Origin of the sequence: Streptomyces sp. NPDC048473 (assembly GCF_043200155.1) — a bacterium.
Lineage (GTDB): Bacteria > Actinomycetota > Actinomycetes > Streptomycetales > Streptomycetaceae > Streptomyces.
Map to the genome: position 1 here is coordinate 57,672 of NZ_JBICXE010000028.1, position 46,631 is coordinate 104,302.

The window sequence follows — 46,631 nt, forward strand, 5'->3', positions numbered from 1 at the left end:
CTACGAGACGTTGAAGGCCGCGCAGATCGATCTGGACCACGTACGAGCCCTCATCGCCGTCGCGGACTCGGACGATGATCACGACCTGGACCGGATCGCGGAGTTGCTCGAACAGGTCGCCGACGAGAAAGCTCCCCTACCCGACATCGAGGACACCCGCAGGCGCTTCAGGGCGGGCTTGGACCTGATCGGACGGCGCACGATGGGTGAGTGGCTTGATCAGTGGCTTGCTGCGAAGAAGTCACGGAAGACGACACTCAACGGGTACGCCTCTCACATCCGCGTCCACCTGAAGCCCCGCATCGGCCATGTCCGCCTCGACCGTCTCAACGTCGGCCACCTCGTGGAGATGTACGACGGCATAGCCGACGCCAACGAGGTGATCCAGGCGGAGAACCTGGAACGGCGCGAGCAGATCGCCAGGTGCAAGCCCAGCAGGCCCGGCCGTCCCGTCGCAGCCGAACGGGCACTGCTCGCCGTCGAACGGGCGAAGCTCGCCGAGATGAAGCCGTTCCGGAAGATCACCGGCCCAGCCACGCAGCAGAGCATCCGGCGCACACTGCGAGCTGCCCTGAACGCGGCGATCGCGCAGCAGTTCATCACCTTCAACCCGGCCTCCCACGTCGAGCTGGAGTCCGGCAAGCGCCCGAAGCCGCTCCTCTGGACTGCACAGCGAGTGGAGCGCTGGCGTGCCACGAGTGAGCTGCCTTCGCCAGTGATGGTCTGGACGCCGGCTCAGTTCGGAACGTTCCTGGACGCAGCCGAATCCGACCGGCTCTACGTGCTCTTCCACCTCGTGGGTACCCGTGGTCTTCGCAGGGGCGAGGCCGTCGGCCAGAACTGGACGGACGTCGACCTGGACGCCGGCCTCATCACACCGGCCAAAGAGATCGTGGTCGACGGCTGGGATCCGTACGAGTCCGCCCCCAAGACGGACGGCAGCGCTGGCACGATCGCCCTGGACAGCGTCAATGTCGCCCTCCTGCGAGAGCACCACACGGCCATGCTGAGCGCTCGGGAGGAGTGGGGCGACGCCTGGAACGAGACGGGCAAGGTCTTCACTCGCGAAGACGGCTCCTGGCTGCACCCGGAGACGGTCTCCGAGACGTTCAGGCGCATCCTCGCCACCACGGATCTGCCGCCCATCACTCTGCGCGATCTGCGCCACGTCGCGGCCACTCTCACCCATGGCGGGGGCGGCGATCTGCACACGATCAAGGAGACGCTGCGCCACTCCACGATCACGCTGACCTCTGACACGTACACGAGCCTGCTGCCCGAGGTCGACAAGGCTGCCGCAGAAGCCGCCGCCGCGCTGATTCCTCGCGCCAACCGACGGACGGCGGTGAACGGCGAAGCTCGCGTACGGAATGACGCGCCAAGGAAAGTAGGGCAGGGAGATTCTACGGTTACGCCATCACCGTAGTCCTGCCGAGACTCGTGACGTTCTCCAGCATGGCGTGGAGAAGGAACGGCGGGTTCGTCGCCACAGTGCGCGTCGTCTCCAGATAGGTCGCCGCGTTTTTTCCATCGACGCCCTCGCCCGAGCGCACCAGCTCTCTCCGCCGCAGGTCCCAGGCCGGCCAGTGCTGCCCAAGGTAGCTTTCCAGGTTCTCCTCGAAAACCGTGTACCTGGCGGTGGTCTCATCCAGCGGCTGGGGGGCGGGCGTGGTCCCGAGGTATCGCAGGAGATCGGCGTTCTTCTGTCGAGTTCGCCGCGCCTCGCGCTCGTACTCCAAATCCTTCTCTCGCCGCTGCTGCTCCGGGATCAGGTGTTCCGTCGACTGCCGCCTGCGCTCCGCTCTACCTGCATCCCCGTCAAACACCACGTGGCAGGGCACGCCCAGCGTCCTGAAGAGCACGTCGGAAATCATCAGGTTGTCCTTACCGGTCACCTCGACGACGCTGATGCCCTCCGCTCCGAGGTTGATACCAGCCCGCTCCGCGCAACCCACGATCACCCCCTCGTCCCCCTTGCCCTCAACCAGCACCACCGCGTGGGCGAAGAAGCCCTCAGCGAATACCCCAGTCAGCCTGCCGACCGTCCGGCTCTTAACAGTGTTCGCATCGATCAGTCCGTCGAGAGCTCGACACAGGTCGTCCTGAGACGCCTGACGCACCTCGGTGACGGGATGCGCCTCGCCGACGGCACGGCACAGACGGCGGATCTGGTGGTAACCCGCCGGATCGAGGAAAACGGGACTATGGGTGGCGTACATAACCTGAGTTCGCCCCGCAGGGGAAGTGGCCACCAGCTCGCGCAGCACCTTCGCGAAGGTCCGTGCCTGCGGCGGATGCTGGAAGAGCTCGGGCTCCTCGATTGCCAAGCACAACGTTCGCGTGTCGCCCTCCGGGCGCCGACGATCAGCCAGGTACTTCAGTGCGGCGATGATCAAAGCTCGCTGGAAGCCATGACCCTGCCGGTGGACTGAGGTCTCTGCTGCGCCGTCGCGGATGCTCACCTGGAAAGTGGTCCGGGCCGGCTTCGGTGCATGGACGGTGGGAGTCACCACCACCTGACGTCCCGTGGTGAACTTCGCAACCTCCGAGGACAATGCGGCCGAGATGTCATCCAGCACTGGGCCGTACACCTTCGTGTGTACCTCCTGCCGGGCTAGATGGGCACCCTCCTCAATCTCGCCAAGCCGCTCATTCGCCTCTGTCCGATCCACGGCGTGGTCCAAAATTCGACCGAGCGCTGTGGTCTTCTGATCGTCCGCCTCCTCGTAGGCCCGAAGGTCCGCGGAGACGAAAACGAAGTCGATCAGCTGACCCAGCTTGCTCTGCCCTGCGAAGCCGAAGAAGTGGGTGTCCTCGACCTCCGACTCGGTGAGCTGCTCCCGGTGGGCCAGCTCCCAAGTCCGCATGGCCTCGAGCGCTTTGTCCTTGCTCCCGACCTTCGGCAAATCCAGGCTGGTATCTCCCTCACGCAGCTCGTCGTACGCGCTGCGAAGGTCGGTAGCTTTCTCACACTTCCGCACCTCCTCGAACGGGCGGTACGCGAGCGCCTTGCCGGTGATTTTGTCCTCGCCGTTCTGCCAGGTCCGCCAAACGCTCACGCTCTCGGCCCCGTCAGGTGCGTATCGCCCGAGGACTTCCCGGTCGTGGGCAGTTAGCCCATCGAACTCCACCTCGACGACGATGCGGCCGCCCTTCGCCGCCGAGTGGACGTCGTCGTCACTCAGCGCGAGCGACCTTTCGCCGTTGAAGAACCAATCGAGTGCACGCAGCACGGTGGACTTACCGACACCGGTCGGCCCGATAAAGGAAGTGATCTCTTCGAAGGAGACATCCACGTTGTGCAGACAGCAAAAGTTCTCAATGCGCGCGCGCTTGATCTTCACGATCGTCCTGAGCATGAGGTTCCGGATGGGGCGAGTGATCCCCTAGGTGATGATCATCACGCTAGCAGCCGACTCGGTACGAGATGAGCGGTTTTCCGGAATCCGGCCTGCCGCCCGAGACCAGCAACACAACCTGCCGCTGCTCTGGTACCGCGAGCTCTCAGAGCCGCGTCCGTCGCGCCTTCTGCCAGGCCATCCGCTCACGCATCGCTCACGCACGCGCCCAGGTACGACGAAGCGCCCCGACCGGCGGTAGCCGGTCGGGGCGCTAAGTAGCAGGTCAGAGTGGGTTCCCCTCCCTGCATCGCGTAGGCCGTGTGGGACTCGAACCCACAACCAACGGATTAAAAGTCCGCTGCTCTGCCAATTGAGCTAACGGCCCCCGGCGAATCACCCCTGAGCATAGCCCGCCGGGGCCCGGCCGCCGATCGGGTATCGGTTGCCGGGCCCCGTCGCGGTGGGATCAGGGGGCATCAGTGGGGTTTCACCGGGGCGTCGGCGGAGATTCCGTGGGGTTCGTCGGGGGTGGCGTTGCGTTGGTGATTCGGGTTGAGGAACCAGTGGCGGGCGGAGGCCAGCCACCACGTTGCGGCGAAGCCGAGGACGACCAGGACCGCGATGGGGGCGTAGTTGAACGTCTCCCAGGTGACCGGCGAGACCTGCGGCAGCATGAAGAGCACCGTGATGATCACGACCCAGGCCACCGCGACGACGCCGATCGGGCGGGACCAGCGGCCCAGGTGCCAGGGGCCCGGGGTGAAGTCGTCGCCCCGGAGCAGGCGGAGCAGGGTGGGGATGACGTAGGCGATGTACAGGCCGATCACGGCGATCGAGGTCACCGCCGCGTACGCCGTGACGTTGATCAGGTACGGAAGGCCCAGGGCCAGGGCGCCGAGGGCGGCGAGCCAGACCGCGGCGACGGGGGTGCGGGTGCGGGGGCTGACCGTGTGCCAGACGCGGGAGAACGGGAGTGCGCCGTCCCGGGAGAACGCGTAGATCATGCGGCTGTTGGCGGTCACGGACGCCATGCCGCAGAAGAGCTGGGCGCCGATCACGACCAGCAGCAGGAGCTTGCCGGTGGTGGCGCCGAGGGCGTCCAGGAGGATCTGGGCGGGCGGGGCGCCGGTCGGGGAGTTCAGCGCTCCGTCGTACGACTGGATTGCGAACGTGAAGCCGAGGAGAAGCACGAAGCCGGCGATCCAGGAGGTCCAGATCGACTGGACGATGCCGCGCGGGCCGGCCGTGGCCGCGTCGTGGGTCTCCTCCGTCATATGAGCGGAGGCGTCGTAGCCCGTGAAGGTGTACTGGGCCATCAGCAGGCCGATCATCACGACATAGAAGCCGCTGCCCCAGCCGGTGTTGTTCACGAACTCGGTGAAGACGAACGACGCCGACTGATGCGTGTCCGGTACGAAGGTCAGGGCGCCGACGATGACGGCGACCCCGAGGACGTGCCACCACACGCTCACGCTGTTCAGGATCGCGACGATGCGAACGCCGAAGGTGTTGAGCAGACCGTGCAGCAGCAGGATCGCTGCGAAGAGCAGGATCGTACGGGTGGGCGTGATCTCGAAGTCGAACTGGAGGTTCAGATACGCGCCCAGGAAGGACGCCGCCCCGAAGTCGATCCCGGCCGTGACGGCGACCTGGCCGAGGACGTTGAACCAGCCCGTGAACCAGGCCCAGGCCGCCGCCGAGCGCGGCGGGGCCAGCCGGTGGGCCCAGAAGTAGAGGCCGGCGGAGGTCGGGTACGCCGAACAGATCTCGGCCATCGCCAGGCCGACGAACAGCGTCATCAGGCCGACACCGACCCAGCCCCAGGTGATGACGGCGGGGCCGCCCGTATTCATGCCGAAGAGGTAGAGCGTGAGACAGCCGGAGAGCACCGAGATGATCGTGAACGAGACGGCGTAGTTGGAGAATGCCGACATGCGGCGGGCGAGAACCTGGGTGTATCCGAGTTCGGCGAGCCTCGCTTCATCGGATCCGGATGAACTCGCCGGTGGCACTGGGGAGTTGATTGTCATGCCCCGAGCGATTCCCCCACCGGGGGCATGGCATGTGCCGGATCCTGACCCAAATACAACGCCCTACGGCAGCGCCATGCAGCCCGGCGCGAAAGCTGTATACGGACTGCGCGCGCCGAACGGCCGCCGGCCCCACCTCACGAAGTCCGTGCCGGGTCGAACGGCCCCTTGCCGTCGCCGCCCTCGAGGAAGCGAAAAGAAAAGCGGGCCCACTCGTAAAGAGCGGGCCCGCTTTCCGAAGAACTTCAGCAGACCTTCAGCAGGTCTGCTTCAGCGCGTTCAGCCGTTGCGCTTCCAGCGCGGCTTGTCGTCGCGGCGGCCGAAGGAACCGGTGTTGGTGCCGGTGTTGGTGCCGGTGCCGGTGCCACGGTGGTCGTCGCGGCGGCCGGTCGGACGGTCGCTGCCACCGGAGCGGAAGCCGCCGGAGGGACGGTCGTCACGACGGTCGCGGTTGAACGGACGGTCGCTGCCACCGGAGCGGAAGCCGCCCGACGGACGGTCGTCACGACGGTCGCGGTTGAACGACGGACGGTCGTTGTCGCGGCGCTCGAAGGAACGGCCACCACGGTCGTCACGACGGTCGCCGCCACCGGAGCGGAAGCCGCCCGACGGACGGTCGTCACGACGGTCACGGTTGAACGACGGACGGTCGCTGCCACCGGAGCGGAAGCCACCCGACGAACGGTCGTCACGACGCTGGAAACCACCACGGTCGCCACCGCGGTCGTCACGACGGTCGTTGCCACCGCGGTAGCCGCCACGGTCGCCGCCGCGGTCGCCACCGCGGTTGTCCCGGCGGTCGAAGTTGCCGCGGTCGTCGCGACGGTCGTCACGGGCGGCGGGCTGCTCCGGCACGGAGACGGCGGCCTCGATCGCGGCCTCCGCCTCGGCGGCGGCCTCGGCCACCGCGACCTCGGGGTCGTCGCCCCGCTCGCGCGCGGCACGGGCGACCAGGCGGTCGGCCTCCTCGCGCAGCTCACCGGCGCGGCGCTGGACGCGCTCCAGCTGCTTGGTCAGGTCGGCGACCTCGCGCTCCGCCTGCTTGGCGGAGTTGTTCGCGGAGTCGGCCTGGACCTCGGTCAGGGAACGGGCGCCGGTGATCTCGGCGACCTCCGGCTCGAAGACGCCCGCGCCCTGCACGATGTGGCGGGAGGCGTCGACGCCCGCGTCCTCCATGAGGCGGAAGATCTGACGGCGCTGGTGCGGCAGCGCCAGCGAGACGACGACACCGGACTTGCCGGCACGGGCGGTACGGCCCGAGCGGTGCAGGTAGTCCTTGTGGTCACCGGCCGGGTCCACGTTCAGGACCAGGTCGATGCCGTCGACGTGGATACCGCGGGCGGCGACGTCGGTCGCGACCAGCGCATTGACGTAACCCTTCTTGAAGTCCTCAAGAACGCGGGTACGGGCGCCCTGCGTCATGCCGCCGTGCAGCGCGTCCGCCTTCACGCCCGCCTCGATGAGCTGCTCGGCGATGCGGTCCGCGCCCAGCTGGGTGCGGACGAAGATGATCGTGCGGCCCTTGCGGGCGGCGATGGCGGAGGTGACCGGCGCCTTGTCCTTCGGCTTCACGACGAGGACGTGGTGCGACATGGTCGAGACGTTGCCCTGGGCGCTGTCGACCTCGTGGCTGACCGGGTTGGTGAGGTAGCGCTTGACCAGCGTGCCGATCTCGTTCTCCATGGTGGCGGAGAAGAGCATCCGCTGACCGCCACCGGGGATCTGGTCGAGCAGCTCGGTGACCTCGGGCAGGAAGCCCAGGTCGGACATCTGGTCGGCCTCGTCGAGTACGGCGACCTGGATGTTCTCCAGGGAACAGGCGCCCCGGTTGATGATGTCGCGCAGCCGGCCCGGGGTGGCGACGAGGACGTCGACACCGCGCTCCAGCGCGTAGATCTGGTTGCCCATCGACGTACCGCCGCAGACGACCTTCATCTTCAGGCCGAGAACGTCGCCGTACGGCTGAAGCGCGTCCGCAACCTGCATCGCGAGCTCACGGGTCGGGGTGAGGATGACCGCGCGGGGCTTCTTCTTCTCGGTGTGGCCGCCGGCCAGCGTGGCCAGGGTCGGCAGACCGAAGGAGAGGGTCTTGCCGGAGCCGGTACGGCCACGGCCGAGGATGTCCTTGCCGGCCAGGGCGTCCGGAATGGTCGCGGCCTGGATCGGGAAGGGCGCGGTCACACCGTTCTGCGCGAGCTTGCGGACGATGCCCTCGGGCAGGCCCAGGTCGGCGAAGGTGATGGTCGGCTCGGCGTCGTCCGCGTCGTCCGCGTCGTCTGCATCGTCCGCGTCGACGGCGGAGTCGATGTCGGCCTGCTCGGCCTGCTCGGCCTGGGGGGCGTCGGCCTCGATAGCGTCGGCGGACTCGGCGACGACGGCCTCTGCGGCCTCGACGATCTCGTCGTTCTCGATGTTCTCGGGCATGACGGTGTGGTCAGAACTGGAAATTGACATGCGAAATGCGAAACCTTCCGGAGTCTCGGCACGCGCCCGTAACTCCGTGATTCGCAATTTCGACCGCCTCAATGCGGTCCAGCCACGGCAAGGGAGAGTACGCGCCACACGGCGCGCTTCTGTTTCGGCGCCGGGCAATGGGATCAAACGATCTACTACCATACGCACTCACCCCCACATTGCGCAAACCACCCTCCCCCGACCCCCTGCTACACCGGTCCCACCTGCGGTGAAACGTCCGGCGTCCGCAGCGACGCCGGCTCGCTGGGCGCACTCATCGCGTCGTTGCGGAGCCGAGCCGCCGACGAGGCGGACGACTGCGGCGACGGTTCCGAGGGCTCCGGCTCCGGGGAGGCGGGCGGCTCGGGGGAGGCCGGCCCGGACGGCGGCGGGGATTCGGGCTGCTGCGGCACCCCGGGCGCCGGCTGCGAGACCGAGGGCACCGGCAGCCCGCCATCTCCTATCGACCCCGGACCACCCGGCTTCACGCCGGGGCGTACGCCGCCGGGCGGGCCCGAAGGGCCGACGGAGCCGCTCGGCTCCGGAGATTCGGCCGCCTCCCGTTCGGAATGCGCCTCGGCACGGCCACCACCGGTACGGGCGCCGCCCGTGCCCGCCACGGTGCCGCCGTCCGGCCCGGCCGCGCTCCCCTTCGGCCCGGACGACGGCGACGGCGCCGGTTTCGCTCCGTCGTCGCCGACGCTCATGCAGCCTGTGGACGCGGCGACCGTCACTGCGATGACGGCCGCCCATCGGACGGGGGCGGACAACTGGCGCACGGGAGGCACCTCCGGAGGTACGAAGAGGGGGCGGAGCGGTACGGGAAAAGCGGGGGGCGTCGTGCCCAACTCCCGTTGCCCCGCCGGGGACACGCCCCACGCCCGGCCCGCACACCTCCCGCACGCCTCCTGCGCGCCACCCGCACCGCGCTCACAGCACTCGCACGGCGCTCGTTGCGCTCACCCGTAGCCGAGCGCGTGCAGCCTCGCGTCATCGATGCCGAAGTGGTGGGCGATCTCATGGACGACCGTGATCTCGGTCTCGGCGACGACGTCCTCGCGCGACTCGCACATCCGCAGCGTCGGCCCGCGGTAGATGGTGATCCGGTCCGGCAGCACCCCCGCGTACCACTCGCCGCGATCGGTCAGCGGCGTGCCCTCGTAGAGCCCGAGCAGCTCCGGATCGCCCGGGTCCGGTTCGTCCTCGACAAACACCGCAACGTTGTCCATCAGCCGCGTCAGCTCCGGCGGGATCCGGTCCAGCGCCTCGGCGACCAGTTCTTCGAACTCTTCGCGCGTCATCTCCAGCACCCCGTCATTGTCCCGTACGGCCGCCCGGCGCGCCCCGGACCGAACCACCTGGGCCGGGGCCGCTGCGCCACCCCTCCCACGACCTCGCCGTAAACCGTTTTGGCGATAGCCGCTGCCATCCCATATGCTTCTGACGTCCCCGACGCGCTGGAAAGCGCGCAGGTGGGCCCTTAGCCCTCATCGTCTAGTGGCCCAGGACGCCGCCCTTTCAAGGCGGTAGCACGGGTTCGAATCCCGTTGGGGGCACGCTTTAACATGTGCGAGACTTGTCTCGCACATTGCTTGGTCCTGTGGAGCAGTTTGGAGTGCTCGCCACCCTGTCAAGGTGGAGGCCGCGGGTTCAAATCCCGTCAGGACCGCTGCAGCCCTTGTGAGCTGCGTGGCTGGGTAGCTCAGTTGGTACGAGCGATCGCCTGAAAAGCGATAGGTCGCCGGTTCGATCCCGGCCCCAGCCACCACCCGAAGGCCCCGTCCACTGGACGGGGCCTTCGTCGTATCAGGCCTCTTCCCGGTCCGCCGAGTTCACGCCCCGGCCGCGCCACGCCCGTACCGCCAGCACCAGCAGCACCACGGCGACCACGGCCACCAGCGCCATCGCATCCGGCACATGCTCTCCGATGCGCTGGGCCCACTGCTCGACGGCGAACGACTCGTCCACGTCCAGCAGTCCGGGCAGCGCCGTCGTCCCGTCGTACGCGAGGAACAACGCGCCGAGACCGATGAAGAAGAGCCCCGACAGCAGCGTCGTGGTGTGCAGCTCGAAACGGCCGAGCCGGAAGGTGCGGCCCCGCAGCCAGGCCCGCCGGCCCAGGTCGAAGCGTTCCCAGAGCAACGCGAGCAGAAAGAGCGGGACCGCCATGCCCAGGGCGTAGACGGCGAGCAGCAGTCCGCCGTAGACCGGGCTGCCGCTGACCGCCGCCACAGTGAGGACGCTGCCGAGGATCGGGCCCGCGCAGAAACCGGCCAGTCCGTATACGGCGCCCAGCGCATAGACCGATACGGCGGTGGTCGGGCGGATCCGGCCGCTGAGGGCGGCGATCCGTCGCGAGGCGAAGCCCAGACCCACGATCTGCGCGAGGCCGAGCACGATGATCAGCCACCCGGCGCCGAGGACGAGCGCGTCACGGTGGCTGTAGAAGAGCCGTCCGGCGTACGAGCCCGCGGCGCCGAGTGGGACGAGAGTGGTGGCCAGACCGGCGTAGAAGATGCCGGTCCGGGCCAGGAGCCGCGAGGTGGAGTCGATGGAGTACGCGAAGAAGGCGGGCAGCAGCAGCGCGCTGCACGGGCTGACCAGGGCGAGCAGCCCGCCGAGGAGGGCCGCGAAGTAGCCGATGTCAGCCGTCATTTCGCGCTGCCCTCGGCGCCTTCGGTGTCCTTGCCGCTCTTGGCGTCCTCGGTGTTGCGGGCCTTCTCGGCCGCCTCCTCGATGACCTGGGTGAAGGTCTCCATCGGCTGGGCTCCGGCGATCGGGCGGCCGTTGATCAGGAACGACGGGGTGGAGGTCGCGCCGATCCCGTACCCCTGTTTCTGGTCCTTGCCCACAGCGGCGGAGGCGGCGGCGCTGTCGGCGTCGCGCGCGAACCGGTCGAGGTCCGCGACCCCGGCCTGCTGGGCGAGCACCTTCAGCCGGTCCTTGCCGAACCCCTTCTCCTTGACTCCCTCGGCGTACGCGGCACGGTGGAACTGCCAGAAGCGGCCCTGCTGCCCGGCGGCCCAGGCGGCGCGGGCCGCGGCCTCGGACTCGGCGCCGAAGATCGGGAAGTTGCGCCACTCGATGCGCAGGGTGCCGTTGTCGACGTACTTCTTCACCAGGGCCGGTTCGGTGTCGCGGGCGAATTTGCCGCAGTAGCCGCACTTGAAGTCGGCGTACTCGATGAGGACGACGGGCGCGTCCACCCGGCCCTGCGCGAGCTTGTCACCGGCGTCGCGCCGGGCGAGCTTCGCCAGCTCCGGATAGACGCCGGCGTCCGGGTCCGCGGTGACCTCGGCGACCGACGAGGAGGAAGAGGAAGAACCCGAGTGGTCGGGGGCGGTGGCCCGGTAGGAGACGAAGCCGAGCAGGGCGGCGGCGAGGACAACTCCGGAGCCGTAGATCAGCGGCTTCCTGGATGACGGTGTACGCGAGGACGTGGGCTTGGGCATGCGGGACTCCGTGCTGATGATGCGGGAGGGAAGAGGGACAGCCGGTGGGAGAGCGGCCGTCTACACCCTCAGTACGGAGAGCTCGACCGGAGTGGGCGCGGCAGCCGCGGGACCGCGCAGCTTTATCCGTACGGGCGGGCGGACCGGCCCCTGTCCGATGGCGGCGGGCAGGCCCCACTCGGCGAGGCCGGGCGCCTGGTCGTGCGCCGCACGGGCCCGGCCCGGCAGAGCGGGCTCGCCGTCCTCGTGCTTCCGGCTCTTGCCGCACCCCGGGGCCCCGTGCCGGTCCACGGCCGGGACGACGGCCGGGACGACGGCCGGGACGACGGCCGGGACGACGGCCGGGACGGGGCTCTCCGAAGCGGCCACCCTTCCGGCGCCGGCCTCAGCAGCCGCGACAGCCGTACGTCCCGCATCACCCGCGACAGCCGTCGCCGGCCCGCAGAACAGCCCCAGTACGACCGCGAGCACCGCCATCAGGCAGCACCACTGTGTACGGGACACGGCGACCGGCCTTTCCGAACAGGGACAGGGGCAACGGGTGGTCAGCTGCCCGAAATGGTACGTGCTGTGACCCCGCGCCTCCGCGCAGTGCCCATGTGGTGACCCGGACCGCACGAAATACGTTCGCCGTTCTTCGGGCCCGGGTGAGATCCTGGGCTCCGTATGTCTACTTCCTTCGCTGATCTCCAGTACCGGCTCGGACAGCTCTCGCTCCGCGATGCGCACCGGCTCGGCCGCCGTCTCGAAGGGGCGCGCCGCATCCGTAAGCCCGAGGCCCGGCAGTCCGTGCTGGACGAGATCGCCACCGAGGCCGGAAAGGCAGCCGAGCGGCTCGCACTGCGTGCCACGCGGATGCCCGCCCTGTCATACCCGGAACAGCTCCCGGTCAGTCAGAAGAAGGACGAGATCCTGGAGGCGATACGCGACAACCAGGTCGTGATCGTCGCCGGGGAGACCGGCTCCGGCAAGACCACGCAGATCCCGAAGATCTGTATGGAGCTGGGGCGCGGTGTCCGGGGCATGATCGGGCACACCCAGCCGCGCCGGATCGCGGCCCGTACGGTCGCCGAGCGCGTCGCCGAGGAGCTGAAGACCCCGCTGGGCGAGGCCGTCGGCTGGAAGGTCCGCTTCACCGACCAGGTGAACCCCGACGCGACGTTCGTCAAGCTGATGACGGACGGCATCCTGCTCGCCGAGATCCAGACGGACCGCGAGCTGCACGCCTACGACACGATCATCATCGACGAGGCCCACGAGCGGTCGCTGAACATCGACTTCCTGCTCGGCTACCTGGCCAGGCTGCTGCCCAAGCGCCCGGATCTGAAGGTCGTCATCACCTCGGCGACGATCGACCCCGAGCGGTTCGCGCGCCACTTCGGCGAGGCGCCGATCGTCGAGGTCAGCGGGCGTACGTATCCGGTCGAGGTGCGCTATCGGCCACTCCTGGAGGAAGAGGGCGAGGACTCCGACCGCGACCAGATCACCGCGATCTGCGACGCCGTCGACGAGCTCCAGTCGGAGGGGCCCGGCGATGTCCTGGTCTTCCTCTCCGGCGAGCGCGAGATCCGCGACACCGCGGACGCGCTGAACAAGAAGAACCTCCGCCACACCGAGGTGCTCCCCCTCTACGCGCGCCTGTCGCACGCCGAGCAGCACCGGGTGTTCCAGCGCCACACCGGCCGCAGGATCGTTCTGGCGACGAACGTCGCCGAGACCTCGCTGACCGTCCCCGGCATCAAGTACGTGATCGACCCGGGCAACGCCCGGATCTCCCGCTACAGCCACCGCACCAAGGTCCAGCGCCTGCCGATCGAGCGGATCTCGCAGGCCAGCGCCAACCAGCGCAAGGGCCGCTGCGGCCGTACGTCGGACGGCATCTGCATCCGGCTGTACTCCGAGGACGACTTCCTGACCCGTCCGGAGTTCACCGACCCCGAGATCCTGCGTACGAACCTGGCCTCCGTCATCCTCCAGATGACCGCGGCCGGCCTCGGCGACATCGAGAAGTTCCCCTTCATCGACCCGCCGGACCACCGAAACATCCGCGACGGCATCCAGCTCCTCCAGGAGCTCGGCGCACTCGACCTGGAGGAGAAGTCCCCCCAGGAGGGGAAGAAGGGGCAACGGCTGACCCAGCTCGGGCGGAAGCTCTCGCAGCTGCCCGTCGACCCGCGCCTGGCCCGCATGGTCATCGAGGCCGAGCGCAACGGCTGTGCCCGCGAGGTCATGGTGATCGCGGCCGCGCTCTCCATCCAGGACCCGCGCGAGCGGCCCTCGGACAAGCAGACACAGGCCGATCAGCAGCACGCCCGCTTCAAGGACGAGACCTCCGACTTCCTGGCGTTCCTCAATCTGTGGCGGTACATCCGTGAGCAGCAGAAGGAGCGCGGCTCGTCCAGCTTCCGCCGGATGTGCAAGCAGGAGTATCTGAACTTCCTGCGCATCCGCGAATGGCAGGACATCTACTCGCAGCTGCGTACGGTCGCCAAGCAGATGGGCATCCATCTCAACGAAGAGGACGCGCCCGAGCAGTCGGTGCATACCTCGCTGCTGGCCGGGCTGCTCTCGCACATCGGGCTGAAGGACACCGAGAAGAACGAGTACCTGGGTGCCCGCAGCGCCAAGTTCGCGATCTTCCCCGGATCGGCGCTCTTCAAGAAGCAGCCGCGGTTCGTGATGTCGGCCGAGCTGGTCGAGACGTCCCGGCTGTGGGCGCGGGTCAACGCCAAGGTCGAGCCGGAGTGGATCGAGCCGCTGGCCCAGCATCTGCTGAAGCGCACCTACAGCGAGCCGCACTGGGAGAAGGACCAGGCGGCGGTGATGGCGTACGAGCGGGTCACGCTGTACGGCGTACCGATCGTCGCCCAGCGCAAGATCAATTTCGGCCGTATCGACGCCGAGGCCTCCCGCGATCTGTTCATCCGCAACGCCCTGGTCGAGGGCGACTGGCGGACGCACCATCAGTTCTTCCACGACAACCGCAAGCTCCTCGGCGAGGTCGAGGAGCTTGAGCACCGCGCCCGGCGCCGCGACATCCTCGTGGACGACGAGACGCTCTTCGACTTCTACGACCAGCGCATCCCCGAGCACGTGGTCTCCGGGGCGCACTTCGACTCCTGGTGGAAGCACAAGCGCCGCGACGAGCCGGACGCGCTGGACTTCGAGCGCTCGATGCTCATCAACGAGAAGGCCGGGGCGGTCACCAAGGACGACTACCCGGACTCCTGGCGGCAGGGGAAGCTCAAGTTCAAGGTGACGTACCAGTTCGAGCCCGGCGCGGACGCCGACGGTGTGACCGTCCACGTTCCGCTCCAGGTGCTCAACCAGGTCACCGCCGAGGGCTTCGACTGGCAGATCCCGGGCCTGCGCGAGGAAGTGGTCACCGAGCTGATCCGCTCGCTGCCCAAGCCGATCCGCAGGCACTACGTCCCCGCGCCGAACTACGCGGGCAAGTTCCTGGACCGGGCGGTCCCCCTCCAGGAGCCGCTGCCGCTCACGCTGGCCCGGGAGCTCCAGCGCATGGTCGGCGTCCCGGTCGACGCCGACGACTTCGACCTGACCCGCATCCCGGACCACCTGAAGATCACTTTCCGGATCGTCGACGAGCGGCGCCGCAAGGTGGCCGAGGACAAGGACCTGGAGGCGCTGAAGCTCCAGCTGCGGCCCAAGGCCCGTCAGGCCCTCTCCCAGGCCGCCGCAGCCACCGCGGGGCCCTCGGGCGAGTCCATCGAGCGTTCGGGCCTCACGGACTGGACGATCGGCACGCTGAACCGGATCTTCGAGACCAGGCGGGCCGGCCAGCCGGTCAAGGCGTACCCGGCTCTCGTCGATCAGGGTGAGACAGTCGCCGTACGGCTCTTCGACACCGAGGCCGAGCAGCAGCAGGCGATGTGGCGCGGCACCCGGAAGCTGATCCTGCTGAACATCCCGGTGAACCCGGCGAAGTTCGCCTCGGACAAGCTGACGAACCAGCAGAAGCTGGCCCTGTCCCGCAATCCGCACGGCTCCATCCAGGCGCTCTTCGAGGACTGCGCGACGGCGGCCGCCGACCGGCTGATCGGCGCGCACGGCGGCCCGGCCTGGGACGAGGAGTCGTTCCGCAAGCTGTACGACAAGGTGCGCGCCGACCTCGTCGCGCTGACCGAGCACACGGTCAAGCAGGTGCAGCAGGTGCTGGCCGCCTGGCAGGCCTGCGAGCGGCGCCTGAAGGCCACCAACAGCCTCGTCCTGGTCAACAACGTCACCGATGCACGGGACCAGCTCGCAGCCCTCGTACCGCCGGGCTTCGTCACCGCGACCGGGCTGCGCAGGCTGCCCGACCTGATGCGCTATCTGGTCGCCGTGGACCGCCGGCTCCAGCAGATGCCGACGGCCGTCCAGCGCGACACCACGCGCATGGAGAAGGTCCACGAGATGCAGGACGAGTACGCCTGGCTGCTCGAACAGATGCCGCAGGGCAGGCCCGTTCCGCAGGAGGTCCTGGACATCCGCTGGATGATCGAGGAGCTCCGGGTCAGCTATTTCGCGCACGCCCTGGGGACGGCCTATCCCGTCTCCGACAAGCGGATCGTGAAGGCGATCGACGCGGCGGCCCCGTGAGACGGCTTCGGTCGGAGCCGTAACGGGACCACCACCTTCAGTGAGGTCGACCGGACCCTCTGACCTGCTGTACAGTCTGTCTTCGCAGCCAGCCGCAAGGTAGCCGCGAAAACCTGGTCCTGTGGAGCAGCTTGGAGTGCTCGCCACCCTGTCAAGGTGGAGGCCGCGGGTTCAAATCCCGTCAGGACCGCAGTAACGAAAGCCCGGATCCTTCTGGATCCGGGCTTTCGCGCGTCTTGACTCCGGCAACCGCCGACGGGTACTCAGACAGCAGGGGCTGCCCCTGTTCCCGACGCGGGGCGGCGGTCCACCAGGAGGTGGCGCGTATGGCGGCGTCCACCGAGCACGAGACCCGTGCGCTCCTGCGCGCCCATCTGGCTGCCGCTTCCGGCTACCGCCACCTCACTCGCCACTGTCCGATCTGCCATCGGCTCCTGCGGCTCGCCATGGAGCCCGTGACGGCCTCCCGGACCGCTTCCCCGTCCCGGCCGCCGGTCCTGCGCTCCGGGCGCCAGGACGGCGTCCAGGAAGGCCGGGGGACCCAGGACGAAAGTCCCTCGCCAGGGTGACCAATGGCGAGGCATTCCGCTTCCTGAAGGTGGCAGGCTCGTACTTGGCAAGACTGATGCAGTGTGACGGGAGTCACCGAATGAGTTTTGAGAAGGGGTGACTTTACTCCCTTCCTACAACTGGCGAATTTAATATGTGCAATTGCACCACTCGGATGGGAGTGCCACGAGACCTTCCGAACCGTCCCGGCCCGGCTTCCCCGGGGCGGTCGGGAACAGCCCCGCACAGACCCGCGCAAGCCCGCACGGCACCTCGGCCGGAGCCAACCGGACGCCCGGTTTTCAGCGGCGTCCGAGCCGCCCCGGGCGGCGGGGACGGGGAAGGCATCCGGGGTCGTGGGAGCACAAAAAAGATCGCGCTGGACCCGGCGGAGTCCAGCGCGATCGAACGACGCACCCGTATTGCACAGGTATGGCGCCCGTTGGGGCGGGCGCCCGTCATTTGGAGCTATGGGTGGGCCTGTACGGGTTGGGGGACCCGGAAGCCCAGTTGTGGCGCGGCGACAGGGGTATGTCAGGCCTCGCTGCGCTGCTGCGGAATACCCGCAAGCAGTGCGCGGACCTCTGCCTCGCGGTACCGGCGATGTCCACCGAGCGTGCGGATGGACGTGAGCTTGCCCGCCTTGGCCCAGCGGGTAACCGTCTTCGGGTCCACGCGGAACATCGTGGCAACCTCAGCCGGGGTCAGCAGCGGCTCGGCATCAGGGGTGCGAGCGGTCATGAGCGGCCTCCTCGGGAGAACCGAACCATCTCGGTTCTTTCCTCTAAATTCTGCACCTTGACCCACGTTGCCCGAAATGGCGGACGCGGGCCGAGTCGGTTATAGGACGAACGGCTTGTCCTCGGCACTACAACTACACCATCCGTCCAGCCACGTCGGCCAAACCGATGGAATTGCCCTCCCAGGTGTTCATCAGCGACGGAAGCCGATGGACCATGCCATAGCGGACAGTCACACCACCGTGACGATCAGTCACAGAGCGATCAGGAGTCATCAGACCCCCCATAGCGTGCAATGCCGAGCAATCCGCCCTTAGTTGGACGGATGGAGCCCTCCCCGGACTCCTTGTCCTATTTTGGCACGAGGAGTGGGGAAGGGCGCAAGGGCCCCGTTAGTGCTATCCGTCACGCTTGAGGCAAAGGCCCGGTTCGGGACGTAGGTCCTAGGACCACTGGGGTGCGCTTCCGCCTCTTCATCCTCACGTGCCACACGGGCCACAGGTTCAGACGCGGATGAGGTCCCGTCAGTTCGCGAATTGGCGATCCTTTACCGCCCGCCAGCGCTCCGCCAGCCGCCCGTACGCCTCACTCGCCCCTTCGGCGTCGCCGGCCTGCAGCGCCGTGATGCCCTCGGCCACATCGGCGGCCGAGCGGTCCCCCGCGAGCTGCTCCGCCGGCAGTGCGTGCACCAGACCCGCGTAGTCCAGCTCGACCAGTGCGCGCGGATGGAACTCCTCCAGCCAGCGCCCCACGTCCACGAGCCCCTCGGTCAGCGGCCCTTCGTCCACGGTCTCGCGCAGCGTCTTCAGTGCCCGGGCCAGCCGGCGCCGGGCCTGGACCATCGGCGTCCGGTAGCGCAGCACGGGCGGCTCACCGCCCTCGCCCGCCTCCGCGTACTCCCGCTCCTCGTCGGAGAAGAGCACGAACCAGCGCACCGGGACCTGCCACACCGAGGTGAGGATCCAGGGCCTGGCGTCCGGATTGCGCTCCGCCCACCGCTCATGGTCCGCGACGGCCTGCCCGCGCACCACCGGCGGCAGCACCGCGTCCAGCACCGGCCCGGGGAACATCTCCATCAGCTCGTCCAGCGCCAGCCAGCCGCGCAGCCTGGTCCGCCACGGGCAGACGCACACCACGCCGTCCACCTCGGCGACAAACGCGTCCCCGCTCTCGTGTGCCGGCACTCCGACCGGCGGCGTGGCCACCAAGTCGGCGAGCGAACGGCGTAGTTCGTCCTGGGCCGTAGGGATACGGGATCGCCCTGCGTAACGGGCCCAGTGGGCGCGTTCGGGCTCCGGGAAGGCGGCCAGCGGCTCGTACACCCGGAGGTAGGACGCGTAAGGGACGAGCACTGAAGACACCACCGACATGCAGCAAATCGTGTCATGCCCGTACTCCGCCGGGGGGTGATCCTCGGCACTGGAACAGATCTACGTCCGCGTAGGACTTACGCTCTTGCCCAGTCGGACCGGCCGTGCCGGCCGGTCCGCGGCCCTCCCCACCTTCAGGAGGGTTCTTCCGCCGCTTCGTACTTGGGAGTCACCACAGTGACCGATGTGACCGACGGCGTCCTGCACACCCTGTTCCAATCGGATCAGGGGGGCCACGAGCAAGTCGTGCTCTGCCAGGACCGTGCCAGCGGCCTCAAGGCCGTCATCGCCATCCACTCCACCGCTCTGGGCCCGGCCCTCGGCGGCACCCGCTTCTATCCGTACGCCTCCGAGGAGGAGGCCGTCGCGGATGCGCTGAACCTGTCGCGCGGTATGTCGTACAAGAACGCCATGGCCGGTCTCGACCACGGCGGCGGCAAGGCCGTCATCATCGGGGACCCCGAGAAGATCAAGTCGGAGGAACTGCTGCTGGCCTACGGCCGGTTCGTGGCCTCGCTCGGCGGGCGTTACGTGACGGCCTGCGACGTCGGCACCTATGTCGCCGACATGGACGTCGTCGCCCGCGAGTGCCGCTGGACCACCGGCCGCTCCCCCGAGAACGGTGGCGCCGGCGACTCCTCGGTCCTCACCGCGTTCGGCGTCTTCCAGGGCATGCGGGCCTCCGCCCAGCACCTCTGGGGCGACCCGACGCTGCGTGGCCGAAAAGTGGGGGTCGCCGGGGTCGGCAAGGTCGGTCACCACCTGGTCGAGCATCTGCTCTCGGACGGCGCGGAGGTCGTGATCACGGATGTACGGGAGGAGTCCGTCCGCCGCATCACCGATCAGCACCCCGAGGTCGCCGTCGCCACGGACACCGAGGCGCTGATCCGTACCGAGGGCCTCGACATCTACGCCCCGTGCGCGCTCGGCGGCGCGCTGAACGACAGCTCCGTTCCGGTACTCACGGCAAAGGTGGTGTGCGGCGCGGCCAACAACCAGCTCGCGCACCCCGGCGTCGAGAAGGACCTCGCGGACCGGTCGATCCTGTACGCACCCGACTACGTGGTGAACGCGGGCGGTGTCATCCAGGTCGCCGACGAGCTGCACGGGTTCGACTTCGACCGGTGCAAGGCCAAGGCATCGAAGATCTTCGACACCACGCTCGCCATATTCGCACGTGCGAAGGATGACGGCATTCCGCCGGCCGCCGCGGCCGACCGGATCGCCGAACAGCGAATGGCCGAAGCGCGCCGTAGCTGACGGTAGCGGGGGCGCCACCAGGCGTCCTCGCCTCTTCCTGACTGCCGACCCGCCGACCGGCGAGACAAGACTCACGCCGGTCGGCGGGTCGCATGCCAAGAAGAGGTTAAAATCGCAGTTGACCAGCGAGGACAGGGCGTCTCGCCGGTCCTCTTCCGGGGCGTGTGATGCGGGCGGCGTACCGTATGGCCGCGGAAGCAGGTACCGTTAAAGCCCTACGGGCACGGTCTCTCTGCCGAGAGTCCGTCCTGAAACATGAACGCGTGTCAAGACTCTGGGGCCGTCGAGCCCCGTCACCGAGGGGGTCGAGCCATGGGGCGCGGCCGGGCAAAGGCCAAGCAGACAAAGGTCGCCCGCCAGCTGAAGTACAGCAGCGGCGGGACTGACCTGTCGCGTCTGGCCAATGAGCTGGGCGCATCGCCTTCGAGTCAACCACCGAACGCAGAGCCGTTCGAGGACGACGACGAGGAAGATGACCCGTACGCACAGTACGCGGATCTGTACAACGACGACGAGGACGAGGACGAGGACGATCAGTCCGGTCCGTCGTCACAGCGCCGCGGCGCTTGACCTCGCGCTGACACATCAACCCGGTCCGGGCCTGTCCCGGACCGGGTTCTGTGCTACCCCGATCCGGTCCGGCCGCTCTGGCGGATTCCGGTGTCCTCGACGCTCTCCTCGATCGCCGGACGTGCTGGAATCCCGGCGACCGAGGACTGAGCGGCCACCGGGCTGCCCCGGTGTGCCCGCCCGTGCTTATCGCGCGTACCCGCCGACGAGCTCCGCGCCCGAGGTGTGCGCTCCGCGCTCCGTGATCTCGCCCGCGACCCAGGAATCGACCCCGCGGTCGGCCAGCGTCGTCAGGGCCACGTCCACGGACTCGGCCGGGACGATCGCGATCATGCCGACGCCCATGTTCAGCGTCTTCTCCAGCTCCAGCTGCTCGACCTGACCCGCCTTGCCGACCAGGTCGAAGACCGCGCCGGGCGTCCAGGTGGAACGGTCGACCCTGGCGTGCAGTCCGTCCGGGACGACCCGGGCCAGGTTGTTGGCCAGGCCGCCGCCGGTGACGTGGCTGAAGCCGTGCACCTCGGTCGTACGGGTGAGGGCCAGGCAGTCCAGCGAGTAGATCTTGGTGGGCTCCAGGAGCTCCTCGCCGAGCGTCCGGCCGAACTCCTCGACCTCGCGGTCCAGCGCCCAGCCGGCCCGGTCGAAGACCACGTGACGGACGAGCGAGTACCCGTTGGAGTGAAGACCGGACGACGCCATGGCGATCACGACGTCACCCTTACGGATACGTTCCGGGCCGAGCAGATGGTCGGCCTCGACCACGCCCGTACCGGCGCCCGCGACATCGAAGTCGTCCGGACCGAGGAGACCCGGGTGCTCGGCGGTCTCGCCGCCGACCAGGGCGCAGCCGGCGAGGACACAGCCTTCGGCGATGCCCTTCACGATGGACGCGACACGCTCGGGGTGCACCTTGCCGACGCAGATGTAGTCGGTCATGAAGAGCGGCTCGGCACCGCAGACGACCAGGTCGTCGACGACCATGCCGACGAGGTCGTGGCCGATGGTGTCGTACACGCCCATCTTGCGGGCGAGGTCGACCTTCGTGCCGACGCCGTCGGTGGCGGAGGCGAGCAGCGGACGCTCGTAACGCTTGAGGGCGGAGGCGTCGAAGAGTCCGGCGAAACCGCCCAGGCCGCCAAGGCCCGCGACTTCGGCGCGCTGCGTCTTCTTCACCCACTCCTTCATCAGCTCGACGGCACGGTCGCCGGCCTCGATGTCGACGCCCGCTGCCGCGTAGGAAGCACCTGTTGTCTCAGACATTGCCTGGGATCTTTCGTGTGGAAATACGGGGCTGGTGGCCAGAGGTGTACGGCTGGGCCGTCACGGACGACGCAGTGCGTCGGACGCGGCGGTCGCCGCAGGGCCTGCCGCCAGCTCGGTCTCCAGCAGCTGCTTGCCGAGCAGCTCCGGGTCCGGCAGCTCCATCGGGTACTCACCGTCGAAGCAGGCGCGGCACAGGTTCGGCTTGGCGATCGTCGTCGCCTCGATCATCGCGTCGAGCGAGATGTACGCGAGCGAGTCGGCACCCATCGACGTACAGATCTCGTCGACCGTCATGCCGTTGGCGATCAGCTCGGCGCGGGTCGCGAAGTCGATGCCGAAGAAGCAGGGCCACTTCACCGGCGGGGACGAGATCCGGATGTGGATCTCGGCGGCACCGGCCTCGCGGAGCATCCGGACCAGTGCGCGCTGGGTGTTGCCGCGGACGATCGAGTCGTCGACGACCACCAGGCGCTTGCCCTTGATGACTTCCTTGAGCGGGTTCAGCTTGAGGCGGATGCCCAGCTGGCGAATGGTCTGGGAAGGCTGGATGAAGGTCCGGCCGACGTAGGCGTTCTTGACCAGACCGGCGCCGAACGGGATGCCGCTGGCCTCCGCGTAACCGATGGCGGCGGGCGTGCCGGACTCCGGAGTCGCTATGACCAGATCGGCCTCGGCCGGGGCCTCGGCGGCCAGCTTGCGGCCCATCTCCACCCGGGAGAGGTAGACGTTCCGCCCGGCGATGTCGGTGTCGGGGCGGGCCAGATAGACGTACTCGAAGACACAGCCCTTGGGCTTCGCTTCCGCGAAGCGCGAGGTGCGCAGGCCGTTCTCGTCGATGGCGACGAGCTCGCCCGGCTCGATCTCGCGGACGAAGCTGGCACCGCAGATGTCGAGGGCGGCGGACTCGGAGGCCACCACCCAGCCGCGCTCAAGACGGCCGAGAACCAGCGGGCGGATGCCCTGCGGGTCGCGGGCGGCGTAAAGGGTGTGCTCGTCCATGAAGACGAGGGAGAAGGCGCCCTTCACATCGGGGAGCACCTTTGCGGCGGCCTCTTCGATGGTGAGCGGCTTGCCGTCGTCATCGGTCTGGCCGGCGAGCAGCGCCGTCACCAGATCGGTGTCGTTCGTCGCGGCGACCTGGGTGGCGCGGCCGTCCTTGCGGGGAAGGTCGGCGACCATCTCGGCGAGCTGGGCCGTATTGACCAGGTTGCCGTTGTGACCCAGGGCGATCGAGCCGTGCGCGGTCGCACGGAACGTCGGCTGCGCGTTCTCCCACACCGAGGCACCGGTGGTGGAGTAGCGGGCATGACCGACCGCGATATGGCCCTGGAGCGATCCCAGAGACGTTTCGTCGAAGACCTGCGAGACCAGTCCCATGTCCTTGAAGACCAGGATCTGGGACCCGTTGCTCACTGCGATGCCCGCGGACTCCTGTCCACGGTGCTGCAGGGCATACAGTCCGAAATAGGTGAGCTTGGCGACCTCTTCACCCGGAGCCCAGACACCGAAGACGCCGCAAGCGTCCTGGGGGCCTTTCTCTCCGGGGAGCAGGTCGTGGTTGAGTCGTCCATCACCACGGGGCACGCCACCGAGTGTAGGCGAGATCGACCACTGGTCCGAATTCGGGATACCGGGCCCGAGCACCGGGGAAGCGCTCCCGAGGGCGGTTCGGGGGGCGGTTCGGGCGATCACTCGGAGTGATCGCTTCCGGGTCGCGGTGAGGTGCGGGACGGGGCGCGGACCGGCCGCAGGGCGGCGGTCGCCCGGACCACCGGCCGGTTACCGGCTAGTTCCGGCCACTCGGGGCAGGGGGGTTGCCGGGCCGGATGGTGGCGCTCGGTGAGCCGGTCGACGCTCCGGCGTGGAGTCCGGCCGAACATCCGTTTCGTGGTGAGCCTCACACTCGGGAGCCCGGTATGCGGCCTCTCGGGGGCCTGCGGCGGTGCTGCGGCGGGGTTCCGGCAGCGCTGCCGGGCGACTGGAAGGGAACGAACGCCGGCCTGTTGCCGTACCCGACGGATTCCTGAGTCAGGAGTCAGCCCGTTGTCCCGGGGGCCGATGCGCCGAGTCCCTTGCCGTTCTCCGCGGTGAGGGACAGGGTGCGGTGGTCGATCTCGTACGTCGTCCGGCCGTCCAGGATCGCGAGCAGTTCGCGCTCCGGCTTCATCCGGGGGGCCGGGCACATCATCTTGGTGCCGTCGATCCGGCCGAAGGTGATGGTGGAGCCGGAGACCTTCGCCCGGCCGCGGAAGCTGTTGCAGCCGAAGCTGCCGTGTACGGAGCCGTCCTTGCCGAAGACGATCCGCGCCTTGTCCTGCGCACCCGCGGGCAGCGGCGAGGCGACCGTGCCGGAGACCAGGGTGGTGACCGTCCAGGTGGTGCCGGTGAGCGGGGCCGGGGGCTGCGCCGTGAGGGCGATGGAGTCGCCCTTCTCCGTGGTCAGGGTGAGGGTCTTCTTCGCCATGGCCGCGGTCAGTTTGCCGCCGAACGTGCGGGACATGGCCGCCTCGAACCGCTGGACGTCCTTCTCGCAGGCCATCCCAGTGCTCGTGCCCGGCCCGACGGTGATCGTCTCGCCGTCGATGCGGACATCGGCGGTGAAGTGGTTGCAGCCGTAGTTTCCGGTGGCCCGGCCCTTGGAGTCGATCTCGACACGGGCGTCGGACGGGGCAGCGGTCCGCTTCCCGTCGACCGTCACCGAGTCGACGTCCCAGCGGACACCGGTGACGGGCAGATCGGTCCGCACGGCGCCACCGCCGGCGCCGGACCCGGTCCCGGCGCCCGTCTCCGTACCGCAGGCGGCCAGGGCGAGGAGGGCCAGGACTCCGACGGCCGTACGTTGTTTCCACATGGCCCTGGGACGGTCCGGGCAGTCGTCCGGTTCCCCTCACCCCATCAGGGGCAGCAGCGCGGCGAGGTCGGCCCGCTCGCCGCTGGCGCTGACCTTCGCCGCGTCGAGTGCCTGGGCCCACTCCGTACGCCCCGTGGCGAGCCGGATCCAGGTGAGCGGATCGGTCTCGACGACATTGGGCGGCGTACCGCGTGTGTGCTTGGGGCCCTGGACGCACTGGACGACGGCGAACGGCGGGACACGCACCTCGACCGAGCCGCCCGGCGCCTTCTCCGCGAGGGCGTCGGCGAGCAGCCGGGTACAGGCGGCGAGTGCCTGCCGGTCGTACGGGATGGTGAGGCCGGCTGCCTCGTTCAGATCGTCGGTGTGCGCGACGAGTTCGACGGTACGGGTGACCAGGAAGTCGGCGAGCCGCATCGCACCGACCCGGGTCGGCAGCAGCCGGTCCTCGGGGGCGCCGGGCACCAGCTCCTCGAACCGGCCGGCGACCTCCCCGTACAGCGCGTCCAGGTCCGGACGGTCCGCGGCGAGCGCCTTGGTGTCGTCGGCGATGCGGGCGGCCCGGTCCGCGGTCGAGAACGGCCATTCGAGGAGCGTCAGATCAGGCTTCGGCGAGGCGGGTTCGGGCAGCTCCAGATTCCGCGTGACGTGCGAGAGCGCCATGGTCAGATGGACGGCCAGCTCGCGCACCGTCCAGTCCCCGAGCCGGGTCGGCAGTGCGAGCTGTCCGGGCGTCAGGGCGCGGACGGCTTCCCGGACATGGGCGAACTGCGCCAGGACCGCGGTGCGGGTCCTGACCGGGTCGTAGCGGCGGGCTCGTTTCTGGGACGGCGGCATGGTCCAGGAGCCTAGGGGGTGTCCGGCGGCTCAGGGCCGACCAGGCCCTGAGCCCTGTCCGGCCGGCGGCCTCAGGACCTGGTCGCGAAGTCGCGGAGCCCCTTGTCGAGCAGGTCGAAGCCGCGCTCGGCGAGCGCGACGGCATCCGGCGCGACCGCATCGGCCGACTCCCCCGCCAGCAGCCGCAGCTGGTTCGCGTGGATGAGGGCGTTGCGGGTGCCGATCAGCTGGGTGGCCGCGATCCGGGAGATGGACGGCTCCTCCCCCTCCTCGACCAGGACTTCGGCGAGCAGACCGAAGGAGCGCATGGAGAACGCATGGGCCCGGATGAGCAGTGCCGGGGTCTCCTGAATCAGCCGTCGCAGTCCGAGCACCACCGGTGCGTCGCTCATCCCGGCCGAGGGGTCACGGGCCTCGATGGCTGCCAGGAACTGACACCGCACGGCGGCCGCCGCGGACTCACCGGGGGCCCGCTCCCGTACCACCCGTGCGACATCGCCGACGTGCTCCTCCATGGGAGCGAGGACCAAGTCCTCCTTGCCGGCGAAGTAGTTGAAGACGGTCATCTTCGACACCTCGGCCGCCTCGGCGATCTCGGCGACCGAGACCTTGTCGAAGCCGCGCTCGGCGAAGAGCTCGGTGGCCGCGGTCAGCAGACGGTGTCGCGTCTGGAGCTTCTTGCGCTCGCGCAGGCTCATCCCCTCAGTCATGGCGTCACTGTACCAGGATGAAGATTAATCTCGGATTAAATATTGACCAGATATATTTTTATGGCATGGTGGTGCGCCCACAGCGGCGCCACGCCGCTGTGGAGGGGAGTCCCGTCATGTCCGCAGCCATGACCCACCGTCAGCGCGCCATCGGCTTGATGCTCCGCATCGCCACGATCCTGCTGGCCGTGCTCGACACGAACATCGTTTCGTCGGCGACCGTGCCGATCGTCCGCGATCTCGATCCGGCGCACGGCGTCGACAAGATCCCCTCGCGCGGCGCCCGGTCCGTACTCAGCCGGGTGTACACGGCCCGCGGGCCGGGCGGCACGACCAGCACCATCGGCCGGCTGACCGGCCACTCCCACCAGCAGGCGATGGCCGCCTTCGCCGCCTCGACGAACGTCGTCTTCCGGTCCGCGACCGGCGTGATGCTCCTGGCAGCCGTCCTGGCGACCCGGCTGCCCGCACGCCGTGAGCCGGACCGGGCGGCTCGGGAACAGCCGCCCGCGCCGGTGGCGGCCTCGGCCTGAGCCCTGCTCGTACCGCCGGAGGTGAATGCCTGCCCATTCGGCAGAACGCCACCACCCCGCCGGTGGACGGAATTCCACGGGTCAGAAATGCACATGCGGCCAGCGGAATTCCCAGAGCTCCGGATCCGCCGAACCGGACGAAACGAGGACGGCCCCGCCCATGAACCGGGCGGGGCCGTCCTCGATCAGGATCAGGCGTCAGGCGAGCAGACCCGGAATGGTCTCCTCGTGCGCCGTGCGCAGCTCGCTCAGCGGAATGCTGAACTCGCCCTGGATCTCGATCTCCTCGCCGTCCACGACACCGATACGGGTGACGGGCAGACCCCGCGCCCCGCACATGTCGTTGAAGCGGAGCTCCTCGCTGCGCGGAATCGAGACGACCGCGCGCCCCGCCGACTCCGAGAAGAGGAAGGTGAACGCGTCCAGACCGTCCGGCACGACCAGCCGGGCACCCTTCCCACCACGGAGGCAGGACTCGGTGACCGCCTGGATCAGACCGCCGTCGGAGAGGTCGTGCGCCGCGTCGATCATGCCGTCGCGGGACGCCGAGATCAGGATCTCGCCGAGCAGCTTCTCGCGGCCCAGGTCGACCTCGGGCGGCATGCCGCCCAGGTGGTCGTGGATGACCTCGGACCAGGCCGAGCCGCCGAACTCCTCACGCGTGTCGCCCAGCAGGTAGAGGAGCTGGCCCTCTTCCGCGAAGGCGACCGGCGTACGCCGGGTGACATCGTCGATCACACCGAGCACGGCCACGACCGGCGTCGGGTGGATCGCCGTCTCACCGGTCTGGTTGTACAGCGACACATTGCCGCCGGTGACCGGGGTGCCCAGCTCCAGGCAGCCGTCCGCGAGACCACGGGTGGCCTCGGCGAACTGCCACATGACGTCCGGGTCCTCGGGCGAACCGAAGTTCAGGCAGTCCGAGATCGCGAGCGGCTTGGCGCCGGAGGCGGCGACATTGCGGTACGACTCCGCCAGCGCGAGCTGTGCGCCGGTGTACGGGTCGAGCTTGGCGTACCGGCCGTTGCCGTCGGTCGACATGGCCACGCCCAGGTTCGACTTCTCGTCGATCCGGACCATGCCGGCGTCCTCGGGCATCGCGAGCACGGTGTTGCCCTGCACGAACCGGTCGTACTGGTCCGTGATCCACGCCTTCGAGGCCTGGTTCGGGGAAGCGACCAGCTTGAGAACCTGCTCGCGCAGCTCGGCGCCGTTCGCCGGACGGGCGAGCTTGTTCGCGTCGTCGGCCTGCAGCGCGTCCTGCCAGGACGGGCGGGCGAACGGGCGGTGGTACGTCGGACCCTCGTGGGCGACGGACCGCGGCGGCACGTCCACGATCTGCTCGCCGTGCCAGAAGATCTCCAGCTGGGAGCCCTCGGTCACCTCACCGATGACGGTGGCGATGACGTCCCACTTCTCGCAGATCTCCAGGAAGCGCCCGACGTGCTGCGGCTCGACGATCGCGCACATGCGCTCCTGCGACTCGCTCATGAGGATTTCCTCGGGCGAGAGGGAGGAGTCGCGCAGCGGCACGGTGTCCAGCTCGACGCGCATACCGCCGGAGCCCGCGGAGGCCAGCTCGGACGTGGCGCAGGAGAGCCCGGCGCCGCCGAGGTCCTGGATGCCCGCGACGAGCTTCTCCTTGAAGATCTCCAGGGTGCACTCGATGAGGAGCTTCTCCTGGAACGGGTCGCCGACCTGGACGGCCGGGCGCTTCGCCGGGCCGGTCGACTCGAAGGTCTCCGAGGCCAGCACGGAGACGCCGCCGATGCCGTCGCCGCCGGTGCGGGCGCCGTAGAGGATCACCTTGTTGCCGGGGCCGGAGGCCTGGGCCAGGTGGATGTCCTCGTGCTTCATCACGCCGATGCAGCCGGCGTTGACCAGCGGGTTGCCCTGATAGCAGGCGTCGAAGACGACCTCGCCGCCGATGTTCGGCAGACCCAGGCAGTTGCCGTAGCCACCGATACCGGCGACGACGCCCGGCAGGACGCGCTTGGTGTCGGGGTGGTCGGCCGCGCCGAAGCGCAGCGGGTCGACGACCGCGACCGGGCGGGCACCCATGGCGAGGATGTCGCGGACGATGCCGCCGACGCCGGTCGCCGCGCCCTGGTAGGGCTCGATGTACGAGGGGTGGTTGTGCGACTCGACCTTGAAGGTGACCGCGTAACCCTGACCGACGTCGACCACACCGGCGTTCTCGCCGATGCCGACGAGCATCGCGTCGTTGACGGGGACCTTCTCGCCGAACTGCTTGAGGTGGACCTTGCTGCTCTTGTACGAGCAGTGCTCGGACCACATCACGGAGTACATGGCGAGCTCGGCGCCGGTGGGACGGCGGCCCAGGATCTCGCGGATCCGGGCGTACTCGTCCTCCTTGAGGCCGAGATCCTTCCAGGGCTGCGCGACGTCCGGGGTCTCGGCCGCGTGCTTGACCGTATCCAGGCTCATGCGTTGACCAGCTTCTTGATGATCGAGGTGAAGAAACCGAGGCCGTCGGTACGACCGGTTCCGATCAGCGGCTCGACGGCGTGCTCCGGGTGCGGCATCAGGCCGACGACATTGCCCGCAGCGTTGGTGATGCCGGCGATGTCGCGCAGCGAGCCATTGGGGTTCCTGTCCAGGTAGCGGAAGGCGACCCGGCCCTCCGCCTCCAGCTCGTCGAGCACGCGCTCGTCGGCGACGTAACGCCCGTCCATGTTCTTGAGCGGTACGGAGATCTCCTGGCCCGCGGAGTAGTCCGAGGTCCAGGCGGTCTCCGCGTTCTCGACGCGCAGCTTCTGATCGCGGCAGATGAAGTGCAGGTGGTTGTTCTGCAGCATCGCGCCGGGCAGCAGATGCGCCTCGGTCAGGATCTGGAAGCCGTTGCAGATACCGAGGACCGGCATCCCGGCCCGCGCGTTCTCGATGATCGTCTCCATGACCGGCGAGAAGCGGGAGATGGCTCCGGCCCGCAGATAGTCGCCGTAGGAGAAGCCGCCCGCCAGGATGACCGCGTCGACCTGGTGCAGGTCCTTGTCCCGGTGCCACAGCGATACGGGTTCGGCGCCCGCGACCCGTACGGCCCTCAGGCTGTCCCGGTCGTCGAGCGTGCCGGGAAAGGTGACGACTCCGATGCGAGCAGTCACTTCGACTCCTCGGCCTTCTCCACCTTCACGGTGAAGTCCTCGATGACGGTGTTGGCGAGGAAAGTCTCGGCCATCTCGTGAATACGGCTGAGGGCGGCGTCGTCGACCGGCCCCTCGACCTCGAGCTCGAAACGCTTTCCCTGACGTACGTCCGCGATTCCCTCGAAGCCGAGACGGGGCAGTGCACGCTGCACCGCCTGTCCCTGCGGGTCGAGGATCTCCGGCTTGAGCATGACGTCGACTACGACGCGTGCCACTGGCACTCCCGGTGGTGGTGTGGTGCGGCTGTTTCTCCGGGGGGCTCCCCAGACCCCCGCAGGTTCCCTCAGCCTACCTGCCCAGAAATTCTACGCGGGTAGATATCGAGCGCCCTTGATCACGCCCAGATATCGGCGGTGACAACACACGGGGAAAGTCCTGCAAAAAAAATCCTCACCGGCAGCACACATAGAAGGCTGACACGCGGAGGTAATTGGGTGGGCTTCACAATGCGGCACCCACCGCTGTACAAATGATTACCGGGGAATGCAGCATTGACCCTAAACAGTCGACACCGGTCGACTCGCATCCGCCTAACAGCCGGAAGGCCGGCATCAGCGCATGTCAGACGCGCCGCTGCCGTAGGAAAGGACCGATATCCGTGGCTCAGCGCGTAGTGGTCACCCTCTTCGACGACATCGACGGGGGAGCAGCGGCGGAAACGGTCACCTTCGCCCTGGACGGGAAGTCGTACGAGATCGACCTCAATCCGTCCAATGCAAAGAAACTGCGCAAGGTCCTGGCGCCGTACATGGCGGCCGGTCGAAAGCAGACAAATGCCGGTAAGCGCGGCAAGACCCCTGTGTTGTACCGGCACACCTCACTCGCACCCGACCCGGCGGCCGTGCGCGCCTGGGCCCGCTCCCACCGGATGGAGGTGCCGGCCCGCGGCCGGATCCCCAAGAAGGTCTACGAGGCGTTCCGCGAAGCCAGTTGAGATCCCGGCCCCGGACGGATCGCCCGGACGGGTCGTTCGGGCCGGCCCCCGGACCGCCCGCCGGGACCGGTCGGCGAACACTCTCGAACGCTCCGGCGCACGCCTCGGCGACACCCCGTGGCCACCGACTTGCGCTACACCCCTGCAGGTCGGCTAAAGTCTGGAGCACGCCGAAGGGCAAGGCCGCAAAGCCGAACCTCACGCAGCGTGCGGGTGTAGTTCAGTAGCAGAACATCCCCCTTCCAGGGGGAAGGCGCAGTGTGCAATTCCTGTCACCCGCTCTGCATCACTCTTACCGACCACTTCGGTGGATCCGGTAGGGTAGTGCTCGCACCGCCCGATGGATCTCCTCAAGGGGAGTACGATGAGCGGCAGCAATGCGGACGTGGCTCAGTTGGTAGAGCATCACCTTGCCAAGGTGAGGGTCGCGAGTTCGAATCTCGTCGTCCGCTCTTGATCGGTTTGTTCGGAGGCCCTGGTCGATATCGACCAGGGCCTTCGTCGTATTCCCTTCCGCGCTCCTTGCCTCGTGCTCATGACGTTTGTCATGAGCAGCGGTGACAGCTCGCACTGCTCGCGGCGCCGATCCGGCGGAAATCTGTAGGCATGACCAGCGACGACATTCCCAGCGACCGTGCGGGCGGCGCCATGGCGGGCATCACAGCAGATTTCGCGACCGGTTTCGCGAACGACTCCGTGATCGATCCCGCGACCGATCCTGTGATCGAGGCCGGCGGTGTGCGGCGGCGCTATGCCGGCGGCTTCGAGGCCGTGTCCGGTGTCTCCTTCTCGGTGGCGCGCGGCGAACTCTTCGCCCTGCTCGGCACGAACGGCGCCGGAAAGACCTCCACCGTCGAACTGCTGGAGGGCCTGGCCCGGCCCGACGGCGGCACGGTGCGGGTGCTCGGCCACGACCCGTACCGCGAGCGCGCCGCCGTCCGGCCGCGGATCGGCGTGATGCTCCAGGAGGGTGGCTTCCCGTCCGAGCTGACGGTCACCGAGACCGTTCGGATGTGGGCGGGGTGCACCAGCGGCGCCCGGCCGACCGGTGAGGCGCTGGACCTGGTCGGGCTCACCCACCGGGCGCGCGTACGGGTCAAGCAGCTCTCCGGCGGCGAGCGGCGCCGCCTCGACCTCGCGCTGGCCCTGCTCGGCCGCCCCGAAGTGCTGTTCCTGGACGAGCCGACCACCGGACTCGACGCAGAGGGGCGGCGCGACACCTGGGAGTTGGTACGGGGGCTGCGCGACGACGGGATCACCGTCCTGCTCACCACGCACTACCTGGAGGAAGTCGAGGCGCTCGCCGACCGGCTGGCGATCATGCACCGGGGGCGGATCGTGACGGCGGGCACCACCGCCGAGGTGACGGCGGCCCGCCCCGCCCGCATCCGGTTCCAGCTGCCCGAAGAAGTCCCGGCGGCAAGGCTTCCGCTGACGCTGCTGGCAGCCGCCGAGGGCCACAGGGTCGAGATCCGTACCCACCGGCTGCAGGAGTCGCTGGGTGAGCTGCTGCTCTGGGCGCGGGAGTCGGACGTACGGCTGCTCGGGCTCGATGCCCGGTCGGCCTCGCTCGAAGAGGCATTTCTCGATATCGCGCAGAGCGCGTCGGAGACGGATTCGCAGACGCAGAGGGTGGCTGCCGCATGACGAGCACAACGATGTCCGGGCGGCTGAACGCTCTCGGGCGGGCCGAGCTGACCCTGCTCGCCCGGAACAGGACGGCGGTCTTCGTCGCGCTGCTGGTGCCTTTGGCGATGGTCGCGGCGATGAAGTCGACGCTGGAACAGATCGATCTGGGCGGGACCGGGCTGACCGTGGCCGGGGCGGCGCTCAGCGGCGGCATCGGCATGGTGCTGATGCAGGTCGTCTACATGAACCTGGTCGCTGCCTATGTGGCGCGGCGCGAGGACCTGGTCCTGAAGCGGCTGCGTACCGGCGAGATCGCCGACCGGGAGATCCTCGCCGGGACCGCGCTTCCGTCGGTCGCGCTGGCGCTGGTGCAGACGGTGCTGGTGGTCCTGGCCGGCGCGGTGCTCTTCGGCCTCGGTGCGCCCGAGCGGCCCGAACTGCTCGTCGCGGGCCTGCTGCTGGGTGTGGTGCTGCTGGCGGCGCTGGCCGCCGCCACGTCCGCGATGACCCGGACCGTACAGACGGCGCAGATCACCACGCTGCCGCTATTTCTCGGCTCGATGATGGGTTCCGGGCTCTTCGTACCGCTGGAGGTCCTGCCGGACCGGGTGGCGTCCGTGTGCGAACTGCTGCCGGTGACCGGGGTGATGACGCTCGTACGGGCGGGCTGGCTCGGCGGGGCGGACGGGCATGACCTGCTCGGGGCGGGGCTGACCGCGCTGGCCTGGACGGTACTGGCCGTGTTTGCTGTGCAAAGGTGGTTCCGCTGGGAACCTCGACGCTGAGAGGGGTTGTGCCGTGTGGATGCAGTGGCGGGTACGGGGCTGGCGCGGCCGCAGCGGGTTCGACAAGGTCGACCTGTATACGCGCGGCACGCTGTACGGCCTGGTGTGGTGCGCGGCGGTGGTGCAGACCCTGATGTCGGTGACACGGCTCGTGCGCGACACGGCGCCCGCGGCGCTGATCGCCGCGGCGATCCTCCTCGCCGTCGCCCAGGGGGTCTGCGGGACGGCGCTGACCGCCGGGGGGCTCAAGGAGTATCTGGGCCGGGGAACCGTGGACCGGCGGCTGGTCGCCGTCGGAGCCGTACTGCTGGTGGCGAACGCGGCGGCGATGCTGGCTCTCGCCTCGTTCGCCGGCGTGCGTGACTTCCCGCAGCTGGAGCTTGTGCTCAGCGCCTGCGTGGTGCCCTTCTCCTGCGCGTTCGTACTCTTCGTCCAGAAGTGGGTGGCACTGCTTCAGCAGCTCGCCGTCGCTGTCGGGGTGTGCGCTGTGGTGGATCTGCTCGGCGGCGGCGGTGCGCTGGTGGCGTCTGCGTTCATCGCCACGGCGTTCGGCGGCGGGATGATGTCCGTCACCACGCGGATGTCCGCCTGGTCGCTGGGCGTGATGTTCAAGCTCCGTGAGGCGCAGGACGTGGAGACGCGGCTGGCGGTCGCCGAGGAGCGGCTGCGGTTCGGCCGGGACATGCACGACGTCCTGGGCCGGAATCTGGCCGTGATCGCACTGAAGAGCGAGCTGGCGGTGGAGCTGGCCCAGCGCGGCAAGCCTGCGGCCGTGGACCAGATGGTCGAGGTGATGCGTATCGCCCGCGCCTCCCAGCAGGAGGTGCGCGATGTCGTACGGGGATACCGGGAGGCCGATCTGAGTACCGAACTCGTGGGCGCGCAGAGCGTGTTGCGGGCGGCCGGGATCGAGTGCGCGGTGGAGGGCGATGACGGCGGTCCGCTGCCCGCGCCCGTGCAGTCGGCGCTCGGCTGGGTGGTGCGAGAGGCGGCGACCAATGTGCTGCGGCACGGCGATCCGCGGCACTGCGTGATCCGGCTGCGCGCTTCGGCGGACGTGGTGGTGCTGGAGGTGGAGAACGACGGGGCGACGCAGGCCGTCGCCGGGCCGGGCGGTTCCGGGCTGGCCGGACTGCGGGAGCGGCTTCACGCGCTCGACGGTTCGATGGACGCGGGTCCGGCGGGGAACGGGCTGTTCCGGCTGACGGCCACGATCCCGCTGCCGCGGTCGCGCACGGCTCTTGCTCTTCAGGAGGAACGACGATGACGGCTGTACGGGTGCTGCTCGCCGACGACGAGCATCTGATCCGGGGCGCGCTGGCCGCGCTCCTCGCCCTGGAGGACGACCTCGTGGTGGTCGCGGAGGCGGCGACCGGTCCGGAGGCGCTGGCCATGGCGCGGGCCCATCGTCCCGATGTGGCGGTCCTCGATCTGGAGATGCCGGGCGCCGACGGTGTGAGCGTCGCCACATCCCTGCGGACCGAACTGCCCGATTGCCGGACGATGATCGTGACGAGTCACGGCCGGCCGGGACATCTGAAGCGGGCACTCGCGGCGGGCGTGCGGGCCTTCGTACCGAAGACCGTCAGCGCCCGGCAGCTGGCCGGGATCATCCGTACCGTGCACGCCGGAAACCGTTATGTGGACCCGGAGTTGGCGGCCGATGCGATCTCCGCCGGGGACTCGCCGCTGACCGCGCGCGAGGCCGAGGTGCTGGAACTCGCGGCCGACGGGGCGCCGGTCGCGGAGATCGCGGAGCGGGCGTCGCTGTCGCAGGGAACCGTGCGGAACTACCTCTCGGCGGCCGCCTCGAAGCTCGGGGCGGAGAACCGTCATGCTGCGGTGCGTCTCGCACGCGAGCGCGGATGGGTATAGTGGTCCTCGCGCTTCGGCGCTTGCGGACGTAGCTCAGTTGGTAGAGCGCAACCTTGCCAAGGTTGAGGTCGCCAGTTCGAACCTGGTCGTCCGCTCGGTTCAGCAAGAAGCCCCCGGCCTTTCGGCCGGGGGCTTCTTCGTGTTCCGGGAGCTGCTACTGCCAGGGCGTGCCGGTGAGGAGTTCGTATGCCTCCAGGTACTTCGCCCGGGTCGCGTCCACGATCTCCTGGGGCAGCGCCGGGGGCGGCTGCTCGCTCTTGCGGTCCCAGCCGGAGGCCGGCGAGGTCAGCCAGTCGCGCACGAACTGCTTGTCGTAACTGGGCTGGGCCCTGCCCGGCTCCCAGGTGGCCGCGGGCCAGAAGCGGGAGGAGTCCGGGGTCAGCACCTCGTCCGCGATGATCAGCTCCTCGCCGCCGTCGGCCGTGGGAGCGAAGCCGAACTCGAACTTCGTGTCGGCGAGGATGATCCCGCGCTCGCGCGCGATGTCACGGGCCCTGCTGTACACGTCCAGCGTGGTGCGGCGCAGCTGGGCGGCGGTCTCCGCGCCGGCCTGGCGGGCCACCTCCTCGTAGCTCACGTTCTCGTCGTGGTCACCGACGGCCGCCTTGGTGGCGGGGGTGAAGATCGGCGCCGGGAGTTCGGAGCCGTCGACGAGGCCCTCGGGCAGCGCGAGGCCGCAGACCGTGCGGGACTCTTTGTACTCGACGAGGCCGGAGCCGGTGAGGTAGCCGCGGGCGACGCACTCGACCGGGACCATCCGCAGCGACTTGCAGATCAGTGTGCGGCCGGCCCAGTCCGCGGGGGCTCCGGTGGGGAGTTCCGCGGACAGGACGTGGTTCGGTACGAGGTCGGCGAGCTGGTCGAACCACCACAGCGAGAGCCGGGTGAGCACCCGGCCCTTGTCCGGAATCTCGGTCGGCAGGACCCAGTCGTACGCGGACATGCGGTCGCTGGCGACCATGACGAGGTCGCCCGCCTCGTTCCGGTACAGGTCGCGCACCTTGCCGGTGTGGAGGTGGGTGAGCCCCGGGACCTGCACTGGTTCGGGCTTTTCTACAAATCCGGACACGCTGCCTCCGCGTAGGTTGATCCAGGAGTCGTACCGATTCTCCCGTATCGGGGTGCGGCGGGGTGGAGCGGGGCGTCCGTGGCGCCGAGTGCCGTGGCCTCGGAGGCGTTTCAGGCGCGTTTGCTATTCAGGCGCGTTTGCTTTTCAGGCGCGTTTGCAGATGCGGTCGAGGAGATTGGCAGTGGCCCGCTGAATGCGGGGGTCCACATGGCCGGGGCGGTCCAGCGCCGGGGACCAGGCGAAGGTGCCGGAGGCGAAGACGAGTGCGCCGGACGGGGCCCGGTACAGGGAGGTCTCCTGGTGGCGCTTGACCCCTTCGCTGTCCTGATACGGGGAGTGGGCGAGCAGGATGCGGTTCTCGTGCTCGGGGAGTGCGGTGCGCGGGAAGTAGCGGTCGGCCTCGCCCGCGACCAGGCCCTCGATCTCGTCGCCCTCGCCGGCGTCCGTCGCGTCCCACAGCCAGTGCTCGGCGTTCCGTACGACCAGGGGGTGCGGATCGGGGACCCGGCCCGCGTACTGGATGCCGAGGAGCTGCTGCTCGGGGCGGTCGATCTCGCGCCAGAGCGCGGGCTTTCCCGGGCCGTGGCGCTTGCGGCAGGTGAGCAGCCGGTCCGGGACGCCGGACGGCGACGGGGAGAGGCTGACCTGCCAGTACATGGTGTTGGCGGAGAGGAAGACGAGCGAGGTGCCGCCGTCGCGGGCGAGTTCGACGGTACGGCGCATGGGCACCGACCAGTACTCGTCATGGCCGGGGAAGACCAGGCCCCGGTAGCGGCCCGGGTCGATCCGGCCCGCGTGCAGATCGCGGGTGTCGGCGTACGCGATGTCGTAGCCGTACCGCTCGGCCCAGCGGATGAAGTCGTAGGCATGACCGACGTGGAGTGGCAGACCGGCGCCCGCGTACGGGCGGTCGAAGGAGACGGTGACCGCGGCGTCCTCCTCGCCCAGGAGGCGGCCCTGCTCGTCCCAGGCGTGGTAGAGGCTGGCGCCGGTGCGGCCGTCCTCCGGGTAGAGGTTGTACGCCTGCCAGGTGATGTCCGGCAGGACCAGCAGCAGATCGGCCGGGTGGTCGTCGCGGACCGTGAACGGGATGTGGGAGCGGTATCCGTCGACCGTGGTGAGCACGGCGACGTACGCGCCGATCGACCAGTAGGTGGGGATCTGCAGCCGCCAGGACTGCCACCAGTGGTGGCAGGAGACCGTGCGGTCGGCAGTGAGCGGGGCGGGCTGGACGATGCCGGAGAGCCGGGGGCTCGTGGTGATCTTGGCGGCGCCGTCGCCCCCGTAGTGACCGATGCGGTAGATGTCCACGGAGAACTGCTGGGGCGGGTCCACGGTGATGTGGAAGTCGATCGCCTCTCCGGGGGCCGCGGCGCCCGTGGAGATGAAGCCCTTGATCTGGCGGTGCACATCGTCGGCCGTACGGGTACCGCCGTCGGTGGAGCTGCGGGCCAGGGTGGGGTCCGCGTACCAGGGGACGACATGTCCGGTGTCGTCGAAGTAGTTCTCACTGCCGCGCAGCCATGGCAGCGGGCCCTGGCCGAAGGGGTCGGAGACGGCGTGCGCGAGGGCACCCGACTCCCATCGGCGAATCTGCTCCGCCCCCATACCGCTTCCCTCCCTCTAGTCCCCAGAGACAACTGTGAGACAACGGTCGATCGCCACCGGTGATGACTGGAATTCGTCACCGGCCGTGCGTCATCGGTGCGCCAACAGTGATGCGCCGGCTGTCAGCGTCGATCCCCAGCACATCACATAACGCACGCACTCCGTCACCGTTCGTCGCGAATTGACGTGAACGGAACGTGCCCTTCCGGGTATTGGGGGTGCGGCGGCCCCCGGCGGCGGTGTCTCTGAGCAGAGTGGAGATGCTGTGGCTCAGCTCTGTCATCGAGATCGCCGAGGTCGCCGAGGTCGCCGAGGTTCATGGTTCAGACGAGGCGGACGGGTTTGTCGATGCGTACGCCGACCGAGGCGAGCCAGGAACACAGCGGCCCCGCATCCCCGTCCTCGACCAGGCTGAGGACGGGACTGCCCAGATCCGCCCGGCGCTCGCCGCCGACCAGCAGCGCGGGACCGTCGAGCCAGTCGAGTCCGGGCGCCGCACCCGCCGTGTCGACGGCGGCGCAGCAGACCATCGCCGCGACGTGGTCGGCGAGCAGTTCCGTACCCGTACGGGGCGGCTGGAGCGGGAAGAGCGGGAGGGGGTCGGGGCCCCAGAAGTCCAGGACGTCCCCACCCGTGTGAGCGGTGCTCCGGGCGCCCGCCGGGCTCGATGTGCCGCCGGCCGGGGGCGGCTGTTGGGCCGCCGCCTCCTCGCGGGCCACCGCGGCGCTGATGCCGGCCGCGAGCTCCTCGCCGCTCCCACGCCGGCCGGCCAGATGCTCGACGACACGGGCCAGCGTGGGCACTCCGGCGTCGACGGGATACGCGGGACAGTCGGGATCGTCCGAGGAGCCGTCGGCGGGCGACGCGGGCTCCGTACCCAGCGAGTCGAGGACACGGTGCAGGCGTGCGGCCTCGGCGCGCCACTTCCGGTCGACCACCTCTTCCGGATACTGCTGCCAGTCGACCGGCGACCAGTCAGGACCGGTCTCCGCCGGGCCGCCGTGGAAGAGCCGGGCCGCCAGCAGCGATGCCGCCTCGTCGGCCGCGCCCGGCTCCTCCAGGAGGTCACAGGCAGGGCGCTCGCCCAGCCGCGAGGTGAATCCGTCGGCGAGCCGGTCGCGCCGGGAGAGCTCGGTGAGGGCGGACACGACGCCCGCGTCCAGCCGGGACGGCCAACGGCCCATCCGCCAGGCGGGCAGCGCGACCCGGGTGAGCAGCCGGTCCCAGCCCGCGTAGGCGAGCCCGACCTGCTCCTGGGCGACGATCCGCAGACCGTAATCCACACCCTGTGCACGAACCGACGCGGCGGCGGCTACGCCCCGCTCCATCTCCGCGGCGTGCGTGCGACAACTGCGCAGCAGCAACCGGGCGACCCAGCCGACGAAGGCCCGCGGCACTCTGCGCACCCGGGACAGCGGCCCGGAAACGGGCGCGGCCGCGTCGGCAACCGCTCCGTCCAGCCCTCGTACGAAACGACGCGCCGCGGCTATGTCGGGATGCGCGGAGGGGCCCGTGCCCGCGACGACCGGGGCGAGCACCGCCCGTAGCTCAGCGACCCGCATCCACCACAGGAACGGCGAACCGATGACCAGCACGGGAGCGGCCTGGACCCGACGACGGATCCGGCCCGCGGAACGCGTTCCCTGATCCGCTGCGGGGCCTGCGGCGGGCTGCGCCGAGGGGTGTGTGCGGTCCTCCAGCCAGCTGTCGCAGTCGGGCGTGAGCGCTATCGCCGAGGGCGCGGGAACCCCGAGCCGTTCGGCGAGGTCCCTGACCAGGCGGTAGAGATCGGGGGCGGCATCCTCCGGGAGCGGGACGGTCGGACTGACCGCCGGCCTCGCCCGTGCGATCGCGACCGCGACCGCCGCGGCGAGCAGGAGCACGACGACCGCGCAGGCCGTCACGACCCAGCGCGCCGTGTCCCAGCCGCTGCCGACGGCATGGCCCTGTGCGCCCGCGACGAGCAGCACGACGGCCACCGCCGCCGGCAGGATGGCTGCGGCTGTCGCTCTGCTGCGGATGCGCAGCAGAGCGAGAGCCCGGGCGCGCGCACTCTGCGCACCCAACTCCTCACTTGTACCGGTACCGGACACGGCCGGACGTCACCCCCTCTGCCCCCGCGGCGGTGTTGCTCACTCCCCCACTGTGGCACCCGTCACTGACATCGCAATGCCAGTGGGCCAAGTGCCGGAATGCTTGCGCCGCACCCTAGTTGGGGCCTCGGCGGGCGTCATCCGGATGGCGCAGCCGTCACTCGATGGAATGGCTTTGGGCAAAGGTGCTGACGCGCCGCTGTCCTTGGGGCAGCGGCGCGTCAGTGGGTGTCGACGGGGGGCCGGGGCGGGCCTGAGCCGCGACTGGGGCGGACCCGTCCGATCCGAGTGCGGACCCGCCCGGACCGCTGCGGACCCGTCCGGACCGCTGCGGACCCGTCCGGACCGCTGCGGACCCGTCCGGACCGCTGCGGACCCGTCCGGACCGCTGCGGTCTCAGGCCTCCGCGGCCTTCTGGGCAATGTCCGTACGGAACTGCGAGCCGTCGAGCCGGATCCGGGCCGCCGCCGTGTAGGCACGCTCACGGGCGCCTGCAAGGTCCTTGCCGGTCGCGGTCACGGACAGCACCCGGCCGCCCGCGCTGACGATCGTGTCGCCGTCCCGCCTGGTCCCGGCGTGCAGGACGTACGCATGCGGGGCATCCTGCGCCGCCACATCGTCGAGCCCTTCGATCGGGTCACCCGTGCGCGGCGTACCCGGGTAGTTGTGCGAGGCGATGACCACGGTGACGGCGGCCTCGTCGCGCCACTTGAGCGGGGGCAGCTCGTCGAGGGTGCCGTTGGCGGAGCCCAGCAGGACACCGGCCAGCGGGGTCTTCAGACGGGCCAGGACCACCTGGGTCTCGGGGTCACCGAAACGGGCGTTGAACTCGATCACCCGGACGCCGCGCGAGGTGATCGCGAGGCCCGCGTACAGCAGCCCGGAGAACGGGGTGCCACGGCGGCGGAGCTCGTCGACGGTCGGCTGGAGCACCGACTGCATGACCTCATCGACCAGCTTGGGGTCGGCCCACGGGAGCGGGGAGTACGCGCCCATGCCGCCGGTGTTCGGGCCCTCGTCGTTGTCCAGGGCACGCTTGAAGTCCTGCGCGGGCTGGAGCGGCAGCACGGTGGTGCCGTCCGTGATCGCGAAGAGGCTGACCTCGGGGCCGTCGAGGAACTCCTCGATGACCACGCGGTCGCAGGCCAGGGCGTGGGCGCGGGCCGCCTCGACGTCGTCGGTGACGACGACGCCCTTGCCGGCCGCGAGACCGTCGTCCTTGACGACGTACGGGGCGCCGAAGGCATCGAGGGCCGCGTCGATCTCGGCAGGGGTGGTGCAGACGTAGCTGCGGGCGGTCGGGACGCCGGCCCCGGCCATCACGTCCTTGGCAAACGCCTTGGAACCCTCCAGCTGGGCCGCCTCACCGGAGGGGCCGAAGCAGGGGATGCCCGCGGCGCGCACGGCGTCGGCGACCGCGGCGACGAGCGGCGCCTCCGGGCCGACGACCACCAGCTCGGCGCCCAGTTCAGTGGCGAGGCGCGCGACGGCGTTGCCGTCGAGTGCGTCGACCGGGTGCAGTTCGGCCACCTCCGCGATGCCGGCGTTGCCGGGAGCGCAGTACAGAGCGGTGACGTCGGGGTCGAGGGAGAGAGAGCGGCACAGGGCGTGTTCGCGGGCGCCGCCGCCGATGACGAGGACCTTCACGGGATGCAGCCTAGCCGCCGGGGCGACGCGACCTTGACGGACGCCGCTCCGTGGACACACTGGGCTCGCCCCGGGCGGGCGACCCGGGCACCCCGGAGCGCACCCCGCACTCGTTGCTACTCGTTGGTGAACTCCTCGACGACCGTGGCGCCCAGTTCGCGGACGATCAGGTCGTGCCCGGAGAGCGCCGAGTCGACGAGGTCCGGGTCGTCCGCCTCGGGGGTGTCGTCCTCGGGAGCGACCGAGCGCGGGGGTTCGGGCGCGGAGTAGGACTGCGGTACGGGCTCCGCGGCGGGTGCGGCGCTCGGCTGCTGGTGCGGGGCGGGCCGGGGTTCGTAACCCTGCTGGGGCGCGGGGGCCGGACGCTGCGGCGCGGGCGTTGCGGAGGCGGAGGGGCGGCCGCCGCCGGTCTGCGGGGGTGCGCCCGCGCCGCCCGACGGGTCGACGATCGCCTCGATCTTCCACTGTGCGTTGAACCGCTCGGCGAGGGCCTGCTTCAGCACATCCTCGCTGCCGCTGCTCGTGAAGTTGTCGCGCGCGCCCGCGTTCAGGAAGCCGATCTGCAGGGTGCTGCCGTCGAAGCCGGTGACCTGGGCGTTCTGACTGAGCAGGATCCAGGTGAACCGGCGGCGGTTCTTCACGGCCTCCAGGATGTCCGGCCACATGTTCCGTACCTGGCCGGCGCCCTGCGTCATCCCCGGGCCGGGCTCGGCGGCGGCGGGCACCGGTGCCGCGGGCGCGGCCTGGGCCGGGGCGGGGGCCGGGGCTGCCTGCGGGACCGGCGACTGGCCGGGGGCGGAAGCGGTGGGCCAGCCACCGGGACGGCGGCCCGATTCCGGCGCGGCGGCGCTGGGCCAGGCGCCGGGACGCTGGCCGCCCGCGGGAGCCGGGACCGGGGCCTCGGCAGGCGACTGCGGAGCGGCAGGAACGACGGGCGCCACGGGCTGCGAGGGCGCCGGGGGCGCTGCGGCGGGTGCGGGCGCTGCGGCGGGGGCGGGCGGTGTCGCGGGGGCGGGTGCCTCTCCCCGTGCCGCCGCACGGGCGGCAGCGGGTCCGGCGCCGGGCTGCACGGCCGGGGTGACGGGGACGGGGGCATGGGCCAGAGCCTCCGGCCCGGGTACGTATCCCATGGCAGGCCCCGTACCGGCGGTCGCGAAGGATGCGCCGCGCTCCAGCCGGTCGAGCCGGGCCTGCAGCGAACGCTCGTCGTCGAAGGCTGCGGGCAGCAGCACCCGGGCGCAGATCAGCTCGACCTGGAGGCGCGGCGAGGTCGCCCCGCGCATCTCCGTCAGCCCCTCGTTGACCAGGTCGGCGGCGCGGCTCAGCTCGGCAGCACCGAAGACGGACGCCTGGGCCTGCATCCGCTCGACGACATCGACGGGTGCGTCGATCAGGCCCTTCTCCCCGGCGTCCGGCACGGCGGCCAGGATCACCAGGTCACGCAGCCGCTCCAGGAGGTCGGCGACAAAGCGGCGCGGGTCGTTGCCGCCCTCAATCACCCGGTCCACGACCTCGAACGCCGCGGCCCCGTCGCCCGCCGCGAAGGCGTCCACGATCGAGTCGAGCAGCGAGCCGTCCGTATAACCGAGCAGCGAGGTCGCCATGGCGTATGTCACACCGTCGTCGCCCGCGCCGGCCAGCAGCTGGTCCATCACGGACATCGAGTCACGCACGGAACCGGCGCCGGCCCGCACGACCAGCGGCAGCACGCCGTCCTCGACGTAGCTGTTCTCCTTGCCGCAGACCTCGGCGAGATATTCGCGCAGTGTGCCCGGCGGAACGAGACGGAACGGGTAGTGGTGCGTACGCGACCGGATGGTGCCGATGACCTTCTCGGGCTCGGTGGTCGCGAAGATGAACTTGAGATGCTCCGGCGGCTCCTCGACCACCTTCAGCAGGGCGTTGAACCCCGCCGATGTGACCATGTGCGCCTCGTCGATGATGTAGATCTTGTAACGACTCGACGCGGGCCCGAAGAACGCCTTCTCCCGCAGGTCACGGGCGTCGTCCACGCCACCGTGCGATGCGGCGTCGATCTCGATGACATCGATCGATCCCGGCCCGTTGCGCGCGAGGTCCTGGCAGGACTGGCACTCCCCGCACGGCGTGGGCGTCGGCCCCTGCTCGCAGTTCAGACAGCGGGCGAGGATGCGCGCGCTGGTCGTCTTGCCGCAACCGCGCGGACCGCTGAACAGGTACGCGTGATTGACCCGGTTGTTCCGCAGGGCCTGCTGCAGCGGGTCAGTGACATGCTCCTGCCCGATGACCTCGGCGAACGACTCGGGGCGATAGCGGCGGTACAGCGCAAGGGACGACACACATACGAGGTTATCCGGGCGGACTGACAACCGGCCCCGGACCGGCGAAGCGCCGCACCCCCTGGAAACACAAGGGCCCCCCACGCACCCGCCAGAGCCGACCTACCCTTGCTGCCTTCCGGCCCTGGGGGAGTTCAGTCAGATAGCGCCACGTGAGGGGCTGATGCCCACCTTAGCCGATCCCCACCCCTGCCGGTCCACTGCCCCACCTTCCGGAACCGCCCGGGACGAGCCCGAGGTGAGCTGGAGGGGAACGGGTTCGCGAGCACTCCTCAACGTCTTGTATTGTTTGCCGCGGAGGATTCGCCTAGTGGCCTAGGGCGCACGCTTGGAAAGCGTGTTGGGGGCAACCCCTCACGAGTTCGAATCTCGTATCCTCCGCCATTGCTCTCACCGGGCAATACGTCGAAGGGCCCCGCTGCTTGCAGTGGGGCCCTTCGACGTTCGTGGTCTCAACTTGATGTTCAACCCGACGTTGTCGTTCGGGAAGGAGGTCGATGTCGACGCGACCGCAAGAGCCGGGGGAGACATGGGCGCCCCTCGGGTCGGCACCGCTCAGTCGACATCGGCCGGTGGGTCGTGGCGGGTCCCGCGCCGGCTCTCCGCGAGCGCCTGTTCGAGCTGCTCCTGTGCTCGCCGTTCGATGCCCTCACTGTCGTGCAGCAGCTCGTCCATCTCCGTCGCTGTGGGCCGGGCAGGCGGCGAACTCTCGTCGGTGAGGCGTTCGTAGAGCCATGCACAGGCCCGGCTTTCGTCGGCGAAGGTCTCCAGTACCTCGCGTCTGCCGCGCTCGTGGACTCCCACGATCCACTCGCCCTCACGCTGAGCCAGGTAGTAGCCCTCAAGCGGAGGGTGGCCGCCCGGGCAGCCGGGGATCTCGTAGTGGGCATCGGGAACTCCGGCTGCCCGCAGCGCCTCGCACAGCTGATGACGGTCCACGAAACCAGTCTCCCATCCGGGGCGATCTGTACGAGGCATGCGACAGCCGTCGCAGCCGGGAAGCTAAGAGGTCGCGAGCCGCACCAGGGTCCCGTTGCGCACCAGGTCCAGCACGGAGGTGCGCGGAATGTTCGGGCAGTACGAGCTGGACGTCACGTACTGGACGCCCAGGCCGGGCTGCTCGAACGCCGGGGCGATCGGTCCCGCGCACACCGTGACGTCCCTGGTCACGCGGTACACGTAGTAGTTGTACGGGTGACGCGGATCGGCGGTGTTGAGGCTGGACGGCGGGATGCTCCGCTTCCCGTACTTGGTGCCGGCGGGTGCCAGATAGCGGCCCGCCTCGTTGCCGAAGCGGTCGACCTTCTGACCCGCGTGGAGCACGAGTTCGGCAGCGACCGGCTGCCCCTGGGGGTCCTTCGCGTAACCGTCGGCGTCCGGGTAGCGCCAGTCGCCCTGGCCGGTGTCGGCGGCCGGGTCCCACCACCGGTTCAGGAACTGGGTCGCGGTGAGGCTGCCGAGGCGCTGGTAGCCGTCGAGGGTGTTCGCCACCAGCCCACGGGTCGGCAGCTCCTTCGGGCCGAGCCGCCAGTCGTCGCAGAAATAGTCCGAGCGCAGGGCGTACGGAATGGGGTCCGGTACCAGGCCCCGGCAGACGTGTGGCCGGTGCGTGTCATCGGCGGCCGTTGCGACCGGTGCCGCCTGGGCGGCCGGAGCGCCGAGAAACAGCGAGCCCAGCAGGGCAGCCGCGGCGGCAAGCCCGGCACACCGTCGTGGTGATGTCACTACAACTCCTGGTGATCGTGTCTGGGGACGTCGTCACGGTGCGGGGTGGCACGGGAAAGGGGCCGTGCGGACCAGCCCCGGAAGGACAAATGACGACGTGCGGAAGATCACTCAAACCACAGGGGAGAGTGAGAGGGAGTGACGGCGCGGGTGATGCGCCCGAATGAGTGCGCGCCGCGCCCCAATGGGCGATGACCGCCGCGCGTGCGGGGCCGTACCCGTCGATGGACCGGCGTCAGCCAGGTCACGGGCGCCGATGCGCCCCCAAGAATCGCGACATCAGTGATCGACCTCGACGACGAACTACTGACCGCCGTGGCTCAGGCACTGGGGACCAGCACCAAGAAGGAGACGGTCAACACCGCTCTGCGCGAGGTGCTCGAGAACCGCCGACGGGCCCTCGCTCTCACTCGACTGCGCGCGGCAGCGGACGAAGGGGGCTTCGATCTGGACCTCTTCACGGACAAGAGGGACTACCGGCGATGAGCGCGGCCCAGTTCCTGATCGACACCAGCGCGCTCGCCCGATTCCTTCATGGCGACGCCGAACAGTACGGATGGGACCAGGCCGCCACGGCAGGACTCATCGCAACCTGCCCGATCACCGAGCTGGAGTTCTTCCACAGCACCCGCTCCGCCGCAGACCGTACACGCGGCATCGACGACATGCGGCTGCTTCGGCTCGGCGCCCGTCGATGACCGTGCGTACGACCGCGCCCGGCAGGTTCAGGGGCTGCTCACCCAGCGCGGTCGGCACCGCAGTGCGGGAGCTGTGGACCTCGTCGTTGCCGCCACCGCAGAACTCCAGGGTCTGACCCTCCTGCACCGCGACCACGACTTCGATTGCATCGCCGCCGTCACCGGTCAAGCTATGCAGTGGTACGGCCCGGAGGCCGGTAGATGAACGAGCGTCCGGTCTCAGTTCCGGTCGCATTCGCAGGCGTACAACACAGTTCAGCGAGCCTGTAGCCGCTGGCTCCGCCACAGGTCGGGACGCCCATGACTGTCCCCGAACGGCCGGACGAAGACTTGGAAAGCGTGTTGGGGGCAACCCCTCACGAGTTCGAATCTCGTATCCTCCGCCATTGCTCTCACCGGGCAATACGTCGAAGGGCCCCACCGCTTCTTGAGTTCTAGTGGTCGTTGCAACACCCCAGCTCAGGGGATGCAATGGACTTCGAGATACGTAAGGACCGGGGGCCGCAGGGGCGGAAGAAGCT

37 protein-coding genes, 9 tRNA genes, 1 other RNA gene and 1 pseudogene (1 of these 48 only partly in view) are annotated in these 46,631 nt (G+C 69.4%); 21 read left to right on the forward strand and 27 right to left on the reverse strand.

Going from position 1 to position 46,631, the window contains the following annotated elements; genetic code table 11:
• Positions 1-1,426, forward strand: the 3' portion of a protein-coding gene (gene xerC / locus ACGFU7_RS33370) for a tyrosine recombinase XerC (RefSeq protein ID WP_393700867.1). Its footprint begins 167 nt before the window's first position; only the last 1,426 of its 1,593 coding nucleotides appear in the window; its start codon lies beyond the left edge, outside the window; the stop codon is at positions 1,424-1,426.
• Here xerC and ACGFU7_RS33375 read toward each other — a convergent pair.
• The 6 genes from ACGFU7_RS33375 to ACGFU7_RS33400 form a co-directional block, all read right to left on the reverse strand.
• Positions 1,410-3,344, reverse strand: coding sequence for an ATP-dependent endonuclease (locus ACGFU7_RS33375; protein ID WP_393700869.1), 1,935 nt, complete (start codon positions 3,342-3,344; stop codon positions 1,410-1,412). The two genes, xerC and ACGFU7_RS33375, sit on opposite strands and share 17 nt — an antisense overlap.
• 309 nt (positions 3,345-3,653) lie before the next feature.
• Positions 3,654-3,726: transfer RNA gene (locus tag ACGFU7_RS33380), tRNA-Lys, on the reverse strand.
• Positions 3,727-3,817: 91 nt separating this feature from the next.
• On the reverse strand, positions 3,818-5,371 hold the full coding sequence (locus ACGFU7_RS33385; RefSeq protein ID WP_393700870.1) for an amino acid permease: 1,554 nt from the start codon (positions 5,369-5,371) through the stop codon (positions 3,818-3,820).
• A 279-nt stretch (positions 5,372-5,650) separates the two neighbouring features.
• Positions 5,651-7,795: a DEAD/DEAH box helicase gene (locus ACGFU7_RS33390; RefSeq protein WP_393700872.1), complete on the reverse strand. Its 2,145-nt coding sequence runs from the start codon at positions 7,793-7,795 to the stop codon at positions 5,651-5,653.
• A 239-nt stretch (positions 7,796-8,034) separates the two neighbouring features.
• The gene (locus tag ACGFU7_RS33395; RefSeq protein ID WP_393700873.1) at positions 8,035-8,604 is read right to left on the reverse strand and encodes a hypothetical protein; all 570 of its coding nucleotides are present in this window, start codon (positions 8,602-8,604) and stop codon (positions 8,035-8,037) included.
• A gap of 180 nt (positions 8,605-8,784) precedes the next feature.
• Complete coding sequence (locus ACGFU7_RS33400) at positions 8,785-9,135, reverse strand: metallopeptidase family protein (RefSeq protein WP_206433537.1); 351 nt, start codon at positions 9,133-9,135, stop codon at positions 8,785-8,787.
• A gap of 173 nt (positions 9,136-9,308) precedes the next feature.
• Here ACGFU7_RS33400 and ACGFU7_RS33405 point away from each other — a divergent pair.
• From ACGFU7_RS33405 to ACGFU7_RS33415, 3 genes are all read left to right on the forward strand, one after another.
• A tRNA-Glu gene (locus ACGFU7_RS33405) sits at positions 9,309-9,381 on the forward strand.
• Between the two features lie 38 nt (positions 9,382-9,419).
• Positions 9,420-9,494: transfer RNA gene (locus tag ACGFU7_RS33410), tRNA-Asp, on the forward strand.
• A gap of 22 nt (positions 9,495-9,516) precedes the next feature.
• Positions 9,517-9,593 (forward strand) — tRNA-Phe (locus ACGFU7_RS33415).
• A 38-nt stretch (positions 9,594-9,631) separates the two neighbouring features.
• Here ACGFU7_RS33415 and ACGFU7_RS33420 read toward each other — a convergent pair.
• Genes ACGFU7_RS33420 through ACGFU7_RS33430 form a run of 3 tightly spaced genes read right to left on the reverse strand, consistent with a single transcriptional unit; the run spans position 9,632 to position 11,781 of the window.
• The gene (locus ACGFU7_RS33420; protein WP_393700875.1) at positions 9,632-10,480 is read right to left on the reverse strand and encodes a cytochrome c biogenesis CcdA family protein; all 849 of its coding nucleotides are present in this window, start codon (positions 10,478-10,480) and stop codon (positions 9,632-9,634) included.
• The gene (locus tag ACGFU7_RS33425) at positions 10,477-11,277 is read right to left on the reverse strand and encodes a DsbA family protein (protein ID WP_393700877.1); all 801 of its coding nucleotides are present in this window, start codon (positions 11,275-11,277) and stop codon (positions 10,477-10,479) included. The genes ACGFU7_RS33420 and ACGFU7_RS33425 overlap by 4 nt, the downstream gene beginning before the upstream one ends.
• A gap of 60 nt (positions 11,278-11,337) precedes the next feature.
• The gene (locus ACGFU7_RS33430) at positions 11,338-11,781 is read right to left on the reverse strand and encodes a hypothetical protein (RefSeq protein ID WP_393700879.1); all 444 of its coding nucleotides are present in this window, start codon (positions 11,779-11,781) and stop codon (positions 11,338-11,340) included.
• A 162-nt stretch (positions 11,782-11,943) separates the two neighbouring features.
• Between ACGFU7_RS33430 and hrpA the strand changes: the two genes are divergently transcribed.
• The 3 genes from hrpA to ACGFU7_RS33445 all read left to right on the forward strand — a co-directional run bounded on the left by hrpA (position 11,944) and on the right by ACGFU7_RS33445 (position 16,448).
• Complete coding sequence (gene hrpA / locus ACGFU7_RS33435) at positions 11,944-15,879, forward strand: ATP-dependent RNA helicase HrpA (RefSeq protein WP_393700881.1); 3,936 nt, start codon at positions 11,944-11,946, stop codon at positions 15,877-15,879.
• 115 nt (positions 15,880-15,994) lie between these two features.
• Positions 15,995-16,069 (forward strand) — tRNA-Asp (locus tag ACGFU7_RS33440).
• 136 nt (positions 16,070-16,205) lie between these two features.
• Positions 16,206-16,448, forward strand: coding sequence for a DUF6274 family protein (locus ACGFU7_RS33445; RefSeq protein ID WP_393700882.1), 243 nt, complete (start codon positions 16,206-16,208; stop codon positions 16,446-16,448).
• A gap of 514 nt (positions 16,449-16,962) precedes the next feature.
• Here the strand turns inward: ACGFU7_RS33445 and bldC are convergent.
• Positions 16,963-17,169 carry a developmental transcriptional regulator BldC gene (gene bldC / locus ACGFU7_RS33450; RefSeq protein WP_003949541.1) on the reverse strand — a complete coding sequence of 69 codons (207 nt, stop codon included), beginning with the start codon at positions 17,167-17,169 and terminating at the stop codon, positions 16,963-16,965.
• 523 nt (positions 17,170-17,692) lie between these two features.
• The gene (locus ACGFU7_RS33455) at positions 17,693-18,538 is read right to left on the reverse strand and encodes a hypothetical protein (protein WP_393700884.1); all 846 of its coding nucleotides are present in this window, start codon (positions 18,536-18,538) and stop codon (positions 17,693-17,695) included.
• Between the two features lie 177 nt (positions 18,539-18,715).
• On the opposite strand from ACGFU7_RS33455, the gene ACGFU7_RS33460 reads away from it, so the two are divergent.
• Together ACGFU7_RS33460 and ACGFU7_RS33465 are read left to right on the forward strand one after the other, a co-directional pair.
• Positions 18,716-19,798, forward strand: a complete 1,083-nt coding sequence (locus ACGFU7_RS33460) for a Leu/Phe/Val dehydrogenase (RefSeq protein ID WP_393700886.1) — start codon at positions 18,716-18,718, stop codon at positions 19,796-19,798.
• Positions 19,799-20,110: 312 nt separating this feature from the next.
• Positions 20,111-20,368, forward strand: coding sequence for a DUF3073 domain-containing protein (locus tag ACGFU7_RS33465; protein ID WP_030929682.1), 258 nt, complete (start codon positions 20,111-20,113; stop codon positions 20,366-20,368).
• Positions 20,369-20,554: 186 nt separating this feature from the next.
• Here the strand turns inward: ACGFU7_RS33465 and purM are convergent, their stop codons facing one another.
• The 5 genes from purM to ACGFU7_RS33490 form a co-directional block, all read right to left on the reverse strand.
• The gene (gene purM, locus ACGFU7_RS33470) at positions 20,555-21,628 is read right to left on the reverse strand and encodes a phosphoribosylformylglycinamidine cyclo-ligase (RefSeq protein WP_393700888.1); all 1,074 of its coding nucleotides are present in this window, start codon (positions 21,626-21,628) and stop codon (positions 20,555-20,557) included.
• Between the two features lie 60 nt (positions 21,629-21,688).
• Entirely contained in the window at positions 21,689-23,215 is a 1,527-nt protein-coding gene (gene purF / locus ACGFU7_RS33475; protein WP_393700890.1) for an amidophosphoribosyltransferase, read from the reverse strand.
• A gap of 451 nt (positions 23,216-23,666) precedes the next feature.
• A complete protein-coding gene (locus ACGFU7_RS33480; protein WP_393700892.1) occupies positions 23,667-24,482 on the reverse strand; it encodes an META domain-containing protein in 816 nt (271 codons plus the stop codon).
• Between the two features lie 36 nt (positions 24,483-24,518).
• The gene (locus ACGFU7_RS33485; RefSeq protein WP_393700894.1) at positions 24,519-25,319 is read right to left on the reverse strand and encodes a sterol carrier family protein; all 801 of its coding nucleotides are present in this window, start codon (positions 25,317-25,319) and stop codon (positions 24,519-24,521) included.
• 71 nt (positions 25,320-25,390) lie between these two features.
• Positions 25,391-26,029, reverse strand: coding sequence for a TetR/AcrR family transcriptional regulator (locus ACGFU7_RS33490; RefSeq protein ID WP_393700896.1), 639 nt, complete (start codon positions 26,027-26,029; stop codon positions 25,391-25,393).
• Positions 26,030-26,145: 116 nt separating this feature from the next.
• On the opposite strand from ACGFU7_RS33490, the gene ACGFU7_RS33495 reads away from it, so the two are divergent.
• Positions 26,146-26,562 carry a hypothetical protein gene (locus tag ACGFU7_RS33495; RefSeq protein ID WP_393700933.1) on the forward strand — a complete coding sequence of 139 codons (417 nt, stop codon included), beginning with the start codon at positions 26,146-26,148 and terminating at the stop codon, positions 26,560-26,562.
• 198 nt (positions 26,563-26,760) lie between these two features.
• Here the strand turns inward: ACGFU7_RS33495 and purL are convergent, their stop codons facing one another.
• From purL to purS, 3 genes are read right to left on the reverse strand one after another with little or no spacing between them, the layout of a single operon-like run.
• Positions 26,761-29,010 carry a phosphoribosylformylglycinamidine synthase subunit PurL gene (gene purL / locus ACGFU7_RS33500; RefSeq protein WP_393700897.1) on the reverse strand — a complete coding sequence of 750 codons (2,250 nt, stop codon included), beginning with the start codon at positions 29,008-29,010 and terminating at the stop codon, positions 26,761-26,763.
• Positions 29,007-29,687, reverse strand: a complete 681-nt coding sequence (gene purQ, locus ACGFU7_RS33505) for a phosphoribosylformylglycinamidine synthase subunit PurQ (RefSeq protein WP_393700899.1) — start codon at positions 29,685-29,687, stop codon at positions 29,007-29,009. Before purQ ends, purL begins: the two co-directional genes overlap by 4 nt.
• The gene (gene purS, locus ACGFU7_RS33510) at positions 29,684-29,944 is read right to left on the reverse strand and encodes a phosphoribosylformylglycinamidine synthase subunit PurS (RefSeq protein WP_176729353.1); all 261 of its coding nucleotides are present in this window, start codon (positions 29,942-29,944) and stop codon (positions 29,684-29,686) included. Before purS ends, purQ begins: the two co-directional genes overlap by 4 nt.
• Before the next feature lie 383 nt (positions 29,945-30,327).
• Here purS and ACGFU7_RS33515 point away from each other — a divergent pair, with 383 nt between their 5' ends.
• From ACGFU7_RS33515 to ACGFU7_RS33550, 8 genes are all read left to right on the forward strand, one after another.
• Complete coding sequence (locus ACGFU7_RS33515) at positions 30,328-30,663, forward strand: Lsr2 family protein (RefSeq protein WP_393700901.1); 336 nt, start codon at positions 30,328-30,330, stop codon at positions 30,661-30,663.
• Positions 30,664-30,872: 209 nt separating this feature from the next.
• Positions 30,873-30,944: transfer RNA gene (locus tag ACGFU7_RS33520), tRNA-Gly, on the forward strand.
• 98 nt (positions 30,945-31,042) lie between these two features.
• A tRNA-Gly gene (locus ACGFU7_RS33525) sits at positions 31,043-31,115 on the forward strand.
• A 154-nt stretch (positions 31,116-31,269) separates the two neighbouring features.
• The gene (locus tag ACGFU7_RS33530; protein WP_393700903.1) at positions 31,270-32,310 is read left to right on the forward strand and encodes an ABC transporter ATP-binding protein; all 1,041 of its coding nucleotides are present in this window, start codon (positions 31,270-31,272) and stop codon (positions 32,308-32,310) included.
• Positions 32,307-33,077: an ABC transporter permease gene (locus tag ACGFU7_RS33535; protein WP_393700904.1), complete on the forward strand. Its 771-nt coding sequence runs from the start codon at positions 32,307-32,309 to the stop codon at positions 33,075-33,077. Before ACGFU7_RS33530 ends, ACGFU7_RS33535 begins: the two co-directional genes overlap by 4 nt.
• Before the next feature lie 19 nt (positions 33,078-33,096).
• Positions 33,097-34,344, forward strand: coding sequence for a sensor histidine kinase (locus tag ACGFU7_RS33540; protein ID WP_393700929.1), 1,248 nt, complete (start codon positions 33,097-33,099; stop codon positions 34,342-34,344).
• A complete protein-coding gene (locus ACGFU7_RS33545) occupies positions 34,341-34,952 on the forward strand; it encodes a response regulator (RefSeq protein WP_393700906.1) in 612 nt (203 codons plus the stop codon). Before ACGFU7_RS33540 ends, ACGFU7_RS33545 begins: the two co-directional genes overlap by 4 nt.
• Before the next feature lie 22 nt (positions 34,953-34,974).
• Positions 34,975-35,047, forward strand: a tRNA-Gly gene (locus ACGFU7_RS33550).
• A 59-nt stretch (positions 35,048-35,106) separates the two neighbouring features.
• On the opposite strand, the gene ACGFU7_RS33555 is transcribed toward ACGFU7_RS33550, so the two are convergent.
• The 6 genes from ACGFU7_RS33555 to ffs form a co-directional block, all read right to left on the reverse strand.
• Positions 35,107-36,021, reverse strand: a complete 915-nt coding sequence (locus tag ACGFU7_RS33555) for a phosphoribosylaminoimidazolesuccinocarboxamide synthase (protein WP_393700908.1) — start codon at positions 36,019-36,021, stop codon at positions 35,107-35,109.
• A gap of 144 nt (positions 36,022-36,165) precedes the next feature.
• The gene (locus tag ACGFU7_RS33560; protein WP_393700910.1) at positions 36,166-37,629 is read right to left on the reverse strand and encodes a N,N-dimethylformamidase beta subunit family domain-containing protein; all 1,464 of its coding nucleotides are present in this window, start codon (positions 37,627-37,629) and stop codon (positions 36,166-36,168) included.
• 323 nt (positions 37,630-37,952) lie between these two features.
• Positions 37,953-39,722 (reverse strand): hypothetical protein, encoded by a 1,770-nt coding sequence (locus tag ACGFU7_RS33565; RefSeq protein ID WP_393700912.1) that lies wholly within the window; start codon positions 39,720-39,722, stop codon positions 37,953-37,955.
• 396 nt (positions 39,723-40,118) lie between these two features.
• A complete protein-coding gene (gene purD, locus ACGFU7_RS33570) occupies positions 40,119-41,369 on the reverse strand; it encodes a phosphoribosylamine--glycine ligase (protein ID WP_393700914.1) in 1,251 nt (416 codons plus the stop codon).
• A 116-nt stretch (positions 41,370-41,485) separates the two neighbouring features.
• Positions 41,486-43,687 carry a DNA polymerase III subunit gamma and tau gene (locus ACGFU7_RS33575; RefSeq protein ID WP_393700915.1) on the reverse strand — a complete coding sequence of 734 codons (2,202 nt, stop codon included), beginning with the start codon at positions 43,685-43,687 and terminating at the stop codon, positions 41,486-41,488.
• Between the two features lie 68 nt (positions 43,688-43,755).
• Positions 43,756-43,852, reverse strand: an RNA gene (gene ffs, locus ACGFU7_RS33580) — signal recognition particle sRNA small type.
• Positions 43,853-43,983: 131 nt separating this feature from the next.
• Here ffs and ACGFU7_RS33585 point away from each other — a divergent pair.
• Positions 43,984-44,071 (forward strand) — tRNA-Ser (locus tag ACGFU7_RS33585).
• A gap of 171 nt (positions 44,072-44,242) precedes the next feature.
• Here the strand turns inward: ACGFU7_RS33585 and ACGFU7_RS33590 are convergent.
• Positions 44,243-44,626 carry a hypothetical protein gene (locus ACGFU7_RS33590; protein WP_393700917.1) on the reverse strand — a complete coding sequence of 128 codons (384 nt, stop codon included), beginning with the start codon at positions 44,624-44,626 and terminating at the stop codon, positions 44,243-44,245.
• A gap of 63 nt (positions 44,627-44,689) precedes the next feature.
• A complete protein-coding gene (locus ACGFU7_RS33595) occupies positions 44,690-45,412 on the reverse strand; it encodes a TNT domain-containing protein (RefSeq protein WP_393700918.1) in 723 nt (240 codons plus the stop codon).
• 270 nt (positions 45,413-45,682) lie between these two features.
• On the opposite strand from ACGFU7_RS33595, the gene ACGFU7_RS33600 reads away from it, so the two are divergent.
• Both ACGFU7_RS33600 and ACGFU7_RS33605 read left to right on the forward strand, forming a co-directional pair.
• Positions 45,683-45,898 (forward strand): type II toxin-antitoxin system VapB family antitoxin, encoded by a 216-nt coding sequence (locus tag ACGFU7_RS33600; RefSeq protein WP_393700931.1) that lies wholly within the window; start codon positions 45,683-45,685, stop codon positions 45,896-45,898.
• Positions 45,895-46,315: pseudogene (locus ACGFU7_RS33605) on the forward strand (PIN domain nuclease). Before ACGFU7_RS33600 ends, ACGFU7_RS33605 begins: the two are co-directional and overlap by 4 nt.
• Positions 46,316-46,631: the final 316 nt, after the last annotated feature.

What these genes read in the sequence shown, in the direction of transcription:
- purM (WP_393700888.1), bottom strand. Translation starts at nt 21,628, where the DNA reads ATGTCTGAGACAACAGGTGCTTCCTACGCGGCAGCGGGCGTCGACATC.
- ACGFU7_RS33535 (WP_393700904.1), top strand. Translation starts at nt 32,307, where the DNA reads ATGACGAGCACAACGATGTCCGGGCGGCTGAACGCTCTCGGGCGGGCC.
- ACGFU7_RS33465 (WP_030929682.1), top strand. Translation starts at nt 20,111, where the DNA reads ATGGGGCGCGGCCGGGCAAAGGCCAAGCAGACAAAGGTCGCCCGCCAG.
- ACGFU7_RS33480 (WP_393700892.1), bottom strand. Translation starts at nt 24,482, where the DNA reads ATGTGGAAACAACGTACGGCCGTCGGAGTCCTGGCCCTCCTCGCCCTG.
- ACGFU7_RS33445 (WP_393700882.1), top strand. Translation starts at nt 16,206, where the DNA reads ATGGCGGCGTCCACCGAGCACGAGACCCGTGCGCTCCTGCGCGCCCAT.
- ACGFU7_RS33490 (WP_393700896.1), bottom strand. Translation starts at nt 26,029, where the DNA reads ATGACTGAGGGGATGAGCCTGCGCGAGCGCAAGAAGCTCCAGACGCGA.
- hrpA (WP_393700881.1), top strand. Translation starts at nt 11,944, where the DNA reads ATGTCTACTTCCTTCGCTGATCTCCAGTACCGGCTCGGACAGCTCTCG.
- ACGFU7_RS33390 (WP_393700872.1), bottom strand. Translation starts at nt 7,795, where the DNA reads ATGCCCGAGAACATCGAGAACGACGAGATCGTCGAGGCCGCAGAGGCC.
- ACGFU7_RS33540 (WP_393700929.1), top strand. Translation starts at nt 33,097, where the DNA reads ATGCAGTGGCGGGTACGGGGCTGGCGCGGCCGCAGCGGGTTCGACAAG.
- purL (WP_393700897.1), bottom strand. Translation starts at nt 29,010, where the DNA reads ATGAGCCTGGATACGGTCAAGCACGCGGCCGAGACCCCGGACGTCGCG.
- ACGFU7_RS33420 (WP_393700875.1), bottom strand. Translation starts at nt 10,480, where the DNA reads ATGACGGCTGACATCGGCTACTTCGCGGCCCTCCTCGGCGGGCTGCTC.
- ACGFU7_RS33560 (WP_393700910.1), bottom strand. Translation starts at nt 37,629, where the DNA reads ATGGGGGCGGAGCAGATTCGCCGATGGGAGTCGGGTGCCCTCGCGCAC.
- ACGFU7_RS33545 (WP_393700906.1), top strand. Translation starts at nt 34,341, where the DNA reads ATGACGGCTGTACGGGTGCTGCTCGCCGACGACGAGCATCTGATCCGG.
- ACGFU7_RS33485 (WP_393700894.1), bottom strand. Translation starts at nt 25,319, where the DNA reads ATGCCGCCGTCCCAGAAACGAGCCCGCCGCTACGACCCGGTCAGGACC.
- ACGFU7_RS33530 (WP_393700903.1), top strand. Translation starts at nt 31,270, where the DNA reads ATGACCAGCGACGACATTCCCAGCGACCGTGCGGGCGGCGCCATGGCG.
- bldC (WP_003949541.1), bottom strand. Translation starts at nt 17,169, where the DNA reads ATGACCGCTCGCACCCCTGATGCCGAGCCGCTGCTGACCCCGGCTGAG.
- ACGFU7_RS33425 (WP_393700877.1), bottom strand. Translation starts at nt 11,277, where the DNA reads ATGCCCAAGCCCACGTCCTCGCGTACACCGTCATCCAGGAAGCCGCTG.
- ACGFU7_RS33385 (WP_393700870.1), bottom strand. Translation starts at nt 5,371, where the DNA reads ATGACAATCAACTCCCCAGTGCCACCGGCGAGTTCATCCGGATCCGAT.
- ACGFU7_RS33495 (WP_393700933.1), top strand. Translation starts at nt 26,146, where the DNA reads ATGTCCGCAGCCATGACCCACCGTCAGCGCGCCATCGGCTTGATGCTC.
- ACGFU7_RS33455 (WP_393700884.1), bottom strand. Translation starts at nt 18,538, where the DNA reads ATGTCGGTGGTGTCTTCAGTGCTCGTCCCTTACGCGTCCTACCTCCGG.